This window comes from Streptomyces sp. NPDC005722 (assembly GCF_040630935.1).
Lineage (GTDB): Bacteria > Actinomycetota > Actinomycetes > Streptomycetales > Streptomycetaceae > Actinacidiphila.
In genome coordinates this window covers 57,672-115,342 of the sequence record NZ_JBEXYN010000012.1, presented here as the reverse complement: position 1 = coordinate 115,342, position 57,671 = coordinate 57,672, and the positions used below count along the sequence as shown (strand labels likewise).

Sequence of the window (57,671 nt, the reverse complement as noted above, 5' to 3'; positions counted from 1 at the left end):
GCCGTTCGACGACGCCCCGGCCTTCGAGGACGACGCACGGTCACCGGAGCCGACGGCCGCTGCGGGACCGCCGTCCTGCTGGGAGCAACCGGCGACCGCAAGCACACCGGCTGCGGCCGCCACCGGCCAGAAGGTGCGCGCGACGCGTATGTGAGCCATGCCGTTCCATCACTTCGCTCTAGGGGATCGCACGATGCTGTGCACTCCGTCGACGACCTGAACCCGGTGACTCCTTCCGCCGGCACAGTCGCCACGATGTGACGTGGGTCACCGCCGCGGAGCGAGATACGCCGGGAGGCGGGTTCCGGCGGCTGTCCGGCACATCGGCCTCCGATGCCAGGGAGACGATGTGGCCGACTCGAAGGTGACTGCTCGACGGCGTGACCTGCACGGCAAGAGCCGGCGGCGCGGACGGTTGCATCCACCGACACCCCGGCTGGACGACGCCCGCCCCGCGTCATCGGCAACTCCCCGGCCATTCCTGTCACGTTGGCGAGGGCTGTCTCGTCTACTTGCGGAGGAGGGCCGCCGCAGATGACCGCCGTGCGATGCGGAGGCAGCTGGAGGGCCTTATCGACTCCATACATACCCGTTGACCGGACAGGGGGAAGGCCGTGCCGCATGCAAATGCGCGGCGGCTCTTCCTTTGAGGTGATGCCATTGCTGGCCTATGCCATTTACGCGACCGTCGGGGCGTTGTACGTCTACGCTCTGGTCGACTGCCTCAGGACTCCCGCAGCGCGCATGCGAATACTTCCCAAGGCGGGCTGGGTGGTCGTCATGTTCCTGTTCCCCATTGCGGGCGCCATGGCCTGGCGGAACCTGGGCACACGGCCCACTCCCGCCGAGGGTCGGTCGTCAGCGGCCTGAGCTCGGGCATTCACCATTCCCCGCCCGGTCGCAGCGCCGATCGCACCATTCGCTCACGGCTGCGATCGGTCAAGGAACCGGCGAATACGGCGGAATGGTGTCGCCACCACTCTTTCCCGTTTTCACCGCAAACCGATCCGCGATCAACCCGTTGACACCCTCTCGGAATTGCTGCTTCGCTGTGCGGCGCACCCCAAGTCCGCCGTGAAATCCACGTGTTGGCGTGGGGTCGATCAGCGAGAGGAAACCGTGAAATTCACGAGCAAGAGACCGGCGACAGGCACGGTCTTGGGAATTGGCATTCTGCTGTTCGCCGCCACCCCGTCGGCGTCCCCGGCATTCGCCTCCCCCGTTGCGGCGCCGTCATCGGCCGCCGCGTTCTCGCCGTCGTCCTCGACCTTCGGGACGAGCCCCGCGACCAAGGGGACCCCGGCCGGCACCGGTGCGCAGCGGTGGATCCCGCTGATCACCGGTGACCGGATCGCGGTGAACACGAAGGGTGAGGTCATCGCCGCGCGTCCCGCCAAGGGCCGGGAGGACATACCCATCCGGGTGGAGACCCGCGACGGCCGCACCTACGCCCTGCCCGACGACGCCCGGGATCTGGTCCGGAGCGGCCGGGTGGACCGGCGTCTGTTCGACGTCACCACACTGAGCGCCCCCGCCTACGCGGACCGCCATGACGTGCGGCTCATCGTGATGTACGACGCGGCTCGTCCGGCCGCCAGAACGGCCGTGCGCTCCACCGGTGGTGCCGAGGTCCGGCGCACGCTGGCGAGCGTCGACGCCGACGCCGTCACCGCGCCCGCGAACGGCACCGCGGAGCTGTGGTCCGCCGTCACCGACGGGTCCGCCGGCGCCATGAAGCGCAGCGTGGCTCCGGGTATCGCCTCGGTGTGGCTGGACAGCGTCGTCGAGGCGAGCCTGGACAAGAGCGTCCCCCAGATCGGCGGCCCCGAGGCGTGGGCGGCCGGTTTCGACGGCAGCGGTACGCGGATCGCCGTTCTCGACTCGGGCGTCGACGCCACCCACCCCGATCTGGCCGGACAGGTCGTCGCCGAGCAGAACTTCTCCGACTCGCCGGACACCGAGGACCGGTTCGGTCACGGCACGCACGTCGCGTCGATCACGGCCGGCACCGGCGCCAAGTCCGGTGGCACGTACAAGGGTGTGGCGCCGGGGGCCCGCATCCTGAACGGCAAGGTCCTCGGCGACGGCGGCAGCGGCACCCTCTCCGGCGTGCTCGCCGGCATGGAGTGGGCCGTCGCCGAGAAGGCGGACGTCGTCAACCTCAGCCTCGGCACCTTCGACACTCCGGAGATCGATCCGATGGAGGCCGCCGTCAACAAGCTGTCGGCCGAGAGCGGAACCCTCTTCGTCATCGCGGCGGGCAACAACGGCACGCAGGGCTCCGGCACGGTCAACAGCCCGGGCAGTGCGGACGCCGCCCTCACCGTCGGCGCGGTGGACAAGCAGGACAGGCTGGCCCCGTTCTCCAGCACGGGCCCGCGCGTCGGTGACGGCGGCATCAAGCCGGACCTCACTGCACCCGGCGTGGCGATCGGGGCTGCGGCCGCGCACGACAGCTACCTGTCCCTCGTCGCCCCCTCCGTGGCGGACGGCTACATGGCCCTCAACGGCACCTCCATGGCCACCCCCCACGTCGCCGGCGCCGCCGCCATCCTCGCCCAGCAGCACCCCGACTGGACCGGCGACGACATCAAGGACGCACTGGTCTCCTCGACGACTCCTGGCAGTTACGGCGCCTTCGAGCAGGGCTCGGGCCGGGTCGACCTGCGGAAGGCGATCAAGCAGACCGTCGTCGCCCGCGAGACGTCGCTGTCGTTCGGTGTCGCGCAGTGGCCGCACAGCGACGACCAGCCGCTCACGAAGGACCTCACGTACCGCAACTCGGGCGACTCCCCGGTCACCCTGAAGCTGGCCGCGGAGGCCACCGGGCCTGACGGAAGCGCCGCGCCCGCCGGCATGTTCACCGCGGACGCGCAGGTCACCGTACCGGCGCACGGCGAGACGACCGTCAAGGTCACCGCCGACACCCGCCTCGGCGGGGACACGACCGGCACCTTCACCGGACGGGTCACGGCCACCGGCGACGGGCAGACCGTCGGCACCGCGGTGGTCGTCGACCGCGAGTCGGAGATGTACACCGTCACGGTCAAGCCCCTCGACCGGGAGGGCGATCCCGCGCCCGCACCCGCCTGGTACGCCCAACTGCTCGGTATGACGGGACTCGCCAGGGGCACCGACACCGTGGTGCTGAGCGGCGACACGCACTCGGTGCGCGTCCCCAAGGGCCGGTACTTCCTCAACAGCCTGGTCCTGGCCGACCCGGAGGGTTCGTTCGCCAGGGGCGGCGACTGGTTCAACCAGCCCGACCTCGAGGTCACCGAGGACACCACGGTGACGGTGGACGCACGTACCGCCAAGCCGCTCGACATCACCGTCCCCGACCGTTCCGCCCGGCCGGTCCTCGGCTACTTCAGCGCGGGCATCGAGCTGCCCGACGGATACTGGGCCCGCTTCGGGGTCTTCACCTCCTCCCTCGCCACGTACCGCACCGCCCACCTCGGCCCGAAGGCGGCCGCGGGCGACCTGCTGACCCAGCAGCTCTCGGCCTCCTTCTCCACCGGGGCCGACGGGCACGACGAATACCACCTGGTCTACCAGCCAACCGGTGACAGGTACCTGACCGGCTTCACCCACCACGCCACGTCCCGGGAGTTCGCCGAGGTCCGGGCGAAGCTCGGAGCGACCGCCAAGGGCACGTTCGGATTCGTCACGCCGGACAACGGCGGCGACGGCGGCCTCGGCACCGAGCACGCCCTCCCCTACACCGGCACCCTGCACCTGCTGTCGGGGAAGACCTCGTGGCAGCTGGGCTTCATGCAGGTCGACGCCGACGACTCGATCCAGTCCGAGTACGAGGCACCCGCAAGGACGTTCAAGCCCGGCCGCTCCTACGAGCACGTGTTCAACGTCGGTGTCTTCGGGCCGGACCTCCCGGAGGGCGCCGGGCTGCTCCGGGCCGACGAGGCGATCGACGGACGGCTTCCCCTGTTCTCGGACGGCGAGGGGAACACCAGCGACAACCACGCGCCCGTCGACAGCGCGCGAACGTCCCTCTACCGCAACGGTGAGCTCGTCCACATCAGCAGCCGGCCGATGGACGCCTTCTACGTCGCGGAGAACGAGCGTGCCGACTACCGGCTGACCGTCTCGGTCCAGCGCGGCACGATCGCCGACGTCTCCACCGACATGACCGTGAGCTGGACGTTCTCCTCCGAGTACGCGCCGGGGATCACCAGGCTCCCGACCTCCGTCGTGCGCTTCACCCCCGTCCTGTCCCTCGACAACACGGGCAAGGCACGCGCGAAGGTGCGGGTCCCCGTGACCGTCCACGGCACCGCGGCGGGCAGGAACCTCAAGTCCCTGAGCGTGTGGGCCTCCTACGACAAGGGAGCCCACTGGCAGAAGCTGAGCGTGTGCGACGGCCGGGTCCGGGTCACCAACCCCAAGGCCGGCGGCAGCGTGTCGTTCAAGGCCCAGGCCGTGGACAAGCAGGGCAACACCGTCGACGAGACCATCGTCGACGCCTACCTGACGAAGTAGTCCTCACCGGTCCGGAACCGCGGTCCAGGGCTCGCGCCCTCCGCGGTTCCGGTCCGTGGGCGCCCCTCATCCGAAGACACGGAGTGATTCCGCATGACCATGCAGACGTGGCGCAGGGCCGCGGCGGCCGCCGGGGCGACCATCGCGGCCACGGCAGGGCTCCTCTTGTCCGCCTGCCCCGTGGTCCGGGCCACCAGAAGGTGGACGTCACCGACAGGACCCCGGAAGCCTCGCCGAACCCGGACACCTCTCCCCTGCCGGAACGCAACACGAAGCACGAGGGCACGACCGCGCAGCGCGGCGCAGCCGTGATCCCTCACTCGGCCCAGGGATCGAAGCCCGTGTCGAGGACGGCGTTGAGGAAGGCGCGCAACTGGGCCGCGTTCTCGGCGCCGAACTTCTCCTCGAATGCCGCTTGCACGCCCTCCCAGCGCGGGATCGCCGCCTTCATCCGGGCCAGTCCGTCGGGCGTGACGGCCACGACGCGTGCACGGCGGTCGGTCGGCGACGGTTCGACGGTGACGAGCCCCTCGCGCGCGAGGGGCTTGAGGTTGGACGCCATGGTCGTGCGGTCCATGGCGATCACGTCGGCGAGGGCCGTGATCGTCATCTCCTCGTGGATGCTGAGCTGCTGCAGGATGCTGAACTGCGTGGCCCGCAGGCCGAGCGGTGCCAGTGCCCTGTCGTACGTCGCGCCGAGGTATCGCGACGCCTTCCGCAGCGCCAGGTTGTTGCACAGGTCCGCCTTCGACTCGGCGCTCGTCATTGCGTCCTCCTCAGACCTCGTCCGGATTATACGAGCATCTGCTCTTAAATGGAAGGACGCGCCCTCCGCGCCACCGCGAGGCCACGGCCCGCCGCTGAGACGTTCCCGACATTGCCCCTCCGAGAATAGGAGCATATGCTCTCATTCATCACCCGGCACCTCCTCGCCTGATCATGCGTGCCGCATACGGACGCGAGGGAGGTCTCCGGCCGCAAGGACGGGTCCGCCCGCAGCAGGCGGCCCGCCCAGCGCGCCGACCCAGCGCGCCGGCCCAGGTCCCGGGGCGGCGGTCCGCGCCGCGCATGCACCGCCGGGCGACGACCTCCCGCGACAGCGCCGCTCGATCACCACGACGAAAGGCAGTGACCATGAGCACCTCCCCGATCGAACGGCCCGGCCGGGCAGATGCCGGCACGACGCCGCCGTCGCGACCCGCCGGGGCGCGGCCCGAGGTCTCCCGCCGCGCCTTCGTCGGCGGCGCGGCAGCCGTCGCCGCCGGTCTCGCGCTCACCGGTGTCTCCGCGCCGCCCTCCGCCGCCGTTCCCCGCCGGGCGCCGAACGGCTTCGGCTCCGTGTCCGGGGTCCCGGGGCTGCCCGCGGGGTTCCGTCGGACGTTCACCAGCCGGCTCGTCCAGGCCGGTGGAATACGCCAGCACGCCGTCGTCGGCGGAGACGGGCCTCCCCTTCTCCTCATCCACGGCTGGCCGCAGAACTGGTACGCCTGGCGCATGATCATGCCGGCACTGGCGAGGCACCACACGGTCGTCGCCGTGGACCAGCGCGGCATCGGGCTGACCGACAAACCCCGTGACGGCTACGACACCGCGACCCTGGCGGGCGACCTGGCCGCCCTGATGAGCACCCTCGGTCACGAGCGGTTCGCCGTCGTCGGTCACGACACCGGCATGCCGATCGGCTACGCGCTCGCAGCCGACCACCCTCACCGCGTCGACCGTCTCGCCGTCGCGGAGGCCGTCATCCCCGGCGTGACGCCCTCACCGCCCCTGCTCGGCCCCGCCCAGGCCAACAACATGTTCTGGCACTTCCCCTTCAACCGCCTCGACGACGTCAACGAGCTCCTCGTCGCAGGCCGGGAGGACGTCTACTTCGGCTGGCAGCTGGACACCGAGGCCGCCCGGAAGCTGCCCCCGTACGCCATCCGCTACTACGTCGAATCCCTCACCTCGCACCGCCACGCCCTGAGCGGCAGCTTCGGGTGGTACCGCGACCTCGACACGACGTTCGCGCAGAACGCCGACCGCGCGGAGCGACGCCTCACCGTCCCCGTCCTCGCGATCGGCGGAGCGCAGAGCGTCGGCGAGGGAGTGGCGACCACCATGAGGCTCGCAGCCGACGACGTGCAGTCCCTGGTCATCCCGGGCAGCGGCCACTGGGTCGCCGAGGAGGCCCCACAGGAGCTGCTCGCCGCGCTCACGGACTTCCTCGCCCCCTACCGCTCCACCGCCGCGGCGAAGAACCGCCGGTAGGCACTCATGCGGGCCCTCCGCTGTCGTCACATCCCTCCGAGCCGGCTCGTCTCACTGGTGGGCCTGCGGCGGAACAGCGGGAAATCCTCCGGGGCCGCCGCCGTGCCCGATGGGTAATCGCGCAGATCGAGAAGCAACAGAGTGGGTAGCACGCGTGACGACAGCGCTTGACCGATACTTCGACATGGTGAACTCGGCATCCGGTGGCCAGGCCGGTCTCGACGGCCTCCGTGAGGTTTTCGCCGAGGACGTCCTGGTGATGCACAGCGGGGAGATGGTCCAGGGCCTGGAGCCGGCCCTCGAATTCCACCGGGAGCAGGCGGCCGAGTGGGCCGGGTTCCGGATCCATTGGACGGCCACGGAGCAGACGGACGGATCGCTCGCGGGCACGTGGAGCCAGGCCGGCCTGGACCCGCGGGGCAACGGATGCACCGGGAGCGGTCGCGTCGCCGCGACCCTGGACCCGGACGGACGGATCTCCCGGCTCCATCTGAGCCTGACCGGTGGCTCGGACCACGCCCGCGTCCTCATCGCCAAGCACCTCGAGGTCTGGATGATCCCGGACCAGGCCGAGCGCGCCGCAGCGATGGAGGACATCTACACGGAGGACATCGCGCTCATGGAACCCGACGACCTGTTCGTCGGGCGAGAGGCCGTCAACGACTACATCAGCGTGGTGCAGCGCAAGGCCCCGCCCCTGTACGGCCGGCTCGTGAGCCATTTCCAGAACCGGGAGTTCATCCACTGGGTCTGGGACTTCGGGTTCCCCGGCGGCAAGTCGGCACAGGGATCCGAAACGCTCCACCTCGACGGCGACCGGATCGAGAAGGTCGTCATCTTCAGCGCCGACCACGACGTCGTCGTCGAGGGCACTCGCTAGCCCGCACTCCTGCCGGCGGCTCCATTGCGCCGGATGCCACCGCCCCCGGGCCAGGGTCGCCCCGGGGGCGGTCGGCGGGTGGACGAGGACGCGGATGACGACGGACGGATGGTGCCAAACCTGTCAGAACGCCCGGTTGCGCGGTTCGTTGTCACATCTTTGCGGGCTGTCCGGTCTCCGTGGTGCAGGCTGCATGACAGGGCAGTCTGCGCGTCAGCACGGTGATCGGCCGTGCTGCGCGGTGGCCGTCGGCCCGGTCGGCCCGGGCCCGGCCCACCCGAAGCGCCCGTCCCAGCGGTGGAGGCGGGCGCTTTGCGCTCCACGGGGCCTTCCGGCCGGCCTCCGGCGGCACGCTCGCCCCCACCTCAACAAGCCCATGAATCCGCGGCATTGAGAGCGAGCGGGGCAAGACGCCCGCTAGCCTCGCCGAATGAAGATCACAGCGGGGAGCCTGCTGCTGGGCCTGCTGTTCGGGGCGGCGACCGCGTTCGCGAACATCATCTCGTCGCCCTACACGCGGTGGGGGATGCCGCTGCACGGCACGGGCCTGGCCAAAGCCGCCAAGGTGCTGGGCCTTCTGACGGACGCGGGCTGGTGCTGGGCGGCGCTCGGAGTGGCGGCGGGCTGGCTCGGTGCGACATGGGGCCGCGGTGTGGCGGCCGCGATGTCGGCGCTGTTCTCGGCCACGGTGGGCTACTTCGTGACGGAGTCGGCCGCCGGCACCGATGGGATGTCGGCGATCGTCGTCTGGCTGGCGGTCTGCGTCTTCCTCGGGCCCGCCCTGGGAGTGATCGGGGCGGCCATCAGGAGGCCCGGACTGGTCGGCCTGCTCGCGGCCCTGGTGGTTCCCGTGGGCGCCGCGACGCAAATGGTCGTCCTGCCACCCCGGCCGCACCTCACCGTGACACCGGGCATCCTCACCGCCGAGATCATCGTCTGGGCGGGCGCCGTACTCGGCGCCGCCTGGGCCCTCCGTCGCTTCTGGGTCACGCGCCGCACCGTTCCGGCTCCGTGACGGGCCGTCGCCTGACGCTCCGGCAGCTGATCGGCTCCACGCGCCGGATCACCCGGTCGGCCTGCGGATGTGCGCGTCACGTCACACAGGGTGATTCTTGCTGAGGGCTCGCCGCTGTCCATCACGGCTTCTCTCTGCCGTCGCCGGCAGCTGCCGCCCGTAGCGGACCCTTTCCTGGAGGTGACGTGTTGTCCGGAATGGCTGCATCTCGGACGGTGTGGGCGATGGCAGCGGGCGTGGCCCTGGCGTTCGGTGCTCTGACAGGTGCCGCGCATGCGGGGAGTACCGACGCCGGCGCCGCCGGCGTCGTGAAGCCCGGCGCGGGAACCGCCCTCGCCGACCCGTGCCTGCTGCTCCCCTACCTCCCCGGGTACTGCCCCAGCCGCCCGGGGTACCACGGGCACCCGGGGCGCCCCGGGATTCCCGGGCCGCCGGGCCTGCCCGGACCTCCTGGGCCACCCGGACCACCGGGAGCGCCGGGAGCGCAGGGCCCCGTCGGTCCCGCCGGTCCGGCGGGCCCCCAGGGCGAGACCGGGGAGCAGGGACCCGTCGGTCCCGCAGGCCCTCAGGGACCCGTCGGACCGCAGGGGCCGCCCGGAACCACCCCGGCCCACGGCCTGGTGGACTTCCTCAGCGACGGTCAATTCGTGCCGCCCGCCGGGGTCACCTCGGTCTTCGTCCAGGCATGGGGTGCCGGCGGAGGAGGTTCGGGAAGTGACATCAACGCCGGACCGGGCGGCGGCGGCGGGGGCTTCGTCTGGTGCGTCCTCCCCGTCCAGGTGGGCACACCGGTCACGGTGGACGTCGGCACAGGAGGAGCAGGCGGAACCGAGACCACGATCGGCCAGCCAGGCACGCCCAGCACGGTGGACAACGGTCTGGGCGGCGTCGTGACGGCACTGGGCGGCCTGGCTTCCACGAGCAATGCCGGCGGCACCGGCGGCACCGGCTCCTGCACCGGCCAGGGCACGGTCCGGCAAGGTGCCGTCGGCGGGGCCGGCGGGGGCAGCATCGGGGGCCTGGGGGGTCGTCCGGCCGTGGACGGCATCATCCCGGCACCACCGGCCGCGGGCATCGGCGGCAACGGCGCCCCTCACGCTCCCCCCAACGATCGAGACGGCCTGCCCGGCGGCCCCGGATACGTCGTCATCTGGTGGTAGACCGCGAAGGGCCCGGCGCATCGCCCGGGGCGCCGGGCCCTCCCCCACGGTGAGCCGGCATCGCGCCCGCCGGTCACCCGTACGGCACGGTCACCGAGCCGCCGCGTCACCGCCGTCCCACGATCGACCCGTGAGCCCGGCCGGCGCGCACCACCACCCTGTCGTCGCGGCGCGCACGGGCACGGGCACGGGCACGGGCACGGGAACTCTCCGCCTTCGAGGAGGACGCCTTGGGACACGCCGTCGGCGACGTGCTCGGCCTGGCCGCCGGTGTCGCGGTCAGCCCGCTCCCCATCGTGGCGATCATCCTCATCCTGGCCACCCCGCAGGGACGGCTGAACGGCACGCTGTTCGCCGTCGGCTGGCTCCTGGGCCTGTCCGTCCTCGGTGCGATCATGCTGGCGGTGGGCGGCCCGGGCGGGGCGTCGGCGTCCCACCAGCCGGCCACATGGGTCGGGGCGCTCAAGCTGGCGCTGGGTGTGCTGCTCGTCCTCTTCGCCGCCCGGCAGTGGCGGGGACGTCCACGCGATCCCGCACAGGCGCGGCTGCCCTCGTGGATGGCGGCGATCGACCGCTTCACCCCGCCGAAGGTGCTGGGCCTCGGGCTGCTGCTCTCGGCCGCGAACGCCAAGAACGCCCCGCTGACCATCGCCGCCGGCGCCTCCATCAGTTCGTCGGGCATCCCCGTGCCGCAGCAGATCGGGGCGCTGGCCGTCTTCGTGGTCATCGCGTCGCTCGGAGTCCTCGCCCCGCTCGCCGTGTACCTGTGCATGGGCGAACGGGCCAAGGGCATCCTCGCCAACTGGCGGGACCTGGCCGCCCGGCACAACGCGGCCATCATGGCCGTCCTGTTCCTCGTCCTCGGCCTGAAGCTCCTGGGGGACGGCATCGGCGTCCTCGCCTGACCGCGCGCCGGGCGGGACGCGCCGGGGGGCGGCCCGGCCGGTGGGTGCCGGCGCCTCACATACCGCGGTCCGGGCCGTACCAGGGGCGGGTCCGTTCGCCGGCGGACATGGGGAGGTGTTGCAGCCGGACGGGCGGGTGGAAGGCCGCGCTGTTGGGACCGGTCATGTCCTCGCCGATCAGGTAGCGGTGCAGCCATTCGGCGAAGCTCATGCGGTGTTCCGCCCAGGTGTCGTGGCAGCTCACCACGATCCGGGTGTCATCGGCGGCCGCGGAAAGGAGGACCGTCTCCCCCCGGTCGGTGTCCGCGATCGGCCACAGGCCCTTGCGGGTGCCGAAGCTCAGCTCCTCGAGCCCGAAGAGCCGGCGGGGGTCCTCGTCCGGGTCGAGATCGAGCGCGTCCCAGGGCACCGCCGACCACGCCTTGACGGTCTCCCGAATCCACTGGACCAGGTTCCAGGACTCGGTCGCCGGTGGCTCAGGTACAGGTGGCAGTTGATCCGGACCGGGGCGTACGCGTCGACGATCACCTGGTAGTCGGGCGGCAGCCGTGCGCCGAGTTCGGCGTGGAGGCGTTACCCGGTCCCGTGCTCGTCGCGGTGACGCGGCCGGCGCACAGGGTCACGTCAAGGCCACGGATTCCGGCTACCCGGCCCCGCGCGCGGGTCCCGGTGGTAGCTTCCACCGGCCACATCACCTTGCGTCGACGCACCCCAGGGGGAACCGAGATGACCACTCCGCCGCCGCCCGGCAGCAACCCGTACTCGCAAGCGCAGCCGCCCGCCCCGTACGGAGCCCAGGGCGGCAACCCGTACAGCGTGCCCGGCCCGCAGGTCCCCCCGCCCGCGCCCCGGCGCCCCCGGAGCGTCAAGGGCGTACTCAAGGGAATCCTCAGCGTGGTGGTGATCGGGGTCGTGGCCTACGGCGGCTACACCACCTGGTTCGGGGGCGCCGCGACCGCCGACGCCGGCGACTGCCTGCACGCGGGGAACGCGGCGGCCACGGGCGTGATCTCCGTCGGGGACCCGGAGTTCGAGATCGTGGACTGCGGCGACGCCAAGGCCCAGTTCAAGGTGGCCGACAGGCAGTCCGGGACGGACGGAACCTGCGAGGAGCAGTACAGCCGCTACACCCAGGGCGGTTCCGGCCGGGACTTCACGCTCTGTCTCGAACGGCTGAAGTGACCGCACGCCGGCACCGCTGAGTCCGCCTCCCGGCCCCGGTGACGTTGCGTCAGGCGATGCGTACCGTGGTCGGGATGCGGATCCTCCACCTGTCCGACATCCACATCGGCCCCGTCGAGGGGCCCAACTCGCGCGGGATCGACGCGCGGGAGTCCCTGCGCCGGATGCTCGCCGCCCTCGGCTCCGTCCCGGACGTCGGCGCCGTCGTCGTCAGCGGTGACGTCGCCGACGACGGCTCCGCGGAGGCGTACACCGCCGCCCGCGACATGGTGCGGGAGTTCGCCGCGGCCCGGCGGGCCCCCGTGGTGTTCTGCACCGGCAACCACGACGAGCGCGGCGCGTTCGCCAAGGTGCTGGGCAGCGGCCACCTGGGAGCCGACGGCGGCGACCTCGCGACCGCCGTCGTCGACTCCCCGGAGGGCGAGCGGGCGGCCGTCAGCGTGATCGGCGGCCACCGCTTCGTCACCCTCGACTCGCTCGTCCCCGGCAAGGTGTACGGCCGGGTCGGCCCGCGTCAGCTCGACTGGCTCCGCCAAGTGCTGGCCGAACCCGCCCCGCACGGAACGGTGGTGGTCCTCCACCACCCGCCCGTCACCCTCGACGTGGCGACCTAGAAGGCCCTCGGGCTGCAGGACGGGGCCGCACTGGCGGACGCGCTGCGCGGCACGGACGTGCGGCTCGTCCTGTGCGGCCACTTCCACCTGCAGCTCTTCGGCCACCTCGGCCCGGTCCCGGTGTGGGTGACCCCGGGGGTCCTCAGCCGCATCGACCTCACCGGCCCGCAAGGCACCGAGCGGGCGGTACGCGGCGCCTCGTCGACCCTCGTCGACCTCGGCGGCCCGTACGCCCCGCTCTTCCACGTGCTGCACGCGCGCGACCCGCGGGCGGGCGAGACGGTGTACGAGCTCGACCCCGACCAGCTCCGCTCGGTGGTGCAGCGGCTGGGCCCCGGCTCCTGATCAGGGGGTGACCAGGACCTTGCTGACCAGCGGCAGGTGGTCGGAGGCCGTGGGGTCGGCCTGCACCACGCGGGTCACCAGCGGCTTGACGTCGCGGGTGGTGTAGATGGCGTCGATGCGCTCGGTCGGGGCCTCGGCGGGGTACGTCGCACCGTCGCCGCGGCCGTGCGCGGAACGGGCCCACGCGTCGGTGTAGCGGGACTGCAGCGGCTGGGACTCGGGGGCGGCCGGCAGGGCGTTGAAGTCGCCGACGAGGACGGCCGGCTCCTTGTCGCCGATCAGGTCGACGATCTGCGGGGTCTGCTGGAGGCGGTCGGTCTGCGAGCCGGCCGCCAGGTGCGTGCAGTAGAACTGGACGGACTTGCCGCGCACGTTCAAGGTGGCGTGCAGCAGCCCGCGCTGCTCCTGGCCGGGCGACTTGTGGAGCCAGGTGTTCTCCGACGCGGTGATCGGGTAGCGGGAGAGGATCGCGGTGCCGTACTGGATCCGGTGGTCGCTGCCGGCCGGGGGCGCGTTGTCGATGTTGGCGCCGAAGACGACGTGGTAGCCGAGCAGTCCGGCGAGGTCGGCGGCCTGGTCGGCCCAGTCGCTGCGCGCGGAGTAGTGGTTGTCGACCTCCTGCAGGCCGACCACGTCGGCGCCGCTGCGGCGGACGACGTCCGCGATCCGCGGGACGTCGAGCACGTCGTCGGTGCCCTGGGCGTGGTGGATGTTGAACGTCATCACGTCCAGCACGCGGGCGCCGCGGCCCTCGGCGGCCGGGGTCCCGACCGTGGCGGAGGCGGTACCGGCGGTACCGGCGGTGAGCGCGACGACGACGGCGAGTGCGGACAGGGTCCGGCGCAGCATGACGGTCCTCCCGGGACGGCTACAGGAACGGTCACGATCGTGGTCGGGCCCGCTGGCGGACGCGTGACGGGCGGGTGAAGACCGCGGCCCCTCCCCGGTGCCGGACGTCACACGCCGTTCAACCCACCGACCGGCGGCCGTGGTCGGGCCCGCCGTCGGAGTGGCCGGCCGGAAGGCGTTTGACCCTCGACCTGGTGGAGGGGGCAGAGTCCCGGGTGTGGAGAACGACATGCGCAGCATCGGTGAGCTGGCCCGGGACAGTGGACTGGGAGTGAGCGCACTGCGGTTCTACGACACCGCAGGGGTGCTGGTCCCGACCCGGGTGGACCCGTCGAGCGGCTACCGCTGGTACGGCCCCGAACAACTCGAGGAGGCCAGGCTGCTGGCCCGGCTGCGCAGGACCGGCATGCCGCTCGCGGACGTCCGCCTGGTGCTGGCCGGCTGGTCCGGCGAGGACACCGGACTCGTCCGGAAGCTGCTCGAGGCGCAACTGCGCCGCCTGGAACGGGGGCTGTCCGACGCCCGCGCCGAGTTCTCCGCGATCCGGGCCCTACTCGACCGCAAGGAGAACCCCATGTCCACTCCCGTCGCCGAAGGCGCCGTCCGCCTGACCGTCCCCGCGTCCGCCCTGGCCGCCGCGCTGGACGCGGTCCGCTTCGCCGCCGGGACCGATCCCGAACTGCCCGTGCTGGGCGGTGTCCTGTTCGACGTCGAGGACGGGACGCTCCAGGTCGTCGCCACCGACCGGTACCGGATGGCGGTCGCGCGGACCGGCGTCACCGGTCACGGCGGTCCCCGCAGGCAGGTCCTCGTGCCGTCGCCGCTCGCCGACGCCATGCGGGCACTGCTGGCCGGCGGTGACGCGCCGGTGGAGTTCACGGTCGAGGGCGACCGCGTGACCCTGGCGGCCGGGGACCGTCAGGCGGCCGGTCGCTGCCTCGACCACGACTTCCCCGACTACCGCCGCATCGTGCGCCTGCCGGAGGGGCGCCGTGTCCCCGTCGAGGTCCCGGCGCTGCGTACCGTGCTGGAGACCGGTCCGGTCCGCGCCGGCGAAGTGCGGGAGCAGGACGGGAAGTCCCCGGAGATCAGCGTGCTCACGGTGGCGGCCGACGGCACGGTGGGCGTGTGCGGGGACGGCGACGAGGGCCCGGACGACGTCGCCGTCAACCGCGAGTACCTGCTCCAGGCCCTCGCCGCCGGGGCCCCGGACCGGCTGGTCCTGGAGTTCGGCGCCCCCACGGCCCCCCTGGCGATCCGCCGCCCGGACGACTCCGACGGCACGTTCTCGCTCCTGATGCCGGTGCGCCTGGACGCGTGACCCTGGCGGGCCCGTACCGGGCCTCCTGGTTGCCCCCGGCCGTGCCGGGGGCAACCAGGGCGCGAAGTGCGAGGGGACCCGTCCCTTACACGGACTGGTCAAGCAGCAGCCACGGCACACATTCTGGCCGTCCACCCGTTCGGGATCGGCAGAATTCCTCCAGAGCTGCGCGGACTTGCGCCACTGGGATCGCTGCTTCCCGTGGGTAATAACGTGGATCACCGGGGTCCGCGATCAACCCGGGTTCGAATGAGGGCGGGTTGGGGTTTCCTGACGTCCATACGAAACGGGTTACGTCGTCCTCAGGCGCCCCCTCAGGAACCCTACGGGTCCACCATTTCAGTGCACCGTAACCATGCTTGATGTTCACTGAGACATACAGAAAGTTGCCGGACCATCTCTCATCTGTCTCTTCGGGGTATCGTCCCTCGACGATGCTGATCACAGCCCTCTCGGGTATGACCTCGAAGCCGTCCGAGGTTACGCCTCCCTGCAGAAGATCGTTCATGACGTGGTCGATCAGGTCATCCACTTCCCGCTCGGTACGCGCATAGATTTCGCCCGCATTGAACTCACCAAGGACAATCACCCGTCCCCACCTCTTTTCACCACACCTTCCAGCGGTAATGGATCGAGCAATCCCGGAACGTGTACCCAGATCATCTGGTCCTCCCAGAGGATGGCAGGAACCGCCTGCTTGCAGCCCTTCGCGTTACGGTTTGCCACCTTTGGACACACATAGCCGGCATTGATGACGATGTGCAGCTCCACACCCTCCCCCATCTTGTTCCGCATCTTCCATTCGAGCTTCACCGGTGCCCCCACCGAGACTGGGACGGCGCCCTGCATTAGCGGCGGCACACATGCGAAGCCCTCTGCCCGGCCGCCTCCGGCGTCGGACAGGGGGCTTCGCGGTTTCGCAGCGCGGGTGACGCCTTTGCCGCAGACGCGAACATCCACCGGAACACGTCCCCTTGGCCCCGCGGGGCCGCTCACCCGATCCCCGCACATCCCCGCACCGTGTGCGCGTATGCGAAATCGCAACCGTCGATCCGGCCTCCTGTGCAACCCGGCGGTGCCGCGGCGTAGTAGTGAGAGGCGAGCGATCTGCGCCTCCGTCGGCCGAGGCCGTACGCACGAGGTTCGTCAACCAGCGAGGAGCGTCACGTTGTCCGGATTCAAAGGTGTCCCCATGGCTGCTGCACTGCTGGGCGGGGTCCTGTTGCTGACGGGGTGCACCGGTTCCTCCGGCTCCGACTCCGCTGCCCGTACGGCCACTTCGCCCGCGCCGAGCACGTCGGCCCCGGCGGAGGCGTCCGCGAGCACGTCGGCGAACGCATCCGCGAGTGCGTCGGCGAGCGGCTCCCCCTCAACGTCGCCCTCCCGTTCCGTCCCGTCGGCCACCCCGACGTCCTCGTCCCCTTCCACCGCCGGCGCGCGGAAGGCGCCCGCCTCCGTCCCCGGCTGCCGCAACCTGGCCGCCGGCGGGGAGGTCAAGGCCGCGGTGACGCGGGCGTACCAGCGGGGCTTCCCGCGCTTCGCGCACATCGAGCCGGAGCCGCAGCGGTTCTTCTACGGCCAGTGCGGCACCGTCCGCTACGCGGCCACGCAGTTCCAGCCCACCCGGGGCGCGACCGAGGGCGAGCTGGTGGGCCTGCAGGACGAGGGCAGCGCGATGAAGTACTTCCGCGCCGCCTCCGGGGGCGACTGGAGTTACGTCGCCACCGACGGCTTCCCCCCGAGCGAGGGCGGTTGCCGCGCCATCCCGCAGATCCCCCGCGCCTTGGCCACGGCCTGGCGGAACTGCGCCGTCGCGCACTGACGCGCGCCCACCGGGCGGGGCGGCCGCGAGGACACCGCCCCGCCCGCCCCCGGGCGGCCCGACAGGAACGTCACCGGTACGGCGCAACCCGCCGGCGCCTCCGGCAGGCGAGGTCACCGCAGGTCACGACCGGCTTCGCCCGTCGCACCCGGGCCGACGGCACGTCGTCCCGCCATCGCCCCGAATGCCACGAATGGGTAGATTTCCAAGGACCGCCCTGAGGCGTGGGCGGACAGGACTTCGGCCCGCTGGAGGCCGCCGAGGAACGGGGAACCGACGATGGCCACCGACTCACCCGTGCAGCTCGGCATGATCGGCCTCGGCCGCATGGGCGCCAACCTCGTGCGCCGGCTGATGCGCGACGGCCATCCCTGCGTCGTCCACGACCTCAACCGCGACGCCATGCTGGAGCTGGAGAAGGAGGGGGCCACGGCCGCAGCCTCCCTCGAGGACTTCGTGGCGAAGCTGGCACCCCCGCGGAACGTGTGGCTGATGGTCCCCGCGGGGGTCGTGCAGTCGACGCTCGACGAACTGACCGCCCTGCTGGAGGCCGACGACACCGTCATCGACGGCGGCAACTCCTACTACCGCGACGACATGGCCCGCGCCCGGCAGCTCGCCGGCCGGGGGATCCACTACGTCGACTGCGGGACGTCCGGCGGCGTCTGGGGGCTGGACCGCGGCTACTGCCTGATGATCGGCGGCGAGGACGAGCCGGTGGCGCGGCTGGACCCCGTCTTCCGCACCATCGCCCCCGGCCGCGGGAACGCCGAGCCCACGCCCGGCAGGACCCGGACCGACGGCACGGCGCCGGAGGGCTACCTGCACTGCGGTCCCAGCGGCGCCGGCCACTTCGTGAAGATGGTCCACAACGGGGTGGAGTACGGGATGATGGCCGCCATCGCCGAGGGCCTCAGCATCATCCGGCACGCGGACGCGGGGCTCGGCCGCAGGACGGTCGACGCCGAGACCGCGCCGCTGCGCGAACCCGAGGCGTACCAGTACGAGATCGACGTGGCCGAGGTCGCCGAGGTGTGGCGGCGCGGCTCCGTGATCGGCTCCTGGCTGGTCGACCTCGTCGCCGACGCGCTCGCCCGCTCACCGCAGTTGGACCAGTTCACCGGCCGGGTCTCGGACTCCGGGGAGGGCCGCTGGACGGTCCAGGCGGCGATCGACGAGAGCGTGCCCGCGCCCGTCATCAGCGCCTCGCTCGCCGAGCGGTACGCCTCACGCGGCCTCGGCGAGTTCGGCGACAAGGTGCTGTCCGCGATGCGTGGCGAGTTCGGCGGCCACGCCGAGAAGACCGGGTGAGGCCGCCATGTCCCACTCCCCCTCCTCCACCTCGCCCGCTCACGGCCCGGTCCCCGAGGACCACGTGGTCGTCCTGTTCGGCGCGACCGGCGACCTCGCCCGCCGCAAACTGCTGCCCGGGCTGTTCCACCTCGCCAAGGCGGGACTGCTGCCGGCCCGCTACCGGATCGTCGGCTCGGCACCGGCCCAGAGCACGCTGAGCGACGAGGAGTTCCGCAAGCACGCACGGGACGCGGTCGCCGAGTTCGGCCGGTCGAAGCCCCAGGGCCGGGCGTGGGAGGAGTTCGAGGCCGCGCTGTCGTTCGGCGCGTGCGACCCCGGCGCCGCCGGGCCGCTGATCGCTGCCGTGCAGGAGGCCGAGCAGGCCATCGGGGGCAGCCCGCGGCGCCTGTTCCACCTGGCGGTGCCACCGAGCGCCTTCACCTCCGTGGTGGAGACGCTCGGGGCGAGCGGCCTGGCCGAGAACGCCCGGGTGATCGTGGAGAAGCCCTTCGGCACCGACCTCGCCTCCGCCCGCGCGCTCAACGCGTCGATCCACGCCGTCTTCGACGAGTCCCGGGTCTTCCGCATCGACCACTTCCTCGGCAAGGAGTCGGTCGACAACATCCTCGCCCTCCGCTTCGCCAACGGCCTCTTCGAGCCGGTCTGGAACCGCGACCACATCAGCCACGTGCAGATCGACGTGCCGGAGAGCATCAGCATCGAGGGCCGCGCCCAGTTCTTCGAGGGCACCGGCACGTTCCGGGACATGATCGTCACGCACCTCTTCCAGCTGCTGGGATTCATCGCCATGGAACCGCCCACGGCGCTGCAGGCGCAGTCCCTGCGGGACGAGAAGGAGAAGGTCTTCGAGTCGCTGCAGCACGTGGACCCGGCCCATGTCGTCCGCGGGCAGTACGAGGGGTACCGGTCCGAGCCGGGCGTGGACCCGGGGTCGGACACCGAGACGTTCGTCGCCCTGCGCGTGGGCATCGACAACTGGCGCTGGGCGGGGGTGCCGTTCTACCTGCGCTCGGGCAAGTCGCTGGCCGAGGCGCGGCACGTCGTGACGCTCGGCTTCCGGGAGCCGGCCCTGCGCATGTTCCCGCTGGCCGCGCGCGGCCACGCCGGGGCCCGCAGCAACGCGCTGGTGATCGACTTCGACGACCCTGGCCGGATCACGGCCTCGTTCCTGGTGAAGGACCCGGGCCCGGCCATGCGTCTGAGCCGGGCGGAGATGGTCTTCAGCTACGCGGAGTCCTTCAACTCCCTGCACGCGCTGGAGGGCTACGAGCGCCTGCTGCTGGACGCGATGCTGGGCGACCAGTCGCTGTTCACGCGCTCGGACGGCATCGAGCGCCTGTGGGAGGCGTCGACGCCCCTGCTGGAGGACCCGCCGCCGGTCGAACCGTACGCGCCCGGGTCCTGGGGCCCGGACAGCGTCCGCCGGCTGATCGCGCCGTACCACTGGAGCCTGCCGCACCGGAAGTGAGCGCTCCGCGGGGGCCGGCCCCGGCGCATCGTCACAGCGGGCATAACGGGCGTGACACGAGGGGGTGCCGGCGGCGCGGGCCACCGGCACCTCCGTCAGTCCGCCAGGGGAGCGGTCAGGTTCCCGATCCGTGTGACCGCCCAGCGCACCATGATCCCCGTCACCATGGCGCTCGCCACGACAGCGGTGACGATCGAAGCGGCCGAGCCGGAATGCAGCGCGGTCAGGAACGGGACGACCAGTGTGACCACCGCCGCCAGCGTCCCGGCGCCGTACCAGCCCAGGAACAGCACCGGGCCCATGCTGCCTGTGGGCGACTGGGCCGACGACATCAGCAGATGGTGCTTGGTCGCACCCCGGCAGGCGTTGACCAGGGAAGCGCCCACCAGCGGCGGCACCAGGGCCGGCGCCAGCAACGCGCGGGCCCCCGCGCCCTCCCCGGCCAGCACCCCCGCCGCGACCAGCGCGCCCACCAGCCCCAGCACGACGGGCACCGCCGTGTGCCGCAGCATCAGGTCCCGGTACGGGTACGGCGCCCACGAAGCGCGCCTGGTGTCGTCGGTCTCCACCCGGGCCGACTCCATCAGCTGGGTCAGCGACCAGTAGCCGAAGACCAGTGACGCGAGCGCCGCGGCCACGCCCGTCCCGCCGTGCGCCGAGGCCGCCAGCACCGCGCCCAGCACCGCCAGGACCCCCAGCACCACGGCCCGGCCCAGCCGGCCCGGAGTCCGCAGCAGCGCGAGCGTGTCCCGCCACGGCACCGCCAGCTGCGCCCGGCGGGGCGCCGGCAGCCGCCAGCGTGCCGACCCGCTCGCGCCGGTGACCCCGGCGACCGCCTGCCGCGCCGTACGGAACTCCACCGTGCGCAGCGCGGCCATCACCCCGGTCGCGGTGCGCGAACGGCGTCGTACCGCGGACAGCGCCAGCGACCCGGCGGAGCGGTGTGCCGCGACCAGCGCGCCGGCCACCACCACCGCCAGCAGGCCGCCCGCGGCCCAGCCACCCGGCAGCGCGGCCGGCGTGGGGGCCAGCGCGGCCAGCCCGGCCCAGCCCCAGGGCCCGGACCACAGCTCCACCCGTTCCAGTCCCGGCAGCCGGTGACCATTGACCGCCAGCACGGTCTGCGCCGTCAGCGCCAGGACGGCCATGCCGACGTACGGAGTGGCCAGCCGGGCCCAGCGGGCCACCCGCTCGCTGCCCTCCACGGCGGTGGCCAGCGCGGTCGCAAGCAGGGGCAGGCCGACGCCGCCCAGCAGGCACCAGCCGAACGCGGCGGGCAGCCCCACCCCGACCGTCAGGCCCAGCGCGACCATGCCGATCACCGAGACCAGCAGCCCGGCCCCACCGGCGATCGCGGCCGCCCCCCAGAACCACGGCCGCAGCACGCGGGCGGCGTCCACCGGCTGGGCCAGCAGCCAGTCCACGGTCTCGCGCGGCGGCACGACCGGGCCGCGCCACTGGGCGTCCCAGGCGGCGATCAGCAGCCATCCGAGCCCCAGCGCGCAGGACCCGGCCGGCAGCGCGGCCAGGATCGCCGGTCCGTGGCCGGAGTAGTCGGCGCCCATCGACTTCTCGAGGAACAGCCCCAGGCTCGGCAGCCCTCCCCACACCGCGAGGAGCAGCGCGACGCAGTACACGACGTAGCCGATCTGTCCGGCCCTCTTGCGGCGGTGCGGGGTGCGCAGGTCACGGACCAGCCGCAGCGTCTCGCGCGTCCAGTCGTCGTCCTCGTGGGACCAGGCCGCCGCGTGCTCGCCGGCCCCCTCGGTCTCCTCCGCGAGGGTGGTCACCGGGCACCGCCCGGGCTCTCGGCCAGCCAGGTCAGCCCGTCGGCCCCGGTGGCGAGCACCTCGTCCGGGCGGCCGTCGGCCACCACCTTGCCGTCGCTGAGGACCAGCACCCGGTCGGCGACCTCCCGGGCCAGCTCCCCGTGGTGAGTGACCAGCAGCACACCGACGCCGTCCGCGGTCTCCTTCTTGATCAGGTCCGCCAGCCGCCGCCGCGCGCCCGGGTCGAGTCGCTGTTCCGGCTCGTCGAGCAGCAGCAGGTCGCGCGGCCGGACCATCGCGGAGGCCAGCAGGAGGGACTGGAGCTGCCCGGAGGACAGTGCCCCGGGCAGCGCGTCGGCGTGGTCGGTCAGCATCCGCTCGGCCAGGACGTGGCTGATCCAGTCGCCGGCGTCCTCCACCCCGTGGGCCACCGCCACCAGCTGCAGGTGCTCGCGCACGGTGAGGTCGGGGTAACAGGCCGCGGTGTCGCCGACCACGGCCACCCGGGCCCGGACCGCGGGGTCGTTCTCGTTCATCGGCTTGCCGTCGAACGTCACCGTGCCGGTGCTCGGCCGGTCCCGGCCGGCCGCTATGCGCAGCAGGGTCGACTTGCCCGAGCCGTTGTGGCCGAGGAGCGCCACGCACTTCCCGGACCGCAGTCGCAGGTTCATCGTGGCCAGCGCGGTGCGCTTGCCGTAGACCCGGCTGACGCCGCTGAGTTCGAGCAATGGTGGTGCACCCATGTCGCCGGGCCTCTCGTCTACCGCGAACGCTGTCCCCGCTTCGGCCTCGGGACGACGGGCCGGAGCGGCCCGGCCATTCTCCACGTTCGGCCTGAGAGGCGAACCACCGGCGCCGGGTGTCCTTGGTCCCATCCGCGTGCGGGGCGCCGGCGGGTCCGGCCCTGTGCATGATGCCGCCGGCAGCGGGTGGTGGCGCCGCAGGTGATTGGCGATGCACGTCCATGCGGTCCACGTGCCGTGTCTCGGGCCGGTGGGTGCCGGGCGTTCTCACGTCCGCCCCGGGGCACGTCATCCGACCACGGCGTCCTCGGTCTCCCAGCGCAGCAGGTCGCCCGGCTGGCACTCGAGCACCTCGCAGAGCGCGGCGAGCGTCGCGAAGCGCACCGCCTTGGCGCGGCCGTTCTTGAGTACGGCAAGGTTGGCGGGCGTGATCCCGACGCGGTCCGCAAGTTCGCCCACGGGCATCTTCCGCCTGGCCGGCATCACGTCGATGTCGACAGCGATCGGCATCAGATCACCTCGCCCAGCTCGGCCTGCATCTGCGCCGCTTCGACGTCGCGCGCGACGGCCTGGGCGAGCAGCATCCGCAGCACCAGGGCAGCCGCCACGATCGCGCCGATCACGGCGTCCACGTACCGGAAGGCGGCATGGGAGAACACGGTACCGCGTCGCACCATCGTCACCAGCCGCCATACGCAGACCAGGGCGACCTGGACCGTCACCATGCCCAGGATCGTGATCACGCGAAGCGAGGTCAGCGGCACCGACCCGCCCTCCGGGTCACCCTGGCGGGACGCCCTCGCCCCCCCCTCCTGCGGACTGACGATTACGCGAACCGTCTCCATCTTGACGAAGTTGCACAAATCGGACGCCACCCGACTGCACCGAAGCACTGCGCAGCCGTCACGTCCGTGCCCGGCCCGGCCGTATGCCGCACACGCCAAGAAGTAGGCGCCGTCGCCCGCCCCTGGCGAACCGCAGTCAGTGATGATGGGCGATTCCTCAACGCAGGCGATCCAGAATGTATTGCCGCAGGGAAGCGGTTGCCCTGCTCTCCGTGCGCGTGATCGACCACGCCAGAAGAATGGGACGGGACGCCGGCGGGCTACTGATCGGAATCTCGATCGAGCCGCTCGCGTCCGGCGCGGTGGCCAGGATGCAGACGCCGAATCCGGCCGCGGTCAGGCCGCGTAGGGTGGCGGTGTCGGTGCTCTCGAACACGATGTGCGGAGTGAACCCGGCAAGAGCGCAGAGCTGTTCGGTAGTGGCCCGCAAACCGTATCCGCGGGGCAGGGCAAGGAAGTTTTCCGAAGCGACGTCGGCAAGCGCCACCCGGCTGCGCGTGGCCAGAGGGTGCGCCGGGGGAACGACGAGCACAAGCTGCTCAGTGAGCAGCTTGGCGGCGGCGAACTCCGAGGAATCCGGTGCCGGCGAGGTCAGGCACAGATCGATATCGCCTTCGCGCAGTGCGTCGTGCAGAAACTCGGATCCTCCTTGATGCAGGGTGATCTTCACTTCAGGGTGGCTGCCGCGGTAAGCGCGCAAGATCTCAGGGACCAGACGAGATCCCAGACTGTTGAGGAATCCGAGAGCTACAGCACCTCCGTTGCCATCCAGGTTCTCGGAAAGATCCGCACTGGCCCGATCGAGACCCTCCGAGCATCGCAGCAGCGCTTGCTGGAGGGCTCGGCCGTGGCGGGTCAATCGGACATGCCGCCCGACGCGGGTGATCAGGGGGAGCCCGAGCCCGCGTTCCCATCGGACCAGCGCACGGCTGAGGCTGGACTGGGCAACCCCCAGCTCCGCTGCGGCATGTGTGAGGTTTTCGTGACGGGCGATCGCGAGGAATTGAACCAGCGGTGAGGCGAAGACGTCCGCCACATCGGGCTTCGCGGGACGGGGGTCGGTCACGAAGCCATTATGCGCGGGCGCATCGTCAGCCCGCAAAACCGCATTGGACGCATCGATGTGACGCTGTCAAGCTCGCAGTCGTGGTCACCCATGCGCAATGCGATCCCGAGTGTCCGGTGCGGACGGACGAACACAACTCGCGAACCCTGCCCGGCGGACGGCATCCCGCTGCCGCACAGGTGCGGGTCTCCTCGCGTCCGGTCGGCACCGATGCGGTGGCCCCCATGCCGGCTTCGCGGCCATGACATGGTGGCATGCGGTGATCATCTTGATCGCCGGAATCTGGGCCGGCGCCATCAATTCGGTGGTCGGTTCGGGCACCCTCGTGACCTTCCCGGTACTGGTGGCGCTCGGCTACCCGCCGCTGACCGCGACCACCTCGAACGCGATCGGGGTGGCGCCGGGTTCCGTCAGCGGCGCGATGGGATATCGCCACGAGCTGAGGGGGTTCGGGCCGCAGCTGGCCCGGCTCTCGGTCGCCTCGTTCTTCGGCGCGATATGCGGCACGGTCCTGCTGCTGTCACTGCCGCCGAACGCGTTCGAGTCGTTCCTGCCGCTGCTCGTCGGCCTCGCCGTAGCACTGGTGGCCGTCCAGCCCAAGGTCTCCGGGTGGATCGCGGAACGCCGCGCAGCCGATGGTGTCAAGGAAGCGGACCATCCCGGCATCACCCCGCTGCTGCTGTTCTTCACCTTTCTGATCGGTGTCTACGGCGGGTATTTCACCGCCGCGCAGGGCGTGTTGATGATGGGGGTGATGGGCATGATGCTGTCCGAACCTCTGCAGCGGCTCAACGGCGTGAGAAACGTCCTCTCCGCCCTGGTGAACGTCGTCGCCGGCACGATTTACGCCTTCGGGGCGCCGATCAACTGGTCTGTTGTCGCCCTCCTCGCGGTCGGCTCGACCCTCGGTGGGCAGGTCGGCGCCAAGATCGGACTCAAGCTGAAGCCCGCTGTGCTCCGCGGCGTGATTGTCGCGGTCGGTGTCGGCGCGATGGTCCATCTGGTGACGAAGTAGGGAAGCCCTCCGCCGCGTTCAGGACATGCCGTTTCGATACGCCGCACACGCCGGCCCGGGGACATGCCGGATGCGGGGCGAACGTTTCCTTCGTTCCGGGCGCCTTTGCCCAGCGGCCGCCGCGCTCCTCCACCGGGATCATCGCGCGTGGGGCCGTCCGGACGACTCTGGCGCCAGGTCGGCGAGCAGGGTGTCCAGCACCGCCTCCTCCTCCACGCGGACGCCGTGCTCGGCCAGGGCTTCGGCGAGTGACGGATCCCACGGGGAGGCCGCGGGAACGCCGGCCAGGGGGACCGCGCTGTCGCGGGCCGCGGCACGGTAGTCGACGGCCGTGTAGCGCCAGGGAGTCCAGGGGACACGGGCGAGCAAGGCGGCGGCGATGCGCAGTCCGCCCCAGTCGAAGTCACCGTGGTAGCGCAGGCTCGCACCCTGGTCCGCCAGCCGCCGCAGAAGCGTGAGGGCGGCGGCGGACGGCTGGCCCTGGAGGCACACCAGGGGTGGGCAGTGCGCACCGTACGCGTCGGCGGCGGCCGCCACGATCGCGGGGTTCTCGCAGACATGCACCGCCTCCCCCGGTGTCAGCAGCGGTGCACCCGCGGTGAGTTGGCGGAGGGTGAGTACGGCCGGTTCGCCGTTCGCGGTGAGCCAGTCCAGAGCGGGGGTGCCGCGCAGGCCGAGGGTGAGGACCGTGGAGGACAACTCGTCGCGCAGCAGTCCTGCCGAGGCCCATGCCTCGCGTCGCCACTCGGTCCCGTAGCCGTCGGGGAATCCGGTCAGCGCGCGGATTCCGGACAGGGTGAGGGTGGCCAGCGGTGTTCCGTCGTCGAGGGCGTGCGCGGAGCCGAGGACCCGGGCGGCGAAGGCGGGCAGCGAGACCTCGGGGTCCGCGGGGAGTTCGCTCAGGACCCTGACGGTGGCCGCCAGCAGGTCGCCGGCCGTCTCGGGTGTGCGGGCGAGGCGCCGTACGAGACCGTCTGCGCGCACTCGCGTCGCCCAGGCGGCGAGCCCGGGCAGCTGGTCCAGCCGCGCGTACGCCGCCTGCCACGCGCGGTCCTCGTCGGCGCGCGTATCGCGCAGGGGGACCACAGGTCCGGTGAGGGCCGTGACCGCGGCGGCGAGGCCGTCCGGGCTGATGCCGGAGCGGCGCAGCACGGCGTCAACGGAGTCCAGCCGGATCGTCAATGAGCGGCCGCCGCCGGGCGCCCGGCCCAGCAGGCTCTCGGCCGCCCGACGCTGGCTCTCGCTGGGTGCGCTGAGGGACACGCTGCCGGTGAGCGGTTCCTCGCGTTCCAGCCGGCGGCGGGCCCGTTCGACGAGCCAGGTGAGGTCGGGGCCGCCGAGCAGGCGCTTGAGGCGGACGGTGTCCACGCGCGCCGGTTCCGCCTGCAGGGCGTCGCTGGGGCGCCGCTGGGGAGGCGGTGTCGTGCGGCCTGCTTCCGGCTGCACGTTCACAGGCCCTTCTGCTCTTCGAACTCCTGCTCTCCAGAGGCATGTTCCATGTCCGGCCGCGCCGGGTCCACCGTCCGCGCCCTCGTCATGCCGTCCCACTCCCAGCGGGTGACGAGCACCGCGGCGACCTCGTCGATGCGCGAGAGCTGGGCGATGGCGATGCCGGGCACCTGCGGGTAGCAGGCCCATTCGCGTTCGCTGGTCATCACGACGTCCAGGTCGAAGGCGTGGAGCAGGCCCAGGCACTTGGCGCGGGAGTCGTCGTCGACGCCGGCGAACGCCTCGTCGAGGGTGACCAGGCGCGGGGCGTACGGGTTGCCGGCGGTGGCGTAGTGGGAGGAGGCCGCGGCGAACAGGGGGACGCAGACGGCGAGGACGCGCTCGCCGCCGGAGGCGGGGCCGGTGGCGGGGACCCATCGGCCCTGCTGGTGGCGTTCGATGCCGAACTCGTGCCAGGTGCGGTAGTCCAGGGCGGCGGTCAGGTGTTCCAGCCAGCTGCCGGAGGCGTCCTCGCTCTGCCGTGCGGTGATCTGCGCTTCGAGGAACTCGCCGACGGCGGCCCGGTCCTCGGGTGTCCAGGCGTCGGCCGACTGGCGCAGTCGGGCGCGGGCCTGGGCGAGTCCGGCGGGGGCTTTACGGGAGGGCCGCCAGACCAGGCGCAGTTTCATGCCGGTGGAAGTGGGCCGCTGCTCCAGTTCGTCGTTCATGGCGGCGACCTGGCGCTCGGCCGCGCCGATCAGTTCCTGGAGGGTGCCGGCGACCTCGGTGATGAGGTGGGTCTCCAGGATCTCGCGTTCGTGGGAGGACAGGATGCGGGTCAGTTCACCGACCTCGACGGAGAGGGCGTCGGCAAGTTCGGGGACGGCGCGGGCACGGCCCTGGTAGACGATGTCCACGACCATGCCGTCCTCGACCATGCGGGCGGCGGCGGAGTGTCCGTGCCGGGACAGGGCGTCCTGGAGGGTCTTCAGCTCTTCTCCGAGTCGCTTCTGCACGCGCTCCCAGGCGGCCTCGGAGTCGTCGGTGGCGGCGAGTTCCGCCTCGACGGCGCGGGCGAGTGCGATGGCGGCGGTGGCGCTCCAGGGCCCGGCGTCGTTCGGGGGCGCGTCGGTGCCGGGCAGCGCGACGGTGAGCAGTCCGGTGCCGGTGAACCGCTGGAGGGCGGCGATCGCGGTGGCGCGGGCGGCGACGGACTCGGCGATGTCCCGGTCCAGTTGCTCGATGCGTCCTCCTGCCTTGCCCCCGCGTTCGACCGCCTCGGTGTGGGCCTGCTGGGTGCTCTTGCGGCCCGCGGCGTTCGCGGCGAGGGCGGCGGCGGTCTCGGCGAGGCGGCGTTCCAGCTCGGCGACGGCCGCCCCGACGGTGGAGCGCAGGGTGGTGTGGCGTTCGTCGGCCGCTGCGGCGTCGTGTCCGGCCTCCTCGGCGCGCAGGGCGAGTTCTGCGGCGCGCTCGGCCGCCTGGGCGGCGTCGCCGCGTTCCTGTTCGACGGTGCGGGCGGCCTCGGTGCGTTCGCGCAGTGCGGGCCAGAGGGCTGCCAGGGCGACGTCGAGTGCGGACAGGGCCTGGCGTACGGCGGCGATTCCGGGGCGGTCGGTGGGCAGGCCGAGATCGGCGGTGGTCCGGGCGAGTTCGGTGATGGCCTGTTCTGCCCGCTCCGTCGCCTCGGTGAGGTCGGTGGCCCGCTCGTTCCTGCGTCGTGTGGCCCTGCCGGTCTGCTGGGCGGCGGATTCCAGCCGGGCGTGGGCCTGCCGCAGCGGCGCGTCGTCGGGTACGGCGGCGAGCTCGGCGTCGAGCGTGCCGCGGCGGGCCGCCACGGTCTGCGCCTCGGCGGCGGCCGCCGCCTCCTCACCGGCGAGACCGGCGAGTTCTGCTCGTAGTACGGCGATCCGGGCACGCCGGGCCTCTTCGCGGGCTCCCTCGCCGATGTATTCGGCGGCGGGCTTGGCCCAGCGGCCGGTGAGGGCGCCGGTCCGGAAGCGGCCGTCGGCGTGGACCCAGGTGTCGGTGTGCGGGGCGGTGTCGTGGGGCCCGTAGCCGATGGCGGCGAGCAGCCGGGCCACCGTCTCCTCCCCCACGGCGGCGGCTGCCGCGTCGCCTCCGTCGACGGCCGGTAGGAGCACTTCGGCAAGGGCGCCGGTGGGGACGGGGCCGCGCGGTGGGTCGAGCAGGACGTCGTGACCGTCCGTGCCCAGGGCTGTGCCGTCCGGGCGTACCCAGGCGTCCAGCAACCCGGATGCTTCCAGTGCCGCCTCGATGCCGGCGCGGTCGTGCCCGGGGACCGTTTCACGGAAGTCCACCAGCCGCCACAGGGGTGCGCCGGGCGCCCCGTCGCGTACACCCGGGGAGCGGGTGTACGGAGGCCGCGGGCCACGGCGGCCGCCGGACTCCAGGACGCCGAGTTCCGCTTCGGCGGTACGGCGCCTGCCGCTCAACTCGCTCCGCCGCTGCGTCACTTCGGCGGACCGGGCGGCCAGTTCTCCGGAGCGCCCGCGGTGGGCCAGGACCGCCGCTTCCCGGGCCGGGTACGGCCCGTTCAGATGCTCCGTCCACTCCTGGAGCTCGTCCAGCAGGCCGACGGGATCGGGGTACGCCAGTTCCGCCCATCCGGCGGCTCGCTCGCGTACGGCTCCGAGCAGGTCCCGGCCCGCTGCCTGGACGGCGCCGTGAGCGAGGGCGTGGTCCTCCTCGGTGTGGGCGAGGTCGGACTCGGCCTCGTCGAGACGGCGGGAGGCGGCCAGGCGGTCGGCCGCGGCACGGTCCGCCGCGTCGGCGAGTTCCTGCACGTGGTCGAGGGTCCGGCGCCTGCGGTCCGCCGCCGCCGCGACGGCTTCGCGGGCCGGTTCCCGGTCCTCGGGCAGTTCCACCCGGGCGTCCGCGGCAACGTCACGTACTCCGGCGAGCGCGTGCGCGGCCTGGTTACCGGCCGCGTCGAGCCGGTTCTCGGCGGCGGTCAGGCGGGCCCGCGCCCGCGCGAGCACCTGCTCGGCCTGCAGCCGGTCGCCCTCGGCGCGGTCGCGGGCGTCGGCGGTGTTCCGTGCGTGCCGGGCGGCCTGTTCCAGTTCGCGGGCGCTGCGCATCTCCGGGCCCTCGCGCAGGGCCGCGTCCTGGGCCTTGAGCCGGGCCTCGGCCTCTTCCAGTGCGGCAAGGCGCCCCTCGGCCTCGGCGCGCTCCTCGTCCGCCCTGGTCCTGTCGGTCCGTGCTTCGGACAGTTCTCGTTGCAGGGATTCGTACCGCGCGTGCTCGGTGCGCGGCAGGCGGGCCCGGCGGCGGGAGGCGATGCGGGCGTAGCGGCGGTAGTGGTCGAGGAAGGCGGAGGCCGCCTTCTCGGCCTCGGCGGCGGAGCGCAGCTCCTCCTTCTCCTCGTCCAGGGAGCGGAACGCCTCCGCGACGTCGGCGATGACGGCCTGGTCCATGGGCGGCAGGGCCTCGGTCAGCGCCTTGGACAGGGCGGCTTCGTTGGGACGCTTGGACAGCTGGGGCTGGCGGAGTTGGATGAGGAGGTCGACCAAGGCGGCGTAGCGCTGTTCGCCGAGGCCGAACAGGGCCTCGTCCACGGCCCTGCGGTAGGCGCCAGCCTGGTCGTAGACCATGCCGTGGCCGGTGACGGCCTCGGCGATCCGGTCGCGGGACAGGGGGGTTCCGGTGGCGTCGAGGAAGGCGAGCCCCTGTCCGGCGCGCTGGTCGGTGACGACGAACCAGTGGCGGACGATGCCGCGCCCGGAAACGGCCTTGAGGCCGCAGGCGAGGGTGCGGAAGTGCTCCTCGCCGGTGGTCTCGTCGCGCCGTCCGAACTCGATCCAGGTGTAGCCCAGGCGCTCGGGGTGCGGGTGCTCGCCGCCGAGCAGCAGGTTCCACTCCATGCGCTTGCCGGGGTCGGCGTCGGGTTCGACACGGCGCGCGGACAGGTCGCCGTCGAGGAGGAAGGGCAGGGTGAGGGCGAGGACCTTGGACTTGCCGGTGCCGTTGTTGCCGCGCAGCAGCAGGCGGCCGTCCTTGAAGTGGAACTCCTCGGTGTCGTAGACGAAGAGGTCCACCAGTCCCGTGCGCAGCGGCTGCCAGCGGGACCGGCCGGGGCGGGGTAGACCGGGCCCGGCGCCGACGGCGGCCGGCGACGGATGGCGGGGGGCGGGGAGAGCGGCGGTCATCGCTGCATGGTCCTTGGCTGGGTGGTGCTGGGCTGGGTGGTTCTGGGCTGGGCGGTCCTTGGCCGGGCCGTCTTTCCGGGTTCGAGCACGACGGTCTCGCCGACGGCATAGCGCGCGAGGGCGGGGCGCGACCCCGTCCGGGGTGCGGACGGCGAGGGAGAGGGCGGTGAGTTTGGTGACGGCCTGCTCGACGAGTTCGCCTTCTGCGCCCGGCTCACGGGCGGTCCTGGCCCAGAACCCGCCGTGCTCGTCGGCGAGTTCGCGCACTTTTCGCTTCAGCTCCTCGGTGGTGACCGGCCCCTGCCGGGCGGCGAGGTGTTCGGCGAGGAGGAGGGTGACGTGGCCGTGTGTGCCCTGTTCGGGCATGCGGACGTCGGTGAGGTCGTCGTCGGGGTCGATCATGGCGATGCCTTCGGCCCGGACTTCGGGGACGAGGCCGGTGAGTTCGGTGATGCGGGCGGTGAGGAAGCCGCGCTGGCGGGTGAGGTAGGCGAGTTCGGTGTCGGTGAGGGTGTCGTAGTAGAGGACGGGGTCGTCCAGCAGGCGGCGGGTGAGGGAGCGGCGCAGGGCGCGGAAGCGCAGTTCGTCGCTGTCGAGCGCGGTCTCGGCGGTCAGCGCGGCGAGCCGCTGCTCGAAGCCGTGCTCCTGGATCAGGGACGGGCCGTGCCGGGCGGCGAGCAGCCCGGCCAGCACGCGCCGCTCGACGTCGTAGAGCGCGTCGCCCGCTCCGCTGACGTACGCGTCCTCGTCGCCCGCGACCCGGCGCAGCACGCCGAGGGCGAGCAGCAGCCGGACGACGGCGGCGAGGTCGAGGCGTTCGTCGCGCCGGTCGAGGGTGAACTCGATTCCAGCGGACACCAGTTGGGGGTCGGCGGCGTCCAGGACGACCTGTTCGGCGAGGCGGCCGAGCGCGATCTGCTTCTCGCCGCGCTCCAGCGCCGCGAGCGCCAGGCACAGCAGGACGTAGCGGCGGCGGGTGAAGGGGGCGCCGGCGCGGCTGGCCTCACGTGCGGGGTGGGTGGGGTCGGTGAGGGCACCGGGGGCTTTGCGCAGCCGGGCGGCCTCCGCGTCGACGACGAGGGCCCAGCCCGTGTTGCGCTCGAACCAGTCCCGCAGTTCGGACGCGTGCTGCCGGACCAGCCGGAAGGCGTCGGCGTGCGGTCCGTGGGCGAGGAGCAGCGGGTGGGCGAGCAGGGCGCGGGCGGCCTTGCGGAGTTCGGCGGCGCGCTGCCCGTCCAGGACCTCGGCGAGAGGGGTGCTCACGGCGCCTCCTGGGTGAGGTCGACGATGTGGATCAGGTGGTCGGGGCCGCGGAAGACCCCGCCGGGGGTGCGGATCTCGGCGGTCGTGCCGTCGCCGAGGGCGCTGAGGCGGATCTCCATCGAACCGTCGTTGCTGGTCGCGGTGGTGTGGGTCATGCCGGGCCGCCAGGTGGCGAGGGCGTCGCCGAGCAGTTGGAGGAAGAGGCCGAAGGCGAGGGGGTCGAGTTCGCCGAGCGCGGAGAGCCGGGTGGTGCCGTCGGTGGTGAGCCGGGCGCGGGCCGCGGCGGTCTCGGCGGTCTGCTTGGCCGCGATCTCCGCGAGGCGGCGCCGGGCCTGGGAACGGTCCTCGACCTTGCGGGGCTTGCCGCGCCGCTCGTAGCTGCCGGTACGGCGCAGCTGGGGGCTGATCCGCAGGGGCTCGGCCTCGGCCCAGGGGGTGGCGGCGGGCAGCGGGCGGGCGGTGCGGGCGGCGAGGGTGTCGGCGTCGACGGTGAGATGGCGGGCGGGATAGAGGCCGAAGGCGGAGCGCCACAGCCGGTGCCGGGCGTCGTCGTCGGGGGCCTGCGCGAACCAGCGGGCGAGGGCGCGGAAGTCCGCGGAGCGGTCGGAGCGTCCGGCGCGCCGTTCGTTCAGCGCGCGGACGACGGCCAGCAGTTGGGGAATCGCCCCGAGTGCCCGCCCGCGCAGCAGCCGGGCCTGCGAGTCGCGTCCGTCGCGGCTGATGAACCACGCGCCGAGTCCGCTCCACCGCGCCCGCCAGCGCTCGTACGCCTCGTGCTGGGCGCTCTCGGCGGCGTCCGGGGAGGCGTCGGCGGCCTCGCGGGCGGCGGCGGTGACCAGGAGGGTGTCGATGCGGTCCTCGAGTTCGAGGATGAGCTGGGCGATGCGGCCGCCGAGCGTGATCAGGTCCTGGATGAACCGCTCCAGGTACTGGATGAGCTGGTCCTTGTAGGCGAGGAACGCCTCCTGCGAGACGTCGTGCAGGTCGATGGTGCGCTGCAGCGAGCCCATGAAGGCGCGGGCGTTGTCGGCGAGCGCAGCGAATCGGCTGGCGAGCCCGTCAAGGGCGAGGTGCGTCTTGGCGGGGTCGGGGGTCTCCTCGGCGGCGAGCACGAGCAGGGCCCGCAGCTGGGTGACGATGTCGTGCAGGGCCACGGCCTGCAGTGAGCCGCGCCGCCCGAGCGCCTGGTCGTACGCGGCCAGGACCTCCTCCGCGGCTTCGCCGGCCTGGGTGAGCTGGTACACGTACCGCTTGCGGTAGAAGTCCTCGACCGCGGTGACGCGGGCGGTGTCCGGGTCGGCGCGCAGATTGCCCCACGCCGACTGGCTCAGACTGTCCAGCGCCTTCGCCACGGTCTCCGCCTCGGCGGGCCGCACGCCGACGGGCAGCGCCGCGTGCACGTCCTCGGGGCGGAGGTGGACCGCGTACCGCTCCTTGGCCTGCAGGAACACCCGCATGATCTCCCGGTAGAGGGCGGCGGTGGGGGTGCCGAGGTGCGCGAAGGGGCCGTAGGCGGGGGTTGGGTGTGGCTGGGGCGGCGGCGAATGGGTCATCGCAGGTCATTGTGGCCGAGGGACGTTCGGGAGTGCGCACGTTGACCGGGATTGATCAGCTCGGGACCAGCCTGCCCCTGTCGAGCGTCGGTATGCGTGGGCCCTGCCGCCGTTGCCGCTCGAAGGGCGGCGGCAGTCCGGTCCTCGGGACGGGGTCGGAACCCTGGCCGAAGGACCAATCGCTTGCCATGATCCGGTCATGAGTGACAGTGAGAACGCCGTCTACGAAGCACGCCACGGATTCGACCGCCGAACCTCGGGGGTCCTGGCCGTGGCGGTGCTGTTCAGCGCGGTGCTGCTGATGCCCGGGACCGGCACTCCCCTGGTCCTGCGCATCGCCGGCACGGTCCTGTTCGCGGGAGGAGGTCTCGTAATGGCCGCGGGCGCACTGACGCGCAAAGTGGCGTTCCGCGTCGACGGAACGGGCGTACTTCTCGGCGGATCCCCCCTCCGCTACCGGTCCACCACCGTCCACATCCCGTGGGAGGACATCACGCAGGTGGTCCTGTGGCGGCAGCGCGTGCCGAACGCCTCGATCCCGTGGGTGGGCGTCTCCCGCCGGGAGGGCGCACCGCCGCTGCCCGGACCCGGTCAGGGTTCCACCGCCCGGGCTCTGGGCGGAGCGCTGGTGCCCGTACCGGTCGAGGTGCTTCTGACGTCGCGTGCGGTCAGCGGCTGGCGGCTCGACAAGCGGCGCCTCACGGAGGCTGTCGCGCACTTCGCGCCAGGGGTGCCGATTCGCGACGGCCATTGAGTCAACGACTGTTTCCGGGCGGTGCTCGGGCCTCATGGGCGAGTTCCCGCGCACCGATGGCCGCCGCGGTCCTGGTGGCGGCGGTCTCATTGCCCGGGCCCGCGAGCGGGGCGCCGTCACGCAACGCCGGGTGGCCGTCGACGTGCCGACCTGCGGACGGGGGTGGCGTAACAAGGAGGTCGCCGGTCCTCCGACGGCACCCTCGCGCCTACCCGCTCAGTCGCAGACGGCGTCCGTCCGGCTGCCCGCCGGGGTCAGGGCCTTCTCCCCCGCCGTGAGGCCGCGTCCCGCCACCGCGCACAGCTTCTCCAACCAGCGCTCGGGATCGAGTGCGAGGACGAAGCCGTCGGAGCCGTCGACCAGGCCCATGGACGCGCCGTCCTCGGTGAGGTCGGCGGTCGCGCCGTACCCGGGTGTGAAGTGGTAGCGCTCGGTGCCGCTGCCCAGGTCCCAGGTCGTGTACTCGTTCAGCGTGCTCTGGGTGCTCAGGGTGGACTCCGAGGAGAAGGCACCGAGCCATTGGACACCCCGGTACGTCAGCGGCTCGCGCCACTTCTGCTTGCCTTTCCGGTCCATGTCCCACACCCGTACGGCGCCGTCGTAGGTCAGCACCGCCAGGAGCCGTCCGGTCGGGTCGAAGGCCACCTGCTTGACGACGGCCGCCTCCTCGATGTCGATCGACTCGATCTCGCGGCCCTCCTCGAAGTCCCAGATCACGATGTCGATGTCCCCGGAGGGTGTGCGCACCGCCGCCTGCCCGTGTCCCGGGCGGGCCACCGCCCAGGTGCCGGCGGCCGCGATGGACACCTCGACCGGCTCCTGGGCCCTGGGCCGGTAGGGCGTGCCCACCGCCCGGCCGCGCGCCAGGTCCCAGCGCACGACGTACGAAAGGGCCGAGATCACCACATGGTCCGGGTCGTCGAAGGTCAGGGTGATCCAAGCCGGTGTGCGCCCGGAGCGCGGGTCCGGGCTCGTGGGGTCGATGCCGGGCGGTCGCGGCAGATCGATCGGGTCCTGTTCTTTCAGTGTGTTCCCGCGGACCTCCCAGACCAGGACCGTGCGGCCGTCGGCCGCCGGCGTGAGGACTCGTGTGCCGTCGGGGCTGAACGTGCCGTACAGGGCGGCCAGCGGACGGGACGGCCGCACCGCCGCCAGCGCGCGGTGCGTCCGCAGGTCCCAAAGGCGCAGCCCGTTTCCGTCGGCGTCGACGCTGACGACGCGGTCGTGGTCGGCGTCCACGGTCCTGATCCGGGCGGTGAGCATCGCGCTGTCGAACGCGGACGGCACCGGAACTCGCGCCACCATCACCGTCGCCCCGATACCGACCGCGGCCCTGAGCTTGCCGGGCGGTCCGGTGAGCGCCACGGCGAGCGGCTGGGAGCTGCCGGTGAAGGAATCGTCCTCTTGCGCGGGCGCGGGCAGGTCGAGGGTCGCGGGGCGCCCTTGCGCCAGGTCGAGGACGAGGAAGCGGAACCTGCCGAGAGTGGCGCTGTAACGCTGCACCGGGTTGAGGAAGAAGCGGCCGGTCCGGTCCAGGCGCGGCGTGTACAGCGGGCAGACGAGGCCCAGTTGTCGCGTGCTGTACTGGTGGCGGACCTTCGGCGTACCGGTGAGGTCCCAGGACTGCAGGATCCCGTCGGGGGTGCACCGCACGAGCGTCCGGCCGTCGCCGCTGACCGTGACGGTGCCGGTCAGGTCCGTTCCCCAGGTCTCCGCGTCCAGGCGGCCGGTGCCGAGGTTCCACCGGACCAGGCGGCCCTGGGCTCCTTCGGCCGCACCTTCCTGGGTGATCCGGCCGATCACGGTCCCCTCCGGGCCGAACCACGCCTGGTCGGTCTGCCAGCCCTTCGGCGGGCGCAGTGTCTTGCCCACACGCCGGCCGCTCTCGGACTCCCAGACGAGGACGCCTTCGCCGGGCTGGGCGGCGAGCACCGTGCCCCCTGTGGCGTCGAAGCGGAGATCGGTGGCGGCGCGGGCGTTGGCCCGTACGGCGTCGCCGTCCCGCAGGACGACCGTGCGCCACTCGTCGCCTGCGTCCGGTCCGATTCCCAGGGACACCTTCCCGCTGACGGACGCCCGCGCGGAGATCCGCCCGTCGGGCGAGAGCGCGACGATCTTCGATCCCGTCGGCAGGCCCCGATCGCGTACCTCGTCCGTGCCGAGCGTCAGGCCGACGGCGTCACCGGAGGTCATGCCCACGTTGATCCGCCGGCCGTCCTCGCTCATCGCGACGTCGCGGACCGGGGCGTGGTCGTCCCACACCACGCGCTCCACGTGGCGGAGCCGTAGATACTGCCTGATCAGCGCGGTGCGCGCCGCCGGATCCTGAGCCGTCCGGTACGCCGCCGCCGAGAACAGGGCAGACGTCGCCACCGACACGTCGTCGAGCTGCTCGGCCTTCACGGCCAGTTGCTCGGACGCCGACCGCCGAAGCTGTCCGTCGAGCTGTGCGTTGCGCCGAAGGAAGAGCCCGGAGGCGACCAGCGCGAGCACCGTCAGAAGAGCGAGCCCGCCGATGAACCAGCGCTTCTGCCGTTGTCGCCGCCGCGCGAGTTCCTCCCGTGCCGAACGTCGATCAACGGAGCGCTCGATGAACCGGCGTTCCGCGTCGGTCAGTGCGGGACCGCGCTGCGCCACCCACTGCTCCGCCTCCGCCAGCGGCTCGTCCTCCAGCAGCTGTGCGCGCTCCACGTCGTGCCGCAGCTCCGCCCGCCAGGCCAGGAACCTGCGTTCTTCGCGCACCCGTTCCTCGAGCCTCTTCCAGGCGCCGATCAGCGCCTCGTGGGCGAGTTCGGCGGTGACCGCCTCACCGCCTCCGCCGCGCAGGACGAGGAGGCGCCGCTGGGCGAGCGCGGTCGCGATCCGCCAGCGCTCCTCGCCCGCGTCCTCCTGCCTCAGGGCGTTGCGTATCGGGGCGTCGCCGCCCGGCAGGAAGCGGACGAGATCGGTGAGCAGCCGCATGGCCTCGGCCTCGTCCGCCTCGCGGACGCAGCTGCGCCAGGCGGTCTCGGCGTACTTCCCCAAGGCGCCTCGCACACCTCCCACTTCGCGGTAGGTGTCGAACCTGAGCCGGCCGCCAGCCTGTCCATCCCACAGCTGTGCCATGACGAACCCCAGCAGCGGCAGCGCGCCGGGGCCGTCCCCCGCGTCCTCCAGCATGCGCTCCACGAGCCCGTCGTCGTAGGTGACGGACGGTGTCAGCTCGAGGGGGCCGAGGATCACCTGCGCCAGCTGGTCGCGGGACATGGGGGCGAGCGGATACACGCTGCCGCTGCCGAGTGCCGGGCCGAGGCGCGGATGGCTGAGGGCGGCGTCCATGAAGTCGGACCTGAGCGTGATCAGCACCCGCAGGCCGTCGGACCGGCGCTCGGGGAACAGCAGCCGCACGGCCTCCCCGACCGCTTCGTCCGGTTCCGCGAGGAGTTCCTCGCCCTGGTCGAGCACGACGAGCAGCCGTTGCTCCGCTTTCCCGCTGGTGGTGCGCAGGACGTCGATGAGTGCGCGGTCCGCGAGGAGGTCCTCCACCGCCCGGACCTCCCGCGCTCTGGCGGCGCCGATCAGGGCGGGATGGACGACGGTCACGAGTTCGGAGGCGAGCGCCGCTCGCAGGGAGGAGTCCTCACCGGCGCGGACCACGACGACGGCGTGGCCCCGCTCCCGCATCCGCGGGACCACGCCCGCGCGTGCCAGGGAGGACTTGCCGCAGCCGGAGGGGCCGACGAGGGTGACGCACGGGTCGGGCCCGGTGAGGAGCGCGGTGACCTTGGCGATGTCGCTCCGGCGGCCGAAGTGGACGTCCGAGTCGGCCTCCTGGAAGGTCGACAGGCCGCGGTAGGGGGTGGCGGGGCGCACCACGGGCGCCAGGTCGGGCAGTTCGCCGACGAGGGTGCGGGTGGGTATCAGGAAGCTCTGCTGCACCCCGCCGGGCTGGACCACGACGACCATCCCCGCGACGGCGCGCAGTTGTTCGTCCCAGACCGGACTGCCGCTGAACCCTTCCTCGACGGGCACGCCGTGCGGGTCGGCCTGCGAGAGCTGGAGCCAGCCTTCGGCGGTGGCGCCGCGCAGCCGTCCGTAGTGCCAGACGCCGCCCGGGGAGCGCCAGGGGAACCCGGGCACGCGTACGTCGTGTCCCCAGACGCGATCTGTGTCGGCCATGTGGACGGGGTGGGCGCCGGGTATCGGGGCGCGCAGCCGCAGGACCGCGATGTCGCCGGTCTGGTCGGGGCGTACGGGCACCCAGTGCTCGAGCTCGGCGGTGCCGGCGCCCGATGCGAAGGGCAGGTCGACGTGGAGTTCGGTGCCGGGTGTCACGTCGTCCTCGCGGGGCCGGCCGAGAGCGTCGCTGACCACGTGCGCGCAGGTCAGCACGAGGTCGGGTGCGACGAGGAAACCGCCGCCCACGGGTTCCCCGTCGGGGCGTTTGACGCGGACCACGGCGGCCGCGAGCGCCTCCTCGGGGCTGCGGGACGCGGCGCCCGTCGCCGTCACCTCGGCCGTCACCGCAACCTCCGGTCCCCCGTGACCCTCTTTAGGTCAACTCCGTTACGGAGTATGCCCGTTGGCGTCTGGTCGGTCACCCCGGTTCCAGGTCAGCGTGACCGAGAAGTTGGCCGCCGTGGCGGTGCTGGCGATCACGACATCCGCCTCGGCGGACAGGGAGACGCCGAATTCGAGGGTCACCTCGTCCGGGGCGTGCGCCATCCCGCGGAACCGTCCCACGAAGCCCTCCGCCACGGGCCGGACGATGTCCAGCATCTGCCCGAGGGACCGTTCGGCGCGCGCCACCGCGCGGCCGCCGCGACCGACCCGTACAGGACCATCGTCCAGGTCGCGCACTTGGACGCGGATCACGTCGTCGCTGCCGTCGCCCAACGGCACTTCCACGATGCGCACAGGGCGTTCGGTCATGGCGGTCCTCCTTGGCTCCGGGGCGGCGTCCGGCGATCTTAACGATCTCAACGGGGCTTGCAGTAGAGCTAGTTGGAGGCATGAGGGATGTGTTCAGCGGCCGGGCCGGGACGGCCTACGGACCTCGACATCCCGCCGAGGAGGCGCGGCGGGACTTTCTTCACGCCTTTCTTCACGCCTTTTTTCATGTCTTGACAGAACGCGGACAAGGCTGTTTCGATCTGCTCGCATCCCGAGGAGGGAGAGGGGGCGGATCCGTCCGAGGGATCGGGACCTAGCACGACCCGCGCATCCCACCAGAAAGGAAGGACATCGTGAGACGTTCCCTCATGGGGGCAGCCGCAGCTCTCACCTTGGTCGTTCTCGCCGGCACGGAGTCCGCGGCCCCGGCCGCCGTACCGCACCACCACGGCTCGTCGGTGGCGGGCACCTATTCCACGGGGGCCGGCCACGCGTGGCAGCCGTTACAGGCCGTGAGCCCGGCCGCCCCCACCGACGCGACCGTCGTCGTCGACCCGAGCAGCCCGCGTCAGAAGTACTCGGGCATCGGGTTCTCCCTGGACGAGACGAGCGTGTCCAATCTGTGGAAGCTCACCCCCGCGAAGCGCGAGGAGGCCGTCCGGCTGCTCGTCGACCCGAAGACGGGGGCGGGCCTGAACCGGTTCCGCCTCACGATCGGCAGTCCCGACCTCATCGAGCACCTGCCGTTCTGGTCGGAGGACGACCTGCCCGCCGGCGTCACCGACGACTTCGGGCTGAAGCACTTCTCCATCCAGCGGGACATCGACCTGCACATCGTCGACACGATCAAGCTGATCCAGCGCTACAACCCGAAGGCGACGTTCTTCGCGTCCGCGTGGAGCGCCCCGGCGTGGATGAAGACGAACAACCGCTTCACGGGCGAGGTCGCGCTCAAGCCGGGCAGCACGACGGACTATTACCAGGTCGGCAAGCTCCGGGACGACTGCATCGACGTCTTCGCCCGCTACTACGTCAAGTTCGTCCAGGCGTACGCACGGCACGGCATCCGCGTCGACGCCCTGACCCTGCTGAACGAGCCCGGCATGGACGTGGTCTACCCGGCGATGGACATCGATGTCGCCCAGCAGCAGAAGCTCGCCCTCGCGATCAAGAAGGCCCTGCACCGGTCTGGTCTGACCACCGGGCTGTACGTCCACGACTTCAACTTCTGGGACTGGCGCGACCCGAACAGCACGGCGACCAAGAACTACCACCGCATCTTCGACGACGCCCCCGACGGCTCCGTGACCGGCAAGCAGGTCCTCAACGCCACGGACGCCGTGGCCTTCCACCCCTACTGGGGCGACCCGAAGGTGATGCGCGACGCGTTCGAGCAGACGGGCAAGCCGGTCCACATGACGGAGACCAGCGACCTGTCCGCGGCGACCATCCTGAACTACTTCCGCCTCGACGCGAGCTCCTACGTCCTGTGGGCGCAGGCCACCGACCAGGACGGCGGCACGCTCCACTGGACGCCCGCCCGGGACAACAACGTCGACTGGGACGAGATCGGCGCGACCACCAAGTGGCCCGACCGCCTGGTCAAGGTGAACACGGCGACCAGGGACTTCACCGTCCGCGACGAGCTGTACGCCATGGGGCAGTTCGCCAAGTACCTGACGCCCGGCGACGTACGGCTGGAGTCGAGCACCACGGCGAACGGCGTGAGCAACGTCGTGTACCGGCACGGCACGGACCGCTTCGTCGCCGTCCTGGGCAACAGCAACAGCACGGACGCCACGGTGCGGGTCGTACTCGCCGGCAAGTCGTTCGCGGTGAAGGTCCCGGCGAACTCCTACGCCACGTACCAGTGGAAGCAGCGCATCCCCCGGGACAGGCACAACCGGGCACCCGTGGTGGCCGCCGTGCCCAACGTGGTGGCCGACCAGTACGACACGGTGCAGGTGCCGCTCAAGGCAACCGACCGCGACAGCGACCGCCTCGCCTTCTACGCGACCGACCTCCCGGACGGCGTCACCCTCGACCCCGCCACGGGAGTGGTGACCCTCAAGCCGACCGCGGCCGGCGAGAACGACGTGACGGTGACCGTCACGGACGGCGCCGCGCACGCACAGGTGACCCTGCACGTGACGGTGCGCCCGCACAGTGCGCCAGTCGGGGTGCGGGTGGAGGCGGAGTCGTACGCGGCCCAGCACGGCTGGACGGCGGGCGGGGCCAACTTCATCGAGGCCAACCCCGCGGCGAGCGGCGGCGCGAACGTCGGCTGGACCGCCGCCGGCAACTGGCTGGACTACGGCGTCAACGTGCCGAAGGCCAGCACGTACGACCTGGAGCTCCGCGTGGCCACCGGCACGGGCGCTCCCGTCCCGAACGCACTGACCTTCCGCGACGCGGACGGCACGACACTGGCCACGGTGTCCGTCCCGAACACGGGCGGCTGGTCCACCTACCAGTCCGTGCACGTCCCGGTCACCCTGGCCGCGGGCGACCAAGTGGTCAGGCTCTTCTGCGAGACGGGCGGCTTCAACATCGACTACCTGCACCTGTCGTAAAACCCCGGCGGCCCGCCGTCACTCCCCCGGCGGGAAGTGACGGCGGGCCCCAAAAGAGGCGGTCAGGAACGGGGAATTGCCATCCGGTCGAAGTCCGCAGCGTGGCCGGTGTGGGCCACCAAAGCACGCAGGTCTCCCAGGATCACCAAGCGGCTTGATAGACGCCGGCCTTCTTCTGTGCAATACGGCGAGAGAGAGCGATGATCTGGAAAGAGCGCGCAAGAGGATATACGGACCGCCGCGGCCATGCCTCGGGAGTCACACCTCCGACTCAGGGAGTCAATCCGCGCCGAGACTGTAGCGGACGCGACCGCACAACGCTCTGTGATACCCGATGCACTCTTCATCGATGACATGCTCGGGATGGCGCATCAGAGTGCCGATCAATTCCCCATCGCGGCTTCGTCGCACGTTCCAGTCCTCATCGATGAAGAGAAAGAGCCTGTCGAACTGAACATGATGGTTGGGGCAAAGGCACAACAAGTTGGACATTTTGTCCGATCCGTCGTGCGGGGCTCCAAGCCCTTGAATGTGCGCCGCCTCGCTGTAGTGGCTGAAACGGGTCTCCAGCCGAAGACCACAGACCTGGCATTTATGCTGGTACAGCAACTTGATCTTCTCAACCAGACGTGGATCCCGCTCGGGACGTGTTGAGCTCACACGACGTCGTCGCCCGCCTCCAGACGACTCATCACCGCTGCCTTCGTCCCCAACATCGGAACCCACCGCTCCACTGGCGCTCGCGTAGCCAGCGAGACCTACGCGTGTCAGCAGCGCTTGTTGGTCAACGTCAGGAAGGTAAGAGGTGCACAGCAGGCCGATCGCTTCGGCACGGGTGAGCGGCTGCTGCAGGAGTTTCGCCACCTCGGACGTCAGTCCAGCTGCGGCTCCGGGCTTGGCGACGCCCGCCGCCGACGCTGGACCGACGCCTTCATCCGTTATGCCTTCGATCTCCCACACTCGACTCCTTTGCATGTTCCGGAATGCAACTTCAGGCGTCACCCCGGCGTCGCGATCTCCGAAATCAAGCAGGAGCGGCCCGACCTCATGACTGAAGACGTCCGAGGGCACAAGTCGACTCTGCCCCGAGGCCAGGCGGCCAATGGCCCACAACAGCGTGAGTGATCCGCAGCGTGTGTAGCCTGCCGCCGGGATGCCGGCGTCCAAGGTGCCGAGGGCACGCAAGAGCTCCTCGCGTCCCATCTTCGTCGGGGGTGCAGCCCGCTCACCGCCTGAAGCTGAACCTCCAACCGGCTCCTGCCCGCTCAGCAGTTCACTCAGCAGCCCCAGCTGACGCCGCCGCTCAGCAGCCCGCACCAGCGTGAGGTAGCGCACCTCCTTGTGCAGTTTCAATGCGCTCAGGATCGGGGCCGCCGGGATCCTGAACTCGAAGACGTCTCCGAGCGCCATGATGTGTTCCCAGGTTCGCCCGTCTTCGGCCTCCCCCCAGATCGCCCTGGCCAACTCCGGATTTCGGAGCAGCCCGAGCACGCGAGCTTTGGCGATGAACGACTTGTCGGCGTAGAACAGCACCTCGTCGTTGACCTGCTGCCCGCGCAGCGCGGTGCCCTTGGGATGGGAATCCTTCTTGACGGGCGTCGCTCCCCACAGCCGGGCCACTCCGTCGGGGAAGATTTTCTTGAGTTGCTCCGCATGCTCGCCCAGGACGTGCTCGTACTCCTTAAGCCGGATGCCCTTCCGTATCGAGCGGTCGAAGTTCTCAGGCCCGCGAAGCCGCCGCCCACCCCTGGGCTGCAGTAGCCACTGCACAGAGGCATCAACTCCCCCGGCAGGGTTCGTAACATCCCTTTTGTCCGTTATTGCGCCAGTCCCGAAGATCAGGCGGCCACCATACTCATGCCCCATGGGGATCAGATTTTCATACTAACGATGGCTATCTGTCGAGGACTTGGCCCAGCAAGCGCATCCGGCTCTGCTCAAGAGGTACCCGGGCCTGCGTGCCGGAAGGTTGATCACCGCCATGAGGCAGCACCTTCCGTGCCCCGGCCGCTACGATTCCGAGTCGGGGATTTTGCCGGCTGAGCAGCAGCAACTGATACAAAGCGGAGAGGAGCCGCCTGCCCAGGGTGAGCATCTGGACGCCCTCACGGCGACCTTCGGACGGTCCTGCTCGAGGAGTTCGCCTCCGCCCTGCTACTGACGGGACGGTCGGACAGTGACGAAACGGCGGCGGAGGCCAGGCGGCTGACCGGGTTCGTTCCCAACCGGGCGGGCGCCCTTTCCCGCCAGTTCGGGGCGGAACGGGCTGCAGGGACAAGTCCAGTATTGACGGCAGGGCTTGAAGCACGCTTCAGTGCTGTCGGCGAGGCGCTGGCGAGCGGAGACCCCGAGCGGATCACACCCGTGGTGAAGGCCCTCAGTCGACACCGGCTCGCCCGGGATCCCGACTACAGCGTCCGGATCGATCGGGTGCACATGGCACAGCGTGTCGGGTTGCCCGCCAACCGAACCGCCGACGGCTTCGCGGCCGTGCTAACGCAGTTGCTCAACCACAACGGTGTCCAGGTACTGGAAACACTGCCGGACGGGCGAACCCTACGGCTGCACACCGGACTGCTGCGGGACCAGTCTGAACTGCGCTGAGCAGAGGACCGTGAGCCGGTCCTGGAGGTGACACCCAGGACCGGCTCACCAGCGTTCGTCAGGTGAGCTGGCGCAGCAGTCCCACGAACTGACGCAGTTCCTCACTCCGCTGTGGCGACAGCGGCTCCGCGTCGAAGTGCGCGATCTGGTTCCGGATGTTGCGCACCCGGTTGAGCTGGTGCACGAACTGGACCTGGTTCACTCCGGACCAGCCGAGAGCCTGCCAGTTCTGGTCCGCCTCAGCGCACTTCTGCTCCAGGCGCTGTCCGTTCTTGTTCCGCTGGTCGCCATCGAGGAGTATCACGTACTGGCCGAATGTGAGGTCCGCGATCTTCCCTGTCTTGTTGTCGTTCCGCTGCACCTTGCGGATCGCGTCCTCGCTCAACTTTGCACCGAGGCACTTGCGCAACCGGATCTCGATCTCGCCCACGACGAAGAACGGCCACGCCGTGATGTCGAAGCGCTGGGTGATGTCCGTGGCCGTGACGATGCCGCTGATGCGGCCGTTGTGGGCTCTGACCAGCACATATCCGTGCTCGCAGACATTGGGGAGCATGGCGAAGAAGTCGTCGTGGGCGTGCGCGACCGGGGGGTCCTCCACAATCGCGTTGACCAACGCCACGGTCGCCCCTGTGGCATACATCTTGGCCACCGAGCGCCAGGTAACAACACCCGTCACCGTGTACTGGTCCTCCAGCACTGGGACCTGGGAGTAGTTCTTCGTGTGCATGATGTAGGTCGCCTCGGTGAAATCCGAGGCAGAGGTGACCGAGTCGACCCCGGCGTGAGCACTTGGAAGGTCACCGATACGAAAGGGCTGCTGAGGCAGTGCACCGGGCAGCAGCCCAGCCTCGTCCTCCTGCTCCTCGCCCGCGCCGTCTCCCTCGCCCGTCACCGCGGACCCCTGGGCAACGATGTGGATCTCGGACTGGCTGCCGCAGGTGGCGAAGTACGGCAGGGTCGCGAGACCGACTTCCTTCAACCGCTGCTCGATGAGCAGGATCGCCTGGTCGTTGCGGAATCGGGTGTTGAAGCAGGTCAGGAGCTCGACGAGAGGTATGCGGCGGCCTTTGAACGCGAGCAGTTCGTCGTCAGAGGGGTTCCGAAGCACGGCCGCTTCACCCGACCTTTAGGTCGCGGAAGACGGTGCGCTTGCCCATGGCGGACATGACCAGCTCGAGCAGCTGCTTGGATCGGTTCTCGTAGAACTGCTCGAAATCGGCGGCGCGCAGTGCGGCGGGGTCGATGAGGTGGGTGCCAATGACGTCGTCGAACCACTCGGGGCGCATTCCCGACTCGAGCGCGAGCGTCTTGAGGTAGCCGGCGGGCGACCCTGTCATGCTTTTGCTGGCCCGCAGCGACAGGGGTGTCTTGTTGATGATCGAGTTCGCCCGGTTGCTGTAGGCCGGGTGGTTCTTGTCGATCCACGCCTTCGGGAAGATCTGGCGTACCTCCACGCTGTACTCGGCCAGGCGAGCGGCGTTCAGGGGGGCTTCGGTGAAGTACCAGTCCACTGCCCCCTGCTTGACCAGAAGCGCGTAAACCCCCTTGTACGCAGCGCTGTTGCGCGTGCTGAGGGTGTCCAACCGGTCGTCCAGGAAGAGCGCCTCAGCGATGGTGTCGGGGACCAGTTCCGTGTTGCCCTGGAGTCGTTCGACGAGTTGCTCCACGTCGCGGGTAAAGCGGCTTTCCGTCGAACCGCCGTACATTTCGCCGAGCACACCGCACCAGAACCACTGAGTGAGTAGTTCGTCGGCCGCTACCGTCTCGGTTTCCTCGCCGAGAATCGTCCGTACGGCGGCCAGCGGCACCAGCTGGGTCCGATACGGCAGATCGGGGGCGCGTACGATGCACTGCCGTTCCAGGAAAGCCCCCACCCACTCGAAGGCCTCCGCCACGCGTGGGGCGAGCAGGCTGAAGTCGGCGAGCGGCAGTTCCAGCAGGTCACGCCGCTTGCAGGAGACCGCAGCCCGTGGCTCCTGGCGCTTGCGCTCCCAGGTTCGGACGAGCGCCACCGCCTGGAGGAAATCACTGCTGCTGAGCCCGTCCTCGACGCCGGCCTCCATGCGTCCGAACACGGGGTATGACGACGTCAGGCCCTTCTTGATGTCCAGCCAGGCGTCGGGGAGCTTGTAGTAGTCGCCGTGCTCGGTCACGTACTCCTGATTGCCCGCGTAGGTGGCCGTCAGCAGTTCGAAGACGTTGAGCGGCACGCCACCGGTGTTCACCCGCTCGAACACGGCACAGACCGCGTCCATGGTCGTGGAGGCCGCGAGCTTGATCATCGGGACCTGGAACGACTGCATGCGGTTGAGAACGTGCATCTGGAACTGTCCCCAGAACCCCCAGTTCGTGACGTCGGCCTTAACGTACTCCTGGTGCCAGGCATTCACTCGCTCGGTGTCGAACACGAAGTGGAGGGGGAAGTAACCGGCCGCGCACTCACCTTCGACGGTGCTCAGGTCGATGGGGTCCCTGCGGTTGAAGCCGGTCTTGAGGATCTTGTCCTCAGGCACGGACACGATGGCCTCGTCGCGTTCGGCCGGTGGCCCGATGGCCTTGGCGATGTCGACGTAGTACCAGCGCCTCAACTCCTTGCCGCGAGCATCCACCGTCTCCACCGGGCGATCCCGGTGCAGGGCCTGGAAGAGGGAGGTCAAACGTTGCTGGCCGTCGAGGAGCAGGAGGTCGGGCACTCGGCCCTCCGCATCCTCGGCGCCCTTGAGCGTCCGGGTGCGGAACAGTGAGGTGCCATTGGTCTGCAGCGCCATCACCACCCCGAGCGGATAGTCGAGTGTCACCGTCGCGATGAGTGCCCTGATGCGCTCGTCGTCCCACTTCCACTCACGTTGGAAGTCGGGGAGCTGTAAGGCGCCGGAAGCGACGTCCTCAAGGGCGTCGCTGAGTTTCAGACTGTCGAGTGCCACGCTGTGTCTTTCCGTCTCGGACCGAACGCTGCGTCACCGCCCGTCACGCGGTGAACATGCCATTCCATCAACGGGGTTGGCCACAGTCAAGTCATTCACCGACACCACTGCCACGCACCGGCATCGACGGTTCGGCAGCGGCCGGACGATCCGTCCGCTGTGCTCTCCAAGCGCACCATGGTGTTGCCGTTTCGCCCTACGCCCTCGGGGTCCCAAGTCGCCATGCTGTCCCGGCCGTCCGGTCCACAATGCCCCTTCGCCACCAACGTCATGGTCACGATCACGGCCGCGTGCCAGATGATCACCGCGGCGGCACATGCCGACGCCTATCCTTCGATCTCCGCCAGGGACTCCGCGAGGAGGAGCCTCATCGCCGCGGACTACTACACCGGCTGACGATCGGCCGGCGCGGCCTACTTGAGCGGGAGGCGGCTCGCCCGGGTTGCCCGACCGCGGCAGGGCAAGCACGCACGATTCCGAGCCGAATCTGCGGCCCACGGCCTATTCGTGGACGCGTGCGCTGCGATAGTGGACCCATGGCTACGTGACCTGCGAGCACGTGTGGGACACACGGGACCTCCGAAGCCGTGTGCACAGCTTTCGGATCCGGCCGGACCGCCCGGAACCCGCCGATTTCTTCCGATGGTCTGTGCGGAGGCCAGAACAGAGCGGCAGTCAGCCTCGTTGACTGGTTCCTCATCCGCCGGAACCCGTTGCCGGTCATTGCGGAGAGGCGAGTCCTCCGCGCTATGGGAGGGAGGCGGTGAAGTGCCAGCCGGTCGTGAGGAGCGTGTCGACGGCCGTTACTGCCGTGCGGAGGCGGTCGGCGTGCGGGCCCGTCAGGAGGATGTGGGGGAGGTTGCGGCCCGTCAGTTCCTCGCGGAAGCGGTCCGTCATCCATGTGCGCACGTGTTCGCCGTCGCGCAGGCCGCCGTCCTCGAAAGGGACGCCCTCGTCGTCCGTGAGGAGCCACAGGTGATGGTTGGCGCGGGCCGCGATGGATTCGACCTGGGGGTTGCGGGTGCCCATGTAGCGTTCGTGCCAGATCGTCGTGGCCAGGGGGTCCGTGTCGCAGAACAGGACCGGGGAGCCGGCTCCCGCTGCCGCGTTCTCGTCCGCGAGCTGGCGTTCCGCGATCAGCTCGAAGTCGGGCGAAGTCCAGGTGACGTCGGCGAACAGCGCGTTCGGGCTGGCGGCCAGGAGACTTGCGTACTTCTCCTCGCTGTACGCCCTACCGTACTCCGGCACCCACTGCGTCCCCGACCACACCCCGCCCCTTGCCTGGTAGTGCTCCGCCAGCGCCCGGGCCATCGTCGTCGTGCCCGTCGACTCCGCGCCCACCACGACCACCCTGCGGGCCAGTCCCGCCCGCACCGGGGCGGCCAAGTGGCGCCAACAGCGCTCCGGGTCCCTGCGGACCGCCGTGCCCGAGACCGGGCGGGCCTTGCGGGCGATGTCCACCGTGACCGGCGTCGCGCCGAAGCGGCGGCCGCGCGGAAGATGGCCATGTGGGCGTCCCACACCGCCGGGTCCGTGATGTCGACGGGTATGTCGTCGACCGCGCCCACGACGTCGATGCCCGACTCGGGGTGCACCTTGCGCATCCACGCCACCCGGTCTGCCAGCGGGATCGACTCCACGGCGGAGGCGCACACCAGCACCGTCAGCCGGCGGCATCGCGCGGCCGCGCTGCCCACCAGGTGGTGGTGGCCCGCGTGCGGCGGAGAGAACTTGCCCAGCACCAGCCCGTGGTCGAACTCGCTCATGCCAGGGCCTCCTACCGGACCGCCCCGGCCTCGCTGAGCCAGGCCCGCAGCCCCACCGCGCACAGCAGCAGGAAGCCCGCGTAGAGCAGCGACGTGAGGTAGAGGCCCTTGTAGGCGTACAGGGGGATGTAGACGACGTCGGCGGCCATCCAGAGGTACCAGGACTCGATCTTCTTCCGGCACTGGCCGTACGTCGCGGCCAGCGACAGCACCGTCGTCAGCGCGTCCCAGAACGGCACCGTCGAGTCGGTGGCCTGGTCGAGCAGCACGGTCAGGAGCCCGGTGGCGGCCACCGTCGCGGCGGCCAGAATCCGCCATGTATGCGCGTCCGTGCGGCTGATGGTGAAGTTCCCTGACGCCCCGGCGACCCAAGCCCACCAGCCGTACACCGCCAGCGCCACGTAGACGACCTGGAGGGTGGCGTCCGCGTACAGTCCGGCGCCGGCGCAGAGCAGGATGAAGAGAAGGTTGTTCGCGATGCCGATCAGCCAGTTGGCGATGTGCCGGCGGGCCACGAGCCATACGCAGAGCGCTCCGCTGCCGAAGCCCAGCACCTACACCCAGCTGACGGCGGTGTCGAGCAGGGTGAACAGGGGCTGCTGGAGCCGGGTGACCATGTCCGCGAGAACCACGCGGCGACCTCCTAAACGTCACACTGCCGATGATGCCGGGCGTGCGGGAGGGGCAAGGGAGTTTCGCCTGCCGCTCAGAGCCACCCCCGCCGGGCTGCCTCCAGCCCCGTCTGGAAGCGGGTGGACGCGCCGAGTTCGGTCATCAGGCGGTGGATGCGCCGCTGCGTGGTCCGGGCGCTCCAGCCCTGGGTGCGGGCAATCGCCGCGTCCGTGAGCCCGGAGGCCAGCAGGCTGACCAGGGCCAGGGTCTCGGCGCCCGGTTGCCCCGGCTGCCCCGGTTCCGCCGAAATCGGCCCGGCCGCCTCCCCCAGCGGGATCGCCCGCTCCCACTGCGCCTCGAAGAGCGACTGCAGCGCCACCAGCATCGGCGACGGGTGGATCAGATACGCCGCGGACTGGCCGCCCGGCGCCAAACTGAACGGGATGATCGCGGCACGGCCGTCGCTGATCACCAGCTTCAACGGCAGCTCCGGCCGCATCCGGGCCTGCTCCCCCGCTCGCATGCTCGGCATGATGTCGTCCAGGAGCCTGCCCGGCCAAGACACCGCCTCGCGGTCGTAGATCACCCGGTGGACCACCCCCGTCCGCTGCCGCTCCAGCTGGCCATCGAGGTTGCTGCCGGGCCGGTCGACGTACGGAGGGCGGTCGAAGGCGCACACCTCGCGGCGCGCTCCGGTCGTCAGCCGGTGCACGGCCTTGCTGATGTCGTCGCGGTCCGTCAGCAGTTCGGCGGCCATGTCCGGGTGGCTGATCCTGGCCGCCTCCCGGTGCGTCTCGATCAGCCGCTGCACCAGCGCCCGCGCTTCGCCGAGCTGTTGCTCCCGTTCGTTGATCAGCGCGCCGACCGCGACATCGGGGGCCGCGGCCGAGAACCTCGGCGGCCGCCCGGCGCTGCGCACCGCCAGGCCGTCCCTGACCAGGCCTGACAGCAGCTTCCCCGCCGCGGGCGCGGCCAGGCCGCACGCCTCGGCGACCTCCGCCGCCGTGCACCGCGGCATCCCCACCAGCGCCGTGTACACGCGCTCTGCGTCCGCCGTGAACCCCAGTACGGTAAATTCCATGCCTTCTCCCACACCTCCGTGGCACCAACCGGCCACCTGGCGGAGGTAGGCCACCTTTCCCACCTTGCGTCTGGTCCGCCGCACTTGACATCTTCCAGCAACGAGCGCGCTGCCCTGCGTTGAGGTGGGCGTCAGCGCGCCACGGTGTGTCGCCCCGCACACCCTCGCCCCGCTGAAAAGGTGTTCCATGTCGCGTGCCCATCCGCACGGCAGACGACGGCTCGGTGCCGTGTCCGTCACGTCCGTCGTGTTCCTGGCCCTCACCGCCGCGCTCCCGGCCTCTGCCGCTCCCGTTTCCGCGAGCGAAGGCTCCGCCCCGTCCCTCGCAGGCCGTACGCCCCTCGGTGACGCGTCACCGCAGAAGGCGCTGCCCGCCCAGCGCGCCGGCGTAGTCCCGGGCCAGGTGCTGGTGACCTTCTCCCCGCAGACCGCCGTGACCGGCCGCGAGCTGCCGGGCAACAGGGCCCAGGCCCACGCGCCCGGCACCAGCAGCGCCGCCGTGAACAAGAAGCTGAACGCGGTCGGGGCCACCGCGCTCCAGCCGCTCTTCCCCTCTCTGTCGGCCTCCACCACCGAGTCGATGACCACATCGGCCCGCACGCGCCTGGGCGACGACGCCGCCGACCTGTCGCGCACCTACGTCGTACGGACCGGGAACCGCGACTCCGCCGCCGTCGCCCGCGCCCTCCAGGGCACGCCGGGGATCGCCGGTGCCGAGCCCAACCGCTACGTGAACACCATGAACACCGGAGGGCGGCAACTGCCCACCCCCGCAAGGGCGTCCGCGAAGCACACACCAGCGTCAGCGCCGCCCGGCGCCTCCCCCATCCCCACCAACTTCGCCCTCACCAACTCCGCCCAGGCCTTCCTCAACGCCGGCGGCGTCAACGCGGTCGGCGCGTTCGACATCCTCCAGGGCCGCTACGGGCAGCAGCCCGGCGCCGGCCGCACCATCACCAACGTCTCCATCGGCGATTTGACCGACCAGGCGATGGCCGACGCCGGTGACGCTTACGTCCAGGGCCACGGCCCCACCACCGTGCTCCAGGACGGTCAGCGCTACCTCGATCTCCCCTCCATGCCACTGATCCCCGCCTACGTCGCCGCCCCCGACGGCAGCCTCAGCGGCTCGGCGTCCACCAAGGACCAGGATCCCGGCCTCGGCGAAGTCCTCCTCGACTTCAGCGTCATGGCGCCCCTCGCCCACGACCGGCAGCGCCCCGACCGGACCGGAAGCGACTACACCGACCTGCTCGGTGTCGCCCCCGGCGCCGACTACCGCCTCGTCGTCCCGCAGCAGCCGACGATGGACCAGATCGCGACCGCGCTCCTGGCCGCCGCCCACCAGTCCCCCAAGCCGGACGTCATCACCGCCAGCCTCGGCTTCGGCACCGACGCCCAGGGCTTCCCGGGGCGCTACCTCGAGGACGACCCGTACATCCGGTCCGTCGTCGCCTCGATCGTCCAGAAGGACCACGTCGTGGTGGTGATCTCCTCCAACGACGGAACCCGCCTCTACACCCCGGCCGCCGTCGGCCCCGACGGCGGCAGCACGCCCACCGACACCGCGAAGAACGACAAGTCGGCCACCGACATCAACGACGTGGTCTACTCCACCACCCCGTCACACGTCCCCGACAGCGGCGCGATAGCCGCCGGCGGCACCACCCTGGACGACACCCTCGCGTCCCGGACCGGGCCCGCCACCACCGCCGAGACCCGCATCAGCGGCTTCGGCACCTTCTCCTCCGGCTTCGGCACCCGCATCGACCTCTCGGCGCCCAGCGACAACATCGTCGCCTTCACCCACACCGAGCGGGGCGACGCACAGTCCGTCACCCCCGTCCTCAACGGCGGCACGTCTGCGTCCGCACCCGAGATCGCGGCGGCCGCCGCCGTCGTGCTCCAGGCCGCCGGGCTCGCCGGACACCACCTGACGCCCGCGCAGGTACGGGACGTCCTCAAGCGGACCGGCCGTGAGGTCGCCACCCCGGCGCAGATCGACCGCGAGCTCAACGTCGGCCGGCAGATCGACGTCACCGCCGCCGTCGAGGACGTCCTCGGGCACCGCGGCGGCGCCACCGCGGCCGTACGGCTGTCGGTCGCCCACCGGGTCACCAACGCGGGCCTGGGCGGGCAGTTCCTGGAGACGACCGACCCGGGCCGCATCGACCTCGGCGACATGGCCTCCGGCGGCAACGGCATGGGCCTGGTGGGCCCGGTCACCTTCGCCGGTGACGTCACCGGCCTCCCCAAGGGCGCCAGCCCCACGTACACGCTCACCGTGGGCGCGCGGACCTGGCGCTCCGCGACCCCGGCGATCCGGGTGACGCCGACGGAACTGCTGAACGCCGCCGGACTCCCCGTGGTCTCCGACTCCGACCGCACGATCACCGCCACCTACCGCGTACAGATCGGCGGCCGGACCCAGGCCACCGTGCGCCGCACCCTCACCGTCGGCCCCAGCGACGGCCGTTACGTGGAGAGCACCGCGCCCAAGGGCCCCGCGGTGGTGAAGGCCGGCCACGCGGTCACCGTCACCTACGACCTGTCCGGCGTCGCCAAGCTCAACGACCCGCAGCTCGTCGTGTCCACCGTCGGCCACTGGAACCCCGCCCTCGCGCCGCTGTTCAGCGCCGCGTGGCACCAGGCCCTGACGGCCACTTCCGGCACGGTCACCATCCCCGCCGACGCGTTCGGCGCCGGGGGTGGCCTCTACGGCATCGGCATCGCCCAGTCCGGCTTCGGGGCCAACCCCAGCCTGACAACCTACGGGGAGTTCGCGCCGGTCCGCGTCGACGGCGGAACCGCCGAGCAGCGCCCGCAGGCACCGCTGGTCACCGGGCAGGACGGCATCCCCGCGCACAGCACCCAGGTCACCCGTGCCAAGGCCGGCTTCGCCGTCCGGTACGACGTGCGCGACGTGCCGGGGGCGAAGTACGCGCAGGTGGAGTTCGCCGCGCCCGCCCCGACGCTCCACAACTCGCTGAACACCTTCACCAACGCCAACGGCACGGCCCTCGACGACAACGGCGTCGACGCGCCCTCCACAGCCCACCGTGTCCTGCCCGCCAACAAGGGCAGCATCGACCTCGACGCCCTGCGGCTGGGCCTGTCCTCCTCCACTGTCTACGGCGTGCGCGTCATGGCCCTCGACAGCAAGCACCGGGTCATCGGCCAGGCGTCTCCCGTCTCGACCCTCGAGGTCGACGACGGCGTCGCCCCGGCCGGAAGCACGGTGCTGTCCTTCGCCGCCGCGGGCGACGACTCGGTCGCCGCACTGCGGACCGTCTCCGGTGCCACCGAGATCCGCCACTACTCCACCAGGACCGGCGTCTACGGCCCGGTCATCGCCTCGGACAGCGGCGACGGATCGGAGTACGAGGTCCTCGGCGTGGCCCCCGCCACGCACCGCGCCCTTGCGGTGCACCAGGCGGAGCCCGGCGGCGATGTGCAGGTGGAGACCTGGAACACCGCCACCGGCACCCTCGTCGGGCGGACCACGCTCGCGGCGGCCGACTACCGGTTCGTCGTCGGACGCGTCGACGCCGCCCGCTCCCGCGGCGCGCTGCTGCTCCGGGCGGTCTCCGACAACACCGACCTGGTGCTGCCCGTCGACCTCGCGAACGGCACCACCGAGGACCCCATCACTGCCGATCTGCCGAACGTCGCCAAGGGCTCGTACAGCCTCCTGGACATCGACACCTCCACCGGGGACGTCTACCTGGCGAAGGGCGCCCTCATCGCCCTCTGCCTGGGCGGCGTGCAGATCCCGCGCGTGGACTTGCAGACCCGCAGCGTCAGCCCCGTGGGGACCATGTCCGGTTGCAGCAACGGCTTCGGCTCCGACGGCGCGGGCACGCTCTACAACCTGTCGGCCACCGCGATCAGCACCAAGATCGTCCCGACCAGCGTCCTCGGCTCGCTCGACGTGGCGACCGGCGAGACGGATGACCCGGTGACGGTACGGCGCGGCCCCGCCACGGGGATGGCGGTGGACGGCGCAAACGGGCTCGCGGTGGCGGCGTTCACGGCGCCGGAGGGCACGAGCTACGCAGGCTCCGGCACGGCCGTCGTCGCCGACAACAACGCCACCGGTCAGCTGCTCGTCATCGACGTGACGACCGGGGAGGTGGTGCGGACGCTGTCCGGTTTCCAGATCACGGGGCACGGCGGTCCCCTGGTCCACGGCGGTGTGATGAACTCCGTCCAGCTGGACCCGGCGACCCGCACGGGCTGGACGTACGGGGCCTACGACGGCCAGATCCGCCAGTTCTCCTACTGAGCGCGCGGCGGTTCGGGGCGGGAAGCGATCACCGCTTCCCGTCCCCGTGGCGCGCCTGTGCCGAATCGCAACCATGGACACAGGCTCCTGTGCACGAGCCGGCGCAGCGGACTCGCCCGCTGCGCAGGCTTGCGGCGGCCGGGGACGCGCGAGCCGGAGGCGTTCACGTACCGGGCATCCTCCGCGTCGCCATCGCCTCACGCAGGAGCGTCGCTCCCGCCGGTCGCTTCCTGCTACCACCGCGCTGATCGCCGTCGCCCTGCGGCGCGGCCGCGCCGTGCCGCGCTGGATCCCGGTGATCTTCTTCATCGGCACTCTCGCCGGCTTCGTGATCAGCAGTGGTCTCGCCGGAGTACTGGTCGCGCTGCCCGCCACGGCCGCCATGGTCCTCGTCTCCTGCTACGCCCTGCGGGCGCGCGCCCGAGCCACCACCCAGGTCCCGCCCGCCGCCTGAGGGGGAGTCGGCAGCAGGACCGCCACCCCGCCGGAGCAGGTAGGTGTCGCCCGGCGACGGGAACTGCGCCCGTCCGACAGGCTGGTGTCCCCGCCCGAAGTCACACCCTGGCCAGAAGCGCCTCCAGGGCCGCAGACGTGGCCGGGTAGCGGTCGAGCAGGACAGCGCCCGTCGGCTCCGGGTCCACCCTGGTCCAGGGGGCGTTGCAGCCCAGGAGGTGGGCCAGTGCGTCGGTCGTTGCCGGGTGGGCGGTGAGGAGGGTGGCGCTCCGGACGGATTGCTTGCGTGCTGCCAGGACCGGCTGCGCCGGCTCCGCCTTCCACGGGGGGATCCATGCGTCGAGGGCCGGGAGGCGGGCTGGGAACATGCGGCCGGCCTCGCGGATCAGGAGGGGGGCTAGTTCCGTGCCGCTCGCGCGGAGGCTTGTGATCAGGGTGGGGAGCCAGGGGAGAAGGACCTGGTCCGGCAGGCGGCCGAAGGCCTTGGAGACGGCTTCCACCACGATGTCCGCCAGGCCCGGGACCGGTTCCAGGGCGTGCAGCAGGCCGCTGAGGTAGCGGGGGTAGGCCGGGACCACCATCGGGTTGGCCAGGAGCTCGTCGCACCGCGTCCGAAGCTCCGCGCGGGTCTGGGTGCCCAGGTGGACCTGGGCGGCCCACAGCAGTGCTGTCTTCGACGGGTCCTGCGGGTGGGACTGCGCCACCGCCAGTTCCAGTTGCGTGCGGTCGCAGCCCAGCGACAGCGCCAGGGTCTCCATGCTGAACAGGAAGCCCAGCATCGCCGCCACCTGGCGGACCGTGGCGTCCTCGTCGGTGAACGCCGTCGGCAGCAGGGTGCAGTAGTGCGCGTAGCCGGTCTTGGTGAAGGACTCGATCCACGACGGCAGCGTCGGTTCGCTCGTGCGGTAGTAGGCGAGGAGCCGGCGTACTCGGCGCAGCACCTCCGGGGCGCCGTCCACCGTGCGTTCGGCCGACAGCACCTCCAGGGCGCGCGTGCCGAGTTCGTCGGCGAGGCGGCGGCTGTTCAGGTACAGCGTCGCGTCCTCGACGGCTTCCAGGACGGTCGCCGCGGTGGCCTTCGGGTCGTAGGCGCGGCGGCGCAGGCGCTGTTCGAGGACCTGCTCGATGCTGACGCCCTCGTAGCCGAGCTCGATCAGCGCGCGCTGGTGCGTGCCGATGGCCAGGTCCCAGGACTCCTGGATCGGGCGCTCGCCGAGCTTCCGCTCGCCCATGATCGGCCGGGCGGTGCCGTCCGGCATCAGCCGGCGCAGCATCCACAGGACGTCGGAGCACGGGCCGAGTTCCGGGTGGGCGGCGATGTCGAGCAGGGCGCGCTGCACCCCGCGCTGCTGGAGCTTGAGGTTCAGGGGGGCGAGCCGGTCGTGCACGTCGCGGGCCAGGGGCGGCAGGGCGTCGTAGCCGACCTGGCCGATCCGGTCGCCGCCCATCATGATCTCGACGAGTCGGCGCACGTCGCGCCGGCCGGGCACCGCGTCCTTCTCGATGCACGTGACGGCCGCGTCCTGGAAGTCGTACGGCGTGGGCCTGGCCCGGTCCCGCATCCCCGCCAGCAGGATCGACGTCTCGAACACGGCGATGGCGTCGGCGGTCGAGGCGAGGTAGCCGTTGCGGCGGGCGGCGCGCACGATGTCCACCGACCAGCCGAGCAGTTCGGCCTCGTCCAGGTGGTCCAGTACGGGTGGGCGCTGGAGGAAGCCGGTCAGCTGGTCGGCCGCCGGTGCCTGTGGTGCGGGGGGCGGGGTCTTGGCGGGAGTCGTCTTCTTCGCGCCCGCCTGACCCGTCAGGCGGTACGGCTTGACGCGTGTGCGCTTGAGGTTCTTCGTCCACTGCGTCGCCGCGATCGACACCGAGCCCGCCGCCAGGCCGAACTGCGCCTCGATCGCCGCATGGCTGGACGGGATCAGGCCGTGCAGCCACTTGGTGCCGCTGCGCGGGCTGATCTCGAAGGAGTCGGTGCCGTCCACGCCGAACTCCGCGACGCGGCTCGCCGCGTGGAAGGCGCCGCAGACGTAGACGCAGTCCGCCGGGTCGGTGCCGGTGGACGCCAGGTGCTCGCGCATCCGGGTCCACATGTGGCGCTCGCGGTCCTCGTCCACGCGCACCCGGTGCGGGTCGCCCGGGGCGAGGCGCCGGAAGAGGCTGCCGATGAGGAACATGACCTGGCGGTACGTGTCGTGGTCGGCGTCGCCGAGCGGCAGCTCGACGTACTGGTGCCACCACTCCGACCAGTGCCGCACGCGGCCGTGG

Annotated in this window: 45 protein-coding genes and 1 pseudogene (2 of these 46 cut by a window edge); 21 read left to right on the top strand and 25 right to left on the bottom strand. The window is 71.4% G+C overall.

Annotated features, from left to right (window positions below):
- Positions 1–159: the start of a hypothetical protein gene (locus ABZ479_RS16550; RefSeq protein ID WP_500462265.1), read on the bottom strand. It extends 786 nt beyond the left edge of the window; 159 of the gene's 945 nt are visible here — the first part of the coding sequence; it begins with the start codon at positions 157–159; its stop codon lies off the left edge, out of view.
- A gap of 375 nt (positions 160–534) precedes the next feature.
- On the opposite strand from ABZ479_RS16550, the gene ABZ479_RS16545 reads away from it, so the two are divergent.
- Positions 535–870, top strand: coding sequence for a PLD nuclease N-terminal domain-containing protein (locus ABZ479_RS16545; protein ID WP_500462264.1), 336 nt, complete (start codon positions 535–537; stop codon positions 868–870).
- A 233-nt stretch (positions 871–1,103) separates the two neighbouring features.
- Here ABZ479_RS16545 and ABZ479_RS16540 read toward each other — a convergent pair whose 3' ends face one another.
- Positions 1,104–1,364 (bottom strand): hypothetical protein, encoded by a 261-nt coding sequence (locus ABZ479_RS16540; RefSeq protein WP_500462263.1) that lies wholly within the window; start codon positions 1,362–1,364, stop codon positions 1,104–1,106.
- Between ABZ479_RS16540 and ABZ479_RS16535 the strand changes: the two genes are divergently transcribed.
- Positions 1,357–4,500 (top strand): S8 family peptidase, encoded by a 3,144-nt coding sequence (locus ABZ479_RS16535; RefSeq protein WP_500462262.1) that lies wholly within the window; start codon positions 1,357–1,359, stop codon positions 4,498–4,500. The two genes, ABZ479_RS16540 and ABZ479_RS16535, sit on opposite strands and share 8 nt — an antisense overlap.
- Positions 4,501–4,816: 316 nt before the next feature.
- On the opposite strand, the gene ABZ479_RS16530 is transcribed toward ABZ479_RS16535, so the two are convergent.
- Positions 4,817–5,266 carry a MarR family winged helix-turn-helix transcriptional regulator gene (locus ABZ479_RS16530; protein WP_500462261.1) on the bottom strand — a complete coding sequence of 150 codons (450 nt, stop codon included), beginning with the start codon at positions 5,264–5,266 and terminating at the stop codon, positions 4,817–4,819.
- A 368-nt stretch (positions 5,267–5,634) separates the two neighbouring features.
- Between ABZ479_RS16530 and ABZ479_RS16525 the strand changes: the two genes are divergently transcribed.
- From ABZ479_RS16525 to ABZ479_RS16505, 5 genes are all read left to right on the top strand, one after another.
- Positions 5,635–6,753 (top strand): alpha/beta fold hydrolase, encoded by a 1,119-nt coding sequence (locus tag ABZ479_RS16525; protein ID WP_500462260.1) that lies wholly within the window; start codon positions 5,635–5,637, stop codon positions 6,751–6,753.
- A gap of 154 nt (positions 6,754–6,907) precedes the next feature.
- A complete protein-coding gene (locus ABZ479_RS16520) occupies positions 6,908–7,633 on the top strand; it encodes a hypothetical protein (protein ID WP_500462259.1) in 726 nt (241 codons plus the stop codon).
- A 430-nt stretch (positions 7,634–8,063) separates the two neighbouring features.
- Positions 8,064–8,648: a hypothetical protein gene (locus ABZ479_RS16515; RefSeq protein WP_500462258.1), complete on the top strand. Its 585-nt coding sequence runs from the start codon at positions 8,064–8,066 to the stop codon at positions 8,646–8,648.
- 647 nt (positions 8,649–9,295) lie between these two features.
- Positions 9,296–9,808, top strand: a complete 513-nt coding sequence (locus ABZ479_RS16510; protein WP_500462257.1) for a glycine-rich domain-containing protein — start codon at positions 9,296–9,298, stop codon at positions 9,806–9,808.
- Positions 9,809–10,038: 230 nt separating this feature from the next.
- Entirely contained in the window at positions 10,039–10,713 is a 675-nt protein-coding gene (locus ABZ479_RS16505) for a GAP family protein (RefSeq protein WP_500462256.1), read from the top strand.
- A 55-nt stretch (positions 10,714–10,768) separates the two neighbouring features.
- Here ABZ479_RS16505 and ABZ479_RS16500 read toward each other — a convergent pair whose 3' ends face one another.
- The gene (locus tag ABZ479_RS16500) at positions 10,769–11,122 is read right to left on the bottom strand and encodes a hypothetical protein (RefSeq protein WP_500462255.1); all 354 of its coding nucleotides are present in this window, start codon (positions 11,120–11,122) and stop codon (positions 10,769–10,771) included.
- Between the two features lie 317 nt (positions 11,123–11,439).
- Here ABZ479_RS16500 and ABZ479_RS16495 point away from each other — a divergent pair, with 317 nt between their 5' ends.
- The 3 genes from ABZ479_RS16495 (at position 11,440) to ABZ479_RS16485 (ending at position 12,854) form a co-directional block, all read left to right on the top strand.
- Complete coding sequence (locus ABZ479_RS16495; protein WP_500462254.1) at positions 11,440–11,895, top strand: LppU/SCO3897 family protein; 456 nt, start codon at positions 11,440–11,442, stop codon at positions 11,893–11,895.
- 74 nt (positions 11,896–11,969) lie between these two features.
- Positions 11,970–12,509 (top strand): metallophosphoesterase family protein, encoded by a 540-nt coding sequence (locus ABZ479_RS16490; protein WP_500462253.1) that lies wholly within the window; start codon positions 11,970–11,972, stop codon positions 12,507–12,509.
- A 57-nt stretch (positions 12,510–12,566) separates the two neighbouring features.
- Positions 12,567–12,854, top strand: coding sequence for a hypothetical protein (locus ABZ479_RS16485; protein WP_500462252.1), 288 nt, complete (start codon positions 12,567–12,569; stop codon positions 12,852–12,854).
- On the opposite strand, the gene ABZ479_RS16480 is transcribed toward ABZ479_RS16485, so the two are convergent.
- Complete coding sequence (locus ABZ479_RS16480; RefSeq protein ID WP_500462251.1) at positions 12,855–13,703, bottom strand: endonuclease/exonuclease/phosphatase family protein; 849 nt, start codon at positions 13,701–13,703, stop codon at positions 12,855–12,857. It abuts the gene before it with no gap.
- 229 nt (positions 13,704–13,932) lie between these two features.
- Here ABZ479_RS16480 and ABZ479_RS16475 point away from each other — a divergent pair, with 229 nt between their 5' ends.
- Positions 13,933–15,024 carry a DNA polymerase III subunit beta family protein gene (locus tag ABZ479_RS16475; protein ID WP_500462250.1) on the top strand — a complete coding sequence of 364 codons (1,092 nt, stop codon included), beginning with the start codon at positions 13,933–13,935 and terminating at the stop codon, positions 15,022–15,024.
- An 85-nt stretch (positions 15,025–15,109) separates the two neighbouring features.
- Here ABZ479_RS16475 and ABZ479_RS16470 read toward each other — a convergent pair whose 3' ends face one another.
- The 3 genes from ABZ479_RS16470 to ABZ479_RS16460 form a co-directional block, all read right to left on the bottom strand.
- Positions 15,110–15,613, bottom strand: a complete 504-nt coding sequence (locus tag ABZ479_RS16470) for an Imm1 family immunity protein (RefSeq protein ID WP_500462249.1) — start codon at positions 15,611–15,613, stop codon at positions 15,110–15,112.
- Positions 15,610–15,837, bottom strand: coding sequence for a hypothetical protein (locus ABZ479_RS16465; protein ID WP_500462248.1), 228 nt, complete (start codon positions 15,835–15,837; stop codon positions 15,610–15,612). Before ABZ479_RS16465 ends, ABZ479_RS16470 begins: the two co-directional genes overlap by 4 nt.
- A 333-nt stretch (positions 15,838–16,170) precedes the next feature.
- The gene (locus ABZ479_RS16460) at positions 16,171–16,428 is read right to left on the bottom strand and encodes a hypothetical protein (protein WP_500462247.1); all 258 of its coding nucleotides are present in this window, start codon (positions 16,426–16,428) and stop codon (positions 16,171–16,173) included.
- A 100-nt stretch (positions 16,429–16,528) separates the two neighbouring features.
- Here ABZ479_RS16460 and ABZ479_RS16455 point away from each other — a divergent pair, with 100 nt between their 5' ends.
- The 3 genes from ABZ479_RS16455 (at position 16,529) to zwf (ending at position 19,628) form a co-directional block, all read left to right on the top strand.
- The gene (locus ABZ479_RS16455; RefSeq protein ID WP_500462246.1) at positions 16,529–16,846 is read left to right on the top strand and encodes a hypothetical protein; all 318 of its coding nucleotides are present in this window, start codon (positions 16,529–16,531) and stop codon (positions 16,844–16,846) included.
- A gap of 279 nt (positions 16,847–17,125) precedes the next feature.
- Entirely contained in the window at positions 17,126–18,157 is a 1,032-nt protein-coding gene (gnd, locus tag ABZ479_RS16450; RefSeq protein ID WP_500462245.1) for a phosphogluconate dehydrogenase (NAD(+)-dependent, decarboxylating), read from the top strand.
- Positions 18,158–18,164: 7 nt separating this feature from the next.
- Positions 18,165–19,628, top strand: a complete 1,464-nt coding sequence (gene zwf / locus ABZ479_RS16445; protein WP_500462244.1) for a glucose-6-phosphate dehydrogenase — start codon at positions 18,165–18,167, stop codon at positions 19,626–19,628.
- Between the two features lie 95 nt (positions 19,629–19,723).
- On the opposite strand, the gene ABZ479_RS16440 is transcribed toward zwf, so the two are convergent.
- The 5 genes from ABZ479_RS16440 to ABZ479_RS16420 all read right to left on the bottom strand — a co-directional run bounded on the left by ABZ479_RS16440 (position 19,724) and on the right by ABZ479_RS16420 (position 24,051).
- Positions 19,724–21,418, bottom strand: a complete 1,695-nt coding sequence (locus ABZ479_RS16440) for a hypothetical protein (RefSeq protein ID WP_500462243.1) — start codon at positions 21,416–21,418, stop codon at positions 19,724–19,726.
- On the bottom strand, positions 21,415–22,140 hold the full coding sequence (locus ABZ479_RS16435) for an ABC transporter ATP-binding protein (RefSeq protein WP_500462242.1): 726 nt from the start codon (positions 22,138–22,140) through the stop codon (positions 21,415–21,417). Before ABZ479_RS16435 ends, ABZ479_RS16440 begins: the two co-directional genes overlap by 4 nt.
- A 288-nt stretch (positions 22,141–22,428) precedes the next feature.
- A complete protein-coding gene (locus tag ABZ479_RS16430; RefSeq protein ID WP_500462241.1) occupies positions 22,429–22,650 on the bottom strand; it encodes a helix-turn-helix domain-containing protein in 222 nt (73 codons plus the stop codon).
- The gene (locus ABZ479_RS16425) at positions 22,650–22,985 is read right to left on the bottom strand and encodes a DUF2975 domain-containing protein (RefSeq protein ID WP_500462348.1); all 336 of its coding nucleotides are present in this window, start codon (positions 22,983–22,985) and stop codon (positions 22,650–22,652) included. Before ABZ479_RS16425 ends, ABZ479_RS16430 begins: the two co-directional genes overlap by 1 nt.
- Positions 22,986–23,142: 157 nt before the next feature.
- Positions 23,143–24,051 carry a LysR family transcriptional regulator gene (locus ABZ479_RS16420; RefSeq protein WP_500462240.1) on the bottom strand — a complete coding sequence of 303 codons (909 nt, stop codon included), beginning with the start codon at positions 24,049–24,051 and terminating at the stop codon, positions 23,143–23,145.
- A gap of 241 nt (positions 24,052–24,292) precedes the next feature.
- On the opposite strand from ABZ479_RS16420, the gene ABZ479_RS16415 reads away from it, so the two are divergent.
- On the top strand, positions 24,293–25,066 hold the full coding sequence (locus ABZ479_RS16415) for a sulfite exporter TauE/SafE family protein (RefSeq protein ID WP_500462239.1): 774 nt from the start codon (positions 24,293–24,295) through the stop codon (positions 25,064–25,066).
- A gap of 138 nt (positions 25,067–25,204) precedes the next feature.
- Here the strand turns inward: ABZ479_RS16415 and ABZ479_RS16410 are convergent, their stop codons facing one another.
- The 3 genes from ABZ479_RS16410 to ABZ479_RS16400 all read right to left on the bottom strand — a co-directional run bounded on the left by ABZ479_RS16410 (position 25,205) and on the right by ABZ479_RS16400 (position 33,476).
- On the bottom strand, positions 25,205–26,434 hold the full coding sequence (locus ABZ479_RS16410) for a TIGR02679 family protein (RefSeq protein ID WP_500462238.1): 1,230 nt from the start codon (positions 26,432–26,434) through the stop codon (positions 25,205–25,207).
- 80 nt (positions 26,435–26,514) lie between these two features.
- Positions 26,515–31,923 carry a TIGR02680 family protein gene (locus tag ABZ479_RS16405; RefSeq protein WP_500462237.1) on the bottom strand — a complete coding sequence of 1,803 codons (5,409 nt, stop codon included), beginning with the start codon at positions 31,921–31,923 and terminating at the stop codon, positions 26,515–26,517.
- A complete protein-coding gene (locus ABZ479_RS16400; protein WP_500462236.1) occupies positions 31,920–33,476 on the bottom strand; it encodes a TIGR02677 family protein in 1,557 nt (518 codons plus the stop codon). The genes ABZ479_RS16405 and ABZ479_RS16400 overlap by 4 nt, the downstream gene beginning before the upstream one ends.
- Before the next feature lie 199 nt (positions 33,477–33,675).
- Between ABZ479_RS16400 and ABZ479_RS16395 the strand changes: the two genes are divergently transcribed.
- Positions 33,676–34,230: a hypothetical protein gene (locus ABZ479_RS16395; protein WP_500462235.1), complete on the top strand. Its 555-nt coding sequence runs from the start codon at positions 33,676–33,678 to the stop codon at positions 34,228–34,230.
- Positions 34,231–34,446: 216 nt separating this feature from the next.
- On the opposite strand, the gene ABZ479_RS16390 is transcribed toward ABZ479_RS16395, so the two are convergent.
- Together ABZ479_RS16390 and ABZ479_RS16385 are read right to left on the bottom strand one after the other, a co-directional pair.
- Positions 34,447–38,733, bottom strand: coding sequence for an nSTAND1 domain-containing NTPase (locus ABZ479_RS16390; protein ID WP_500462234.1), 4,287 nt, complete (start codon positions 38,731–38,733; stop codon positions 34,447–34,449).
- A 42-nt stretch (positions 38,734–38,775) separates the two neighbouring features.
- A complete protein-coding gene (locus tag ABZ479_RS16385) occupies positions 38,776–39,141 on the bottom strand; it encodes a CU044_2847 family protein (RefSeq protein ID WP_500462233.1) in 366 nt (121 codons plus the stop codon).
- Positions 39,142–39,455: 314 nt separating this feature from the next.
- On the opposite strand from ABZ479_RS16385, the gene ABZ479_RS16380 reads away from it, so the two are divergent.
- Entirely contained in the window at positions 39,456–41,675 is a 2,220-nt protein-coding gene (locus ABZ479_RS16380) for a carbohydrate-binding protein (protein WP_500462232.1), read from the top strand.
- Between the two features lie 279 nt (positions 41,676–41,954).
- On the opposite strand, the gene ABZ479_RS16375 is transcribed toward ABZ479_RS16380, so the two are convergent.
- Positions 41,955–43,445: a phosphorothioated DNA-binding restriction endonuclease family protein gene (locus tag ABZ479_RS16375; protein ID WP_500462231.1), complete on the bottom strand. Its 1,491-nt coding sequence runs from the start codon at positions 43,443–43,445 to the stop codon at positions 41,955–41,957.
- 516 nt (positions 43,446–43,961) lie between these two features.
- Between ABZ479_RS16375 and ABZ479_RS16370 the strand changes: the two genes are divergently transcribed.
- Positions 43,962–44,279, top strand: a complete 318-nt coding sequence (locus ABZ479_RS16370; protein ID WP_500462230.1) for a hypothetical protein — start codon at positions 43,962–43,964, stop codon at positions 44,277–44,279.
- A 58-nt stretch (positions 44,280–44,337) separates the two neighbouring features.
- On the opposite strand, the gene ABZ479_RS16365 is transcribed toward ABZ479_RS16370, so the two are convergent.
- Together ABZ479_RS16365 and ABZ479_RS16360 are read right to left on the bottom strand one after the other, a co-directional pair.
- On the bottom strand, positions 44,338–45,390 hold the full coding sequence (locus tag ABZ479_RS16365) for a CBS domain-containing protein (protein WP_500462229.1): 1,053 nt from the start codon (positions 45,388–45,390) through the stop codon (positions 44,338–44,340).
- A 7-nt stretch (positions 45,391–45,397) separates the two neighbouring features.
- A complete protein-coding gene (locus ABZ479_RS16360; protein ID WP_500462228.1) occupies positions 45,398–47,206 on the bottom strand; it encodes a GmrSD restriction endonuclease domain-containing protein in 1,809 nt (602 codons plus the stop codon).
- A gap of 270 nt (positions 47,207–47,476) precedes the next feature.
- On the opposite strand from ABZ479_RS16360, the gene ABZ479_RS16355 reads away from it, so the two are divergent.
- Positions 47,477–47,602: a hypothetical protein gene (locus ABZ479_RS16355; protein WP_500462227.1), complete on the top strand. Its 126-nt coding sequence runs from the start codon at positions 47,477–47,479 to the stop codon at positions 47,600–47,602.
- 351 nt (positions 47,603–47,953) lie between these two features.
- Here the strand turns inward: ABZ479_RS16355 and ABZ479_RS16350 are convergent.
- The 3 genes and pseudogenes from ABZ479_RS16350 to ABZ479_RS16340 form a co-directional block, all read right to left on the bottom strand.
- A pseudogene (locus tag ABZ479_RS16350) lies at positions 47,954–48,972 on the bottom strand (AAA family ATPase).
- Between the two features lie 11 nt (positions 48,973–48,983).
- The gene (gene pnuC, locus ABZ479_RS16345; RefSeq protein ID WP_500462226.1) at positions 48,984–49,526 is read right to left on the bottom strand and encodes a nicotinamide riboside transporter PnuC; all 543 of its coding nucleotides are present in this window, start codon (positions 49,524–49,526) and stop codon (positions 48,984–48,986) included.
- Between the two features lie 152 nt (positions 49,527–49,678).
- Entirely contained in the window at positions 49,679–50,665 is a 987-nt protein-coding gene (locus ABZ479_RS16340; protein ID WP_500462225.1) for a helix-turn-helix domain-containing protein, read from the bottom strand.
- A gap of 187 nt (positions 50,666–50,852) precedes the next feature.
- Here ABZ479_RS16340 and ABZ479_RS16335 point away from each other — a divergent pair, with 187 nt between their 5' ends.
- Together ABZ479_RS16335 and ABZ479_RS16330 are read left to right on the top strand one after the other, a co-directional pair.
- A complete protein-coding gene (locus tag ABZ479_RS16335) occupies positions 50,853–54,950 on the top strand; it encodes a S8 family serine peptidase (RefSeq protein ID WP_500462224.1) in 4,098 nt (1,365 codons plus the stop codon).
- A gap of 277 nt (positions 54,951–55,227) precedes the next feature.
- Entirely contained in the window at positions 55,228–55,404 is a 177-nt protein-coding gene (locus ABZ479_RS16330) for a hypothetical protein (protein WP_500462223.1), read from the top strand.
- Positions 55,405–55,504: 100 nt separating this feature from the next.
- Here the strand turns inward: ABZ479_RS16330 and ABZ479_RS16325 are convergent, their stop codons facing one another.
- On the bottom strand, positions 55,505–57,671 hold the 3' portion of the coding sequence (locus ABZ479_RS16325; RefSeq protein ID WP_500462222.1) for a DUF5682 family protein. It continues 629 nt past the right edge of the window; only the last 2,167 of its 2,796 coding nucleotides appear in the window; its start codon lies beyond the right edge, outside the window; the stop codon is at positions 55,505–55,507.

Coding starts and splice junctions, on each gene's coding strand:
- ABZ479_RS16545 (WP_500462264.1), top strand. CDS start 535: ATGACCGCCGTGCGATGCGGAGGCAGCTGGAGGGCCTTATCGACTCCA.
- ABZ479_RS16530 (WP_500462261.1), bottom strand. CDS start 5,266: ATGACGAGCGCCGAGTCGAAGGCGGACCTGTGCAACAACCTGGCGCTG.
- ABZ479_RS16525 (WP_500462260.1), top strand. CDS start 5,635: ATGAGCACCTCCCCGATCGAACGGCCCGGCCGGGCAGATGCCGGCACG.
- ABZ479_RS16515 (WP_500462258.1), top strand. CDS start 8,064: ATGAAGATCACAGCGGGGAGCCTGCTGCTGGGCCTGCTGTTCGGGGCG.
- ABZ479_RS16495 (WP_500462254.1), top strand. CDS start 11,440: ATGACCACTCCGCCGCCGCCCGGCAGCAACCCGTACTCGCAAGCGCAG.
- ABZ479_RS16490 (WP_500462253.1), top strand. CDS start 11,970: ATGCGGATCCTCCACCTGTCCGACATCCACATCGGCCCCGTCGAGGGG.
- ABZ479_RS16480 (WP_500462251.1), bottom strand. CDS start 13,703: ATGCTGCGCCGGACCCTGTCCGCACTCGCCGTCGTCGTCGCGCTCACC.
- ABZ479_RS16475 (WP_500462250.1), top strand. CDS start 13,933: ATGCGCAGCATCGGTGAGCTGGCCCGGGACAGTGGACTGGGAGTGAGC.
- gnd (WP_500462245.1), top strand. CDS start 17,126: ATGGCCACCGACTCACCCGTGCAGCTCGGCATGATCGGCCTCGGCCGC.
- zwf (WP_500462244.1), top strand. CDS start 18,165: ATGTCCCACTCCCCCTCCTCCACCTCGCCCGCTCACGGCCCGGTCCCC.
- ABZ479_RS16435 (WP_500462242.1), bottom strand. CDS start 22,140: ATGGGTGCACCACCATTGCTCGAACTCAGCGGCGTCAGCCGGGTCTAC.
- ABZ479_RS16430 (WP_500462241.1), bottom strand. CDS start 22,650: ATGCCGATCGCTGTCGACATCGACGTGATGCCGGCCAGGCGGAAGATG.
- ABZ479_RS16425 (WP_500462348.1), bottom strand. CDS start 22,985: ATGGAGACGGTTCGCGTAATCGTCAGTCCGCAGGAGGGGGGGGCGAGG.
- ABZ479_RS16415 (WP_500462239.1), top strand. CDS start 24,293: ATGACATGGTGGCATGCGGTGATCATCTTGATCGCCGGAATCTGGGCC.
- ABZ479_RS16400 (WP_500462236.1), bottom strand. CDS start 33,476: ATGACCCATTCGCCGCCGCCCCAGCCACACCCAACCCCCGCCTACGGC.
- ABZ479_RS16395 (WP_500462235.1), top strand. CDS start 33,676: ATGAGTGACAGTGAGAACGCCGTCTACGAAGCACGCCACGGATTCGAC.
- ABZ479_RS16385 (WP_500462233.1), bottom strand. CDS start 39,141: ATGACCGAACGCCCTGTGCGCATCGTGGAAGTGCCGTTGGGCGACGGC.
- ABZ479_RS16355 (WP_500462227.1), top strand. CDS start 47,477: ATGGTCACGATCACGGCCGCGTGCCAGATGATCACCGCGGCGGCACAT.
- ABZ479_RS16340 (WP_500462225.1), bottom strand. CDS start 50,665: ATGGAATTTACCGTACTGGGGTTCACGGCGGACGCAGAGCGCGTGTAC.
- ABZ479_RS16335 (WP_500462224.1), top strand. CDS start 50,853: ATGTCGCGTGCCCATCCGCACGGCAGACGACGGCTCGGTGCCGTGTCC.